The sequence below is a fragment of the Flavobacterium salmonis genome, from assembly GCF_903819435.1.
GTDB classification, from domain to species: Bacteria; Bacteroidota; Bacteroidia; order Flavobacteriales; family Flavobacteriaceae; genus Flavobacterium; species Flavobacterium chungangense.
This window is the reverse complement of sequence record NZ_CAIJDP010000071.1, coordinates 1-57,671: the sequence shown is the minus strand read 5'-3', so window position 1 is coordinate 57,671 and position 57,671 is coordinate 1. Positions and strand designations below refer to the sequence as shown.

General features: G+C 33.8%; 50 protein-coding genes and 1 other RNA gene (1 of these 51 running past the window's edge). 32 read left to right on the top strand and 19 right to left on the bottom strand.

Annotated features, from left to right (window positions below; genetic code table 11):
- Nucleotides 1-186 carry the final stretch of an N-acetylglucosamine kinase gene (locus tag FLACHUCJ7_RS13440; RefSeq protein ID WP_031455866.1) on the top strand. It extends 666 nt beyond the left edge of the window, so the window shows 186 of its 852 coding nt (coding positions 667-852); its start codon lies beyond the left edge, outside the window; the stop codon is at nucleotides 184-186.
- A gap of 9 nt (nucleotides 187-195) precedes the next feature.
- A complete protein-coding gene (locus FLACHUCJ7_RS13435; protein WP_031455867.1) occupies nucleotides 196-570 on the top strand; it encodes a methylglyoxal synthase in 375 nt (124 codons plus the stop codon).
- Here FLACHUCJ7_RS13435 and FLACHUCJ7_RS13430 read toward each other — a convergent pair.
- Nucleotides 551-931: a RidA family protein gene (locus FLACHUCJ7_RS13430; protein ID WP_031455868.1), complete on the bottom strand. Its 381-nt coding sequence runs from the start codon at nucleotides 929-931 to the stop codon at nucleotides 551-553. The genes FLACHUCJ7_RS13435 and FLACHUCJ7_RS13430 overlap by 20 nt on opposite strands.
- A 29-nt stretch (nucleotides 932-960) precedes the next feature.
- On the bottom strand, nucleotides 961-3,675 hold the full coding sequence (locus tag FLACHUCJ7_RS13425; protein ID WP_180909223.1) for a putative LPS assembly protein LptD: 2,715 nt from the start codon (nucleotides 3,673-3,675) through the stop codon (nucleotides 961-963).
- Nucleotides 3,676-3,755: 80 nt separating this feature from the next.
- On the opposite strand from FLACHUCJ7_RS13425, the gene FLACHUCJ7_RS13420 reads away from it, so the two are divergent.
- The 8 genes from FLACHUCJ7_RS13420 (at nucleotide 3,756) to FLACHUCJ7_RS13385 (ending at nucleotide 11,463) form a co-directional block, all read left to right on the top strand.
- Nucleotides 3,756-4,886, top strand: coding sequence for an N-acetylmuramoyl-L-alanine amidase family protein (locus FLACHUCJ7_RS13420; RefSeq protein ID WP_078228833.1), 1,131 nt, complete (start codon nucleotides 3,756-3,758; stop codon nucleotides 4,884-4,886).
- 50 nt (nucleotides 4,887-4,936) lie between these two features.
- Nucleotides 4,937-5,902: an MlaD family protein gene (locus FLACHUCJ7_RS13415; protein ID WP_078228832.1), complete on the top strand. Its 966-nt coding sequence runs from the start codon at nucleotides 4,937-4,939 to the stop codon at nucleotides 5,900-5,902.
- Between the two features lie 5 nt (nucleotides 5,903-5,907).
- Nucleotides 5,908-7,239 (top strand): (Fe-S)-binding protein, encoded by a 1,332-nt coding sequence (locus tag FLACHUCJ7_RS13410; protein WP_180909222.1) that lies wholly within the window; start codon nucleotides 5,908-5,910, stop codon nucleotides 7,237-7,239.
- Nucleotides 7,240-7,374: 135 nt separating this feature from the next.
- A complete protein-coding gene (locus tag FLACHUCJ7_RS13405; protein ID WP_180909221.1) occupies nucleotides 7,375-8,166 on the top strand; it encodes a (Fe-S)-binding protein in 792 nt (263 codons plus the stop codon).
- 85 nt (nucleotides 8,167-8,251) lie between these two features.
- Complete coding sequence (locus FLACHUCJ7_RS13400) at nucleotides 8,252-8,734, top strand: hypothetical protein (protein WP_031455874.1); 483 nt, start codon at nucleotides 8,252-8,254, stop codon at nucleotides 8,732-8,734.
- Nucleotides 8,735-8,860: 126 nt separating this feature from the next.
- A complete protein-coding gene (locus FLACHUCJ7_RS13395; RefSeq protein WP_078228828.1) occupies nucleotides 8,861-9,508 on the top strand; it encodes a hypothetical protein in 648 nt (215 codons plus the stop codon).
- Nucleotides 9,509-9,874: 366 nt separating this feature from the next.
- Nucleotides 9,875-11,011, top strand: coding sequence for an N-acetyl-alpha-D-glucosaminyl L-malate synthase BshA (bshA, locus tag FLACHUCJ7_RS13390; protein WP_031457473.1), 1,137 nt, complete (start codon nucleotides 9,875-9,877; stop codon nucleotides 11,009-11,011).
- Between the two features lie 26 nt (nucleotides 11,012-11,037).
- Complete coding sequence (locus tag FLACHUCJ7_RS13385) at nucleotides 11,038-11,463, top strand: protease complex subunit PrcB family protein (RefSeq protein WP_180909220.1); 426 nt, start codon at nucleotides 11,038-11,040, stop codon at nucleotides 11,461-11,463.
- 62 nt (nucleotides 11,464-11,525) lie between these two features.
- On the opposite strand, the gene FLACHUCJ7_RS13380 is transcribed toward FLACHUCJ7_RS13385, so the two are convergent.
- Both FLACHUCJ7_RS13380 and FLACHUCJ7_RS13375 read right to left on the bottom strand, forming a co-directional pair.
- Nucleotides 11,526-12,023: a hypothetical protein gene (locus FLACHUCJ7_RS13380; protein WP_180909219.1), complete on the bottom strand. Its 498-nt coding sequence runs from the start codon at nucleotides 12,021-12,023 to the stop codon at nucleotides 11,526-11,528.
- A gap of 153 nt (nucleotides 12,024-12,176) precedes the next feature.
- The gene (locus FLACHUCJ7_RS13375; RefSeq protein ID WP_078228825.1) at nucleotides 12,177-13,004 is read right to left on the bottom strand and encodes a UDP-2,3-diacylglucosamine diphosphatase; all 828 of its coding nucleotides are present in this window, start codon (nucleotides 13,002-13,004) and stop codon (nucleotides 12,177-12,179) included.
- Nucleotides 13,005-13,189: 185 nt separating this feature from the next.
- Between FLACHUCJ7_RS13375 and aroC the strand changes: the two genes are divergently transcribed.
- The 3 genes from aroC (at nucleotide 13,190) to FLACHUCJ7_RS13360 (ending at nucleotide 17,895) form a co-directional block, all read left to right on the top strand.
- Entirely contained in the window at nucleotides 13,190-14,248 is a 1,059-nt protein-coding gene (gene aroC, locus FLACHUCJ7_RS13370) for a chorismate synthase (protein WP_078228824.1), read from the top strand.
- Nucleotides 14,249-14,298: 50 nt separating this feature from the next.
- Complete coding sequence (locus FLACHUCJ7_RS13365; protein ID WP_180909218.1) at nucleotides 14,299-15,558, top strand: dicarboxylate/amino acid:cation symporter; 1,260 nt, start codon at nucleotides 14,299-14,301, stop codon at nucleotides 15,556-15,558.
- Nucleotides 15,559-15,723: 165 nt separating this feature from the next.
- Nucleotides 15,724-17,895, top strand: a complete 2,172-nt coding sequence (locus tag FLACHUCJ7_RS13360) for a tetratricopeptide repeat-containing hybrid sensor histidine kinase/response regulator (RefSeq protein ID WP_230408826.1) — start codon at nucleotides 15,724-15,726, stop codon at nucleotides 17,893-17,895.
- On the opposite strand, the gene FLACHUCJ7_RS13355 is transcribed toward FLACHUCJ7_RS13360, so the two are convergent.
- Together FLACHUCJ7_RS13355 and FLACHUCJ7_RS13350 are read right to left on the bottom strand one after the other, a co-directional pair.
- Nucleotides 17,892-19,142, bottom strand: coding sequence for a DEAD/DEAH box helicase (locus FLACHUCJ7_RS13355; RefSeq protein ID WP_180909216.1), 1,251 nt, complete (start codon nucleotides 19,140-19,142; stop codon nucleotides 17,892-17,894). The two genes, FLACHUCJ7_RS13360 and FLACHUCJ7_RS13355, sit on opposite strands and share 4 nt — an antisense overlap.
- 111 nt (nucleotides 19,143-19,253) lie before the next feature.
- Nucleotides 19,254-20,291, bottom strand: coding sequence for a formimidoylglutamase (locus FLACHUCJ7_RS13350; RefSeq protein WP_078228820.1), 1,038 nt, complete (start codon nucleotides 20,289-20,291; stop codon nucleotides 19,254-19,256).
- Nucleotides 20,292-20,388: 97 nt separating this feature from the next.
- Here FLACHUCJ7_RS13350 and FLACHUCJ7_RS13345 point away from each other — a divergent pair, with 97 nt between their 5' ends.
- The gene (locus FLACHUCJ7_RS13345; RefSeq protein WP_031457482.1) at nucleotides 20,389-21,267 is read left to right on the top strand and encodes a hypothetical protein; all 879 of its coding nucleotides are present in this window, start codon (nucleotides 20,389-20,391) and stop codon (nucleotides 21,265-21,267) included.
- A gap of 50 nt (nucleotides 21,268-21,317) precedes the next feature.
- Here FLACHUCJ7_RS13345 and hutI read toward each other — a convergent pair whose 3' ends face one another.
- Entirely contained in the window at nucleotides 21,318-22,556 is a 1,239-nt protein-coding gene (hutI, locus tag FLACHUCJ7_RS13340; RefSeq protein WP_180909215.1) for an imidazolonepropionase, read from the bottom strand.
- Nucleotides 22,557-22,666: 110 nt separating this feature from the next.
- The gene (locus FLACHUCJ7_RS13335) at nucleotides 22,667-23,719 is read right to left on the bottom strand and encodes a glutaminyl-peptide cyclotransferase (protein WP_180909214.1); all 1,053 of its coding nucleotides are present in this window, start codon (nucleotides 23,717-23,719) and stop codon (nucleotides 22,667-22,669) included.
- An 88-nt stretch (nucleotides 23,720-23,807) separates the two neighbouring features.
- Here FLACHUCJ7_RS13335 and ffs point away from each other — a divergent pair.
- The 4 genes from ffs to fsa all read left to right on the top strand — a co-directional run bounded on the left by ffs (nucleotide 23,808) and on the right by fsa (nucleotide 25,885).
- Nucleotides 23,808-23,905: signal recognition particle sRNA small type (gene ffs / locus FLACHUCJ7_RS13330), an RNA gene on the top strand.
- A gap of 175 nt (nucleotides 23,906-24,080) precedes the next feature.
- Nucleotides 24,081-24,884 carry an SDR family oxidoreductase gene (locus FLACHUCJ7_RS13325; RefSeq protein WP_180909213.1) on the top strand — a complete coding sequence of 268 codons (804 nt, stop codon included), beginning with the start codon at nucleotides 24,081-24,083 and terminating at the stop codon, nucleotides 24,882-24,884.
- A 4-nt stretch (nucleotides 24,885-24,888) separates the two neighbouring features.
- On the top strand, nucleotides 24,889-25,083 hold the full coding sequence (locus tag FLACHUCJ7_RS13320) for a hypothetical protein (RefSeq protein WP_031457486.1): 195 nt from the start codon (nucleotides 24,889-24,891) through the stop codon (nucleotides 25,081-25,083).
- Between the two features lie 145 nt (nucleotides 25,084-25,228).
- On the top strand, nucleotides 25,229-25,885 hold the full coding sequence (gene fsa, locus FLACHUCJ7_RS13315; RefSeq protein ID WP_031457487.1) for a fructose-6-phosphate aldolase: 657 nt from the start codon (nucleotides 25,229-25,231) through the stop codon (nucleotides 25,883-25,885).
- Nucleotides 25,886-25,963: 78 nt separating this feature from the next.
- Here the strand turns inward: fsa and FLACHUCJ7_RS13310 are convergent, their stop codons facing one another.
- The 3 genes from FLACHUCJ7_RS13310 to FLACHUCJ7_RS13300 all read right to left on the bottom strand — a co-directional run bounded on the left by FLACHUCJ7_RS13310 (nucleotide 25,964) and on the right by FLACHUCJ7_RS13300 (nucleotide 29,346).
- Nucleotides 25,964-27,433: an MFS transporter gene (locus FLACHUCJ7_RS13310; RefSeq protein ID WP_031457488.1), complete on the bottom strand. Its 1,470-nt coding sequence runs from the start codon at nucleotides 27,431-27,433 to the stop codon at nucleotides 25,964-25,966.
- 172 nt (nucleotides 27,434-27,605) lie between these two features.
- Complete coding sequence (locus tag FLACHUCJ7_RS13305) at nucleotides 27,606-28,307, bottom strand: LytR/AlgR family response regulator transcription factor (protein WP_031457489.1); 702 nt, start codon at nucleotides 28,305-28,307, stop codon at nucleotides 27,606-27,608.
- The gene (locus tag FLACHUCJ7_RS13300; protein ID WP_180909212.1) at nucleotides 28,297-29,346 is read right to left on the bottom strand and encodes a sensor histidine kinase; all 1,050 of its coding nucleotides are present in this window, start codon (nucleotides 29,344-29,346) and stop codon (nucleotides 28,297-28,299) included. Before FLACHUCJ7_RS13300 ends, FLACHUCJ7_RS13305 begins: the two co-directional genes overlap by 11 nt.
- Before the next feature lie 262 nt (nucleotides 29,347-29,608).
- Here FLACHUCJ7_RS13300 and FLACHUCJ7_RS13295 point away from each other — a divergent pair, with 262 nt between their 5' ends.
- From FLACHUCJ7_RS13295 to FLACHUCJ7_RS13275, 5 genes are all read left to right on the top strand, one after another.
- Nucleotides 29,609-32,800 (top strand): SusC/RagA family TonB-linked outer membrane protein, encoded by a 3,192-nt coding sequence (locus FLACHUCJ7_RS13295; protein WP_180909211.1) that lies wholly within the window; start codon nucleotides 29,609-29,611, stop codon nucleotides 32,798-32,800.
- Nucleotides 32,801-32,812: 12 nt separating this feature from the next.
- Nucleotides 32,813-34,345 (top strand): SusD/RagB family nutrient-binding outer membrane lipoprotein, encoded by a 1,533-nt coding sequence (locus tag FLACHUCJ7_RS13290; protein WP_078228812.1) that lies wholly within the window; start codon nucleotides 32,813-32,815, stop codon nucleotides 34,343-34,345.
- Nucleotides 34,346-34,430: 85 nt separating this feature from the next.
- The gene (locus FLACHUCJ7_RS13285; protein ID WP_180909210.1) at nucleotides 34,431-35,456 is read left to right on the top strand and encodes a glycosyl hydrolase family 18 protein; all 1,026 of its coding nucleotides are present in this window, start codon (nucleotides 34,431-34,433) and stop codon (nucleotides 35,454-35,456) included.
- A gap of 252 nt (nucleotides 35,457-35,708) precedes the next feature.
- The gene (nagB, locus tag FLACHUCJ7_RS13280; protein ID WP_180909209.1) at nucleotides 35,709-37,646 is read left to right on the top strand and encodes a glucosamine-6-phosphate deaminase; all 1,938 of its coding nucleotides are present in this window, start codon (nucleotides 35,709-35,711) and stop codon (nucleotides 37,644-37,646) included.
- Between the two features lie 151 nt (nucleotides 37,647-37,797).
- A complete protein-coding gene (locus tag FLACHUCJ7_RS13275) occupies nucleotides 37,798-39,861 on the top strand; it encodes a beta-N-acetylhexosaminidase (RefSeq protein ID WP_180909208.1) in 2,064 nt (687 codons plus the stop codon).
- Nucleotides 39,862-40,142: 281 nt separating this feature from the next.
- On the opposite strand, the gene FLACHUCJ7_RS25550 is transcribed toward FLACHUCJ7_RS13275, so the two are convergent.
- Entirely contained in the window at nucleotides 40,143-40,265 is a 123-nt protein-coding gene (locus tag FLACHUCJ7_RS25550) for a hypothetical protein (protein ID WP_262891025.1), read from the bottom strand.
- A 48-nt stretch (nucleotides 40,266-40,313) separates the two neighbouring features.
- The gene (locus FLACHUCJ7_RS13270) at nucleotides 40,314-41,243 is read right to left on the bottom strand and encodes a hypothetical protein (protein WP_180909207.1); all 930 of its coding nucleotides are present in this window, start codon (nucleotides 41,241-41,243) and stop codon (nucleotides 40,314-40,316) included.
- A gap of 117 nt (nucleotides 41,244-41,360) precedes the next feature.
- Here FLACHUCJ7_RS13270 and FLACHUCJ7_RS13265 point away from each other — a divergent pair, with 117 nt between their 5' ends.
- Nucleotides 41,361-42,134 (top strand): TlpA family protein disulfide reductase, encoded by a 774-nt coding sequence (locus tag FLACHUCJ7_RS13265; RefSeq protein WP_180909206.1) that lies wholly within the window; start codon nucleotides 41,361-41,363, stop codon nucleotides 42,132-42,134.
- 303 nt (nucleotides 42,135-42,437) lie between these two features.
- The gene (locus FLACHUCJ7_RS13260; protein ID WP_180909205.1) at nucleotides 42,438-44,057 is read left to right on the top strand and encodes an ABC-F family ATP-binding cassette domain-containing protein; all 1,620 of its coding nucleotides are present in this window, start codon (nucleotides 42,438-42,440) and stop codon (nucleotides 44,055-44,057) included.
- A 67-nt stretch (nucleotides 44,058-44,124) separates the two neighbouring features.
- Here the strand turns inward: FLACHUCJ7_RS13260 and FLACHUCJ7_RS13255 are convergent, their stop codons facing one another.
- The 3 genes from FLACHUCJ7_RS13255 to FLACHUCJ7_RS13245 form a co-directional block, all read right to left on the bottom strand.
- Nucleotides 44,125-44,295 (bottom strand): hypothetical protein, encoded by a 171-nt coding sequence (locus FLACHUCJ7_RS13255; RefSeq protein ID WP_180909204.1) that lies wholly within the window; start codon nucleotides 44,293-44,295, stop codon nucleotides 44,125-44,127.
- Between the two features lie 319 nt (nucleotides 44,296-44,614).
- A complete protein-coding gene (locus FLACHUCJ7_RS13250; protein ID WP_180909203.1) occupies nucleotides 44,615-45,013 on the bottom strand; it encodes a hypothetical protein in 399 nt (132 codons plus the stop codon).
- A 457-nt stretch (nucleotides 45,014-45,470) separates the two neighbouring features.
- Nucleotides 45,471-46,652: a WD40/YVTN/BNR-like repeat-containing protein gene (locus FLACHUCJ7_RS13245; RefSeq protein WP_180909202.1), complete on the bottom strand. Its 1,182-nt coding sequence runs from the start codon at nucleotides 46,650-46,652 to the stop codon at nucleotides 45,471-45,473.
- A 345-nt stretch (nucleotides 46,653-46,997) separates the two neighbouring features.
- Here FLACHUCJ7_RS13245 and pyrR point away from each other — a divergent pair, with 345 nt between their 5' ends.
- The 7 genes from pyrR to FLACHUCJ7_RS13210 all read left to right on the top strand — a co-directional run bounded on the left by pyrR (nucleotide 46,998) and on the right by FLACHUCJ7_RS13210 (nucleotide 52,133).
- On the top strand, nucleotides 46,998-47,537 hold the full coding sequence (gene pyrR / locus FLACHUCJ7_RS13240; RefSeq protein ID WP_078228800.1) for a bifunctional pyr operon transcriptional regulator/uracil phosphoribosyltransferase PyrR: 540 nt from the start codon (nucleotides 46,998-47,000) through the stop codon (nucleotides 47,535-47,537).
- 30 nt (nucleotides 47,538-47,567) lie between these two features.
- Entirely contained in the window at nucleotides 47,568-48,209 is a 642-nt protein-coding gene (locus tag FLACHUCJ7_RS13235) for a DUF6891 domain-containing protein (protein WP_180909201.1), read from the top strand.
- Nucleotides 48,210-48,292: 83 nt separating this feature from the next.
- Nucleotides 48,293-49,219 (top strand): aspartate carbamoyltransferase catalytic subunit, encoded by a 927-nt coding sequence (locus tag FLACHUCJ7_RS13230; RefSeq protein ID WP_180909200.1) that lies wholly within the window; start codon nucleotides 48,293-48,295, stop codon nucleotides 49,217-49,219.
- 197 nt (nucleotides 49,220-49,416) lie between these two features.
- Nucleotides 49,417-49,749 carry a hypothetical protein gene (locus tag FLACHUCJ7_RS13225; RefSeq protein ID WP_031457507.1) on the top strand — a complete coding sequence of 111 codons (333 nt, stop codon included), beginning with the start codon at nucleotides 49,417-49,419 and terminating at the stop codon, nucleotides 49,747-49,749.
- 95 nt (nucleotides 49,750-49,844) lie between these two features.
- Complete coding sequence (locus tag FLACHUCJ7_RS13220; RefSeq protein WP_180909199.1) at nucleotides 49,845-50,750, top strand: ribonuclease Z; 906 nt, start codon at nucleotides 49,845-49,847, stop codon at nucleotides 50,748-50,750.
- Between the two features lie 85 nt (nucleotides 50,751-50,835).
- Nucleotides 50,836-51,480: a pyridoxamine 5'-phosphate oxidase gene (gene pdxH / locus FLACHUCJ7_RS13215; RefSeq protein ID WP_031457509.1), complete on the top strand. Its 645-nt coding sequence runs from the start codon at nucleotides 50,836-50,838 to the stop codon at nucleotides 51,478-51,480.
- A 161-nt stretch (nucleotides 51,481-51,641) separates the two neighbouring features.
- Complete coding sequence (locus tag FLACHUCJ7_RS13210; RefSeq protein WP_078228794.1) at nucleotides 51,642-52,133, top strand: CAP domain-containing protein; 492 nt, start codon at nucleotides 51,642-51,644, stop codon at nucleotides 52,131-52,133.
- A gap of 123 nt (nucleotides 52,134-52,256) precedes the next feature.
- Here the strand turns inward: FLACHUCJ7_RS13210 and FLACHUCJ7_RS13205 are convergent, their stop codons facing one another.
- The 3 genes from FLACHUCJ7_RS13205 to FLACHUCJ7_RS25370 form a co-directional block, all read right to left on the bottom strand.
- Entirely contained in the window at nucleotides 52,257-54,182 is a 1,926-nt protein-coding gene (locus tag FLACHUCJ7_RS13205) for an OmpA family protein (protein ID WP_180909198.1), read from the bottom strand.
- Nucleotides 54,183-54,193: 11 nt separating this feature from the next.
- On the bottom strand, nucleotides 54,194-55,111 hold the full coding sequence (locus FLACHUCJ7_RS13200) for a PorP/SprF family type IX secretion system membrane protein (protein ID WP_180909197.1): 918 nt from the start codon (nucleotides 55,109-55,111) through the stop codon (nucleotides 54,194-54,196).
- A 150-nt stretch (nucleotides 55,112-55,261) separates the two neighbouring features.
- Nucleotides 55,262-57,671: gliding motility-associated C-terminal domain-containing protein (locus tag FLACHUCJ7_RS25370; protein ID WP_230408825.1), on the bottom strand; the 2,410-nt coding region annotated here is incomplete at its 5' end.

The window sequence follows — 57,671 nt, the reverse complement described above, 5'->3', positions numbered from 1 at the left end:
TTTGTTAAAAACTATATTAAACAATATGATAATTGCCAGGAAGTTCCTGTTCATTTTGTTGGTTCTATAGCTTTTTATTTAAAAGACGAATTACAGGAAATATTTGATAAGTATGAACTTAAATTAGGTAATGTTTTGAGACGTCCAATTGACGGTCTCATAGCTTATCACGTTGCTAATAAATAATAATTTAGAATGGAAATTGCAATTATTGCACATGATGGTAAAAAAGCAGACTTGATTAATTTTTTAATTAAAAATACAGAGATTCTGCAAAATGAGAATGTAAGTTTAATTGGTACTGGTACAACAGGAGGCAAAGCTGAAGCAGCAGGTTTTAAAACAAGGCGAATGCTCTCAGGACCTTTGGGCGGAGATGCTCAGATTGCCGGAAGAGTAGCTGAAGGATTAACTCAAATGGTTTTCTTTTTTAAAGACCCTTTGTCGAGTCACCCGCACGAAGCAGATATAAATATGTTAATAAGAGTTTGTGATGTGCATAATGTGCCATTGGCAACCAACGAAGCAACGGCACAATTATTATTAGAAGCTATTGCACAGCGATTATAGAAATCTCAACATTTACATTTTTTGGCAAACAAGCCACTTGAACCGTTTCACGTGCTGGAGCGGTTTTTTCATTAAAATAAGATCCGTAAACAGTATTTATTGCTGCAAAATTATTCATATCCATAATAAAAATAGAAGCCTTTACAATATTCTCAAATGTCATATTTGCGGCTTCAAGAATGGCAGAAATATTTTGCATAACCTGATGTGTTTCATCGTTTATGTTTTCTGTAACAAGTTCTCCTGTAGACGGGTTTATGGCTATTTGTCCGGAAGCATACAATGTGTTTCCTGATAAAACAGCCTGATTATAAGGTCCTATTGGTGCTGGTGCTTTTTCGGTGAAGATTATTTTTTTCATATCACAAAAAGATTAAAATTGTATTTTGATTATCTGTTAGAAGCGCTTCGTTTGTTCCATTTAATATCACTAAGCATTCCTGATTTTATTCCAATAAAGAAATTCCAGTTAGAATACGTACCAAGAGGTGTCCAGTTAAAAGACATTCTCCAGCTTAATAAATCTCTTTCAAAACGCAGTTGTGTAAAAGTAACGCCTTTTTGTACAAAATCATAACCGGTTGAGATTCCGCCTTTCCATTTAGGGGTAATATCCATATTTGCAGAAATCATTAAAGAATTACCCGAAATCTTATTTTCTCTTTTTGTATTTGTATAAGTCAATGAATAAGCCATAGTCATATCCCAGGGAAGTTTTGAATTGAAGAATTCTGTTATTACATTCTCAGAATCTTCTTCGGTAAATTGACTTTTCCTGGTGTCATTAAGGTCGGTGTTTGTTCCAAATAAATCATCACTACGACCTCCGTTTCGCTCACTTTGTTTGTTTTCATCCTTTTTGTCGTTTTTGTTTGAAAAAGAATAATTCAGTGTCATATTGGCACTTGTCATTCTAAACAAGCTTCCTCCATTATTGATGTTGAATACATTAATTTGCTGTCCGGAATTATCAATGGCATAAGGGTTTAATGTTGCGGCAAAATTGACATTCATTTTATTGTCAAACAATTGCGTTCCTCCACTAACCCGAACAGGCTCAAGTGCGAATGTTGTTTTTCCGTCAGCATTAAAATTATAACTGGTGCTGAAATTTAAATTATTTAACAGCATCACTTTCTTAGGCTCTGTTTTAGTGCTGTCCTTATCTGTTACTTTTGCTTCAAAAGTATTGCTTAAATCAAAACCGATTATATTAGAATTTGATTTTCCTGGTTGCCCGTAAACTCCGTTTTCAAATCGGGTGTAATCTTTATAAGTGGCTCCGGTTGCATCTATGGCGTATGTGTCATAATATCTTTCAAAACTAGGTGTGTAGGAGTAGGAGAATGATGGGCGCATTACATGTCGTATGGCTTGTATTTTCTTTGTGTCCCCAAATTTGAAAGTACCATAGATAGTGGTTCCTAAACTTGAACTAAAGTTATACGTTCTAAAGGCATCAAAACCATTAACTGTTTTATCAACAACAGTATTTAAGTCGCTATCAAAAGATCTGTTAATTGTTTTTGTTACCCAGGTCTCCTGATAATTTGTTGATGCACTAGCACTAAAATATTTAAATATTTTAAAGTTGGTGCTAATTGGGATGCTGTGTTGCATTCCGATTTTGGCATTATCAAACATTTGAGGTTTAAAAAATAAAGAATCAGTAGTTACAAAACTGTTTTTACCACTCAGATTGTATTGTAGGTTAATATTTTTAATTAGACCTTTTTTGACACCGTCTTTTCCAACAAATGGATAAATACGATCAACACTTGCCTGTAACGAAGGTAAAGTCATATTTATTTCTTCGGTTTGTGTATTTTGAGAATGCGTTGCAGTTAAGGCTATTCTGGCTTGTGGGATAGTATTGAATGTTTTATTCCACGAAATGGAAGAACTAAGTGTGTTGTTTAAACTGGAACCAATATTAGCCTGATTAATGGATTGTTTGAAATATTTACTACTACCCATATTCACAGAAGCAGAAAAACTCGAATTAGGATTCGATTTGGAATCTTTTGAGTGTGACCACTGAATATTGTAAATATTTTGTTTAGAATAATCAGGATAGCCTCTTTCGCTTGATATTAAATTCTCAAATCTAAAATTAACATTCCCTCTATACTTGTATCTTTTTGCATATGAGGATTCAAAACGCATAGCATAACTGCCATTGGTATAGTAATCTCCTAAAACAGTTAAATCATAATTGTCACTTAAAGCAAAATAATAACCTCCGTTTTGTAATGAAAACCCTCTGGTGTTTGAGTCGTTATAACTGGGAACAATAATACCCGAAATGCTTTTTTCTTCGCTCATTGGGAAATAGGCGTATGGCAATGCAATTGGAGTAGGAACATCTGCAATAACCATGTTTGTTAATCCGGTAATTACTTTTTTTCCGGGAACAAATTTTACTTTGCTCGTTCTGAAATAATATTCGGGGTTGTCAACGTCAGTCGATGTAGTAAAACGAGCTCCTTTTAAATAGTAAACCGAGTCATTCTCCTTTTTGGTGATTTCTGCTTTAATTTTAAATTCTCCCTGTTCTGTTCTGGAATTATAAATTAAAGCCTTTTTTGTTTTGAAATTAAAGCGAATTGAATCCGGTTGGACTTCATTAGCCCCTTGTTTAAAATTCGGATATTGTACCAAAACCCCTGCAGAATCTTTTATCCTTCCGGCGTATACTTCATCATTTTTATAATCAAGAATAATGATTCCGGATTTTAATTCAATATCTTTATAATACAATTCGGCTTCATCATAAAGAGTCAGGGTATTCTTTTTTTTATCTATCTTTTCGTAACCTTTGGCATTATGTTTAAGTAGTCCCTCGAGAAAAGCTTTTTTAGGCTTAATGCTGTCAATTTTAATTGTATCCGTTATAGTTTTTGTAGTATCTGTAGAAGCTTTTTTTGATTTATCAGATTGTCTTGCAGTCGGTAACGGAGTTTTTTTTGGTTTTATTTCCTGAGAATATAAATTACCACATCCTATAGTTAGGAAAAATGATATTAAAACGATATTAAATAAGTTTGTATGCAAAGGTTTAAATGCTATTTTTGTAAAAGTATGGCTTGTTTTTTGACATGTCAAACTTACATATAATTTTTGGCAAAAATAATCAATTGTAAAAATTATAGCTTTGCATTTTATTAAAATTAACTTTTAGATTTATGAACATTTTTAACAAAACTAAACTAATATTTATTTTTTTTCTGACCATAACGTGTTTTTCTGTTTACTCTCAGTCAAATGTTTTTAAAGTAACACTTGATGCAGGACATGGAGATCATGATTTTGGTGCTGTTTATAGTGGTCGTATTGAAAAAAATATTGCTTTGGCTATTGTTTTGAAAGTAGGAAAGATTTTAGAACTTAATCCAAATGTTCATGTTATATATACCCGAAAAACGGATGTTTTTATTGATTTGGTAGAAAGGGCCAATATTGCTAACAGAGCCAACTCCAATATTTTTGTTTCGATACACTGCAACGCCAATAAAAATACAGCTGCAGACGGAACAGAAACATATGTAATGGGTTTGAGTAAAGTTTCTTCGAATCTTGAAGCAGCGAAAAAAGAAAACTCGGTTATTACACTCGAAAAAGATTATAAACGTAAGTATGAAGGATTTGATCCCAATTCGCCTGAGTCAATGACGGCAATGATGTTGATGCAGGAAGAATATTTGGATAACAGTATTTCCTTAGCTAGTAAAATTGAAGATAATTTTGCAAAACTTGGAAAAAAAATTAGAGGAGAAGGAGTAAAACAAGCTCCTTTTATGGTACTTCATAAGGCTTACATGCCAAGGGTTTTAGTAGAAACAGGATTTGTTTCTAATCCTACTGAAGGAGATATTTTAAATTCAGAAGCAGGACAGGATGATATAGCTCAGGCAATTGCTCAGGCTATTTTAAGTTATAAAAGAGAATACTTTGGAACAGGCGCCCCAGAAATAAACGACATAAAGCCTGCAAGAGACACTTCTATCCCTGCAAAGCCTAAAACCGTTCAAAATACTCCAAAAACAGTTAAGGATACTGTAAAAGGAACTTTTTTTAAGGTACAGCTTATTGCCAGTATAAAAAAGACACCTTTAGAGCCTAAAAACTTCAAGGGGTTAAAAAATGTAACGATGATCTATGAAAATAATATTTATAAATATTTTTATCAGGAGACTTCAGATTACGAAAGCGCTAAAAAATATTTGCAAGAAGCTAAAAGTAAAGGATATGGTGCTTCTTTTTTAGTAGCGACTAAAAATGGTGAAAAAATCAACATTCAGGACGCCATCAAATAATACTGGTAAGTTCGAATATTTATATTATTTTTGTACAAACACTTACAATTTTGAAACTAACAAGAGAAATCAAAACGGCTATTTTAGTCATCGCATCAATTTTATTATTTATTTGGGGGTATAGTTTTTTAAAAGGGAAAGACCTTTTTACTAATTATCAGACTTTATATGTTGAATATGATAATGTAGAAGATTTGCCACAGTCAGCTCCAGTAACTTTAAACGGACTTGGGATTGGTAAAGTAAGTAAAATTACAATCAATGAAACAACAGGTAAGTTATTAGTAGAGCTTCAGTTAAAAACTGATTTTCCAATTTCTAAAACCAGTAAAGCAGCATTATATTCCCCAAGCTTAATTGGAGGAAAACAAATTAAAATTATACCAAATCTGGAAGATAAAAACCTTGCGGTAGATGGGCAAACTCTGGAGGCTGCTATAGAATTAGGATTAACAGAGTCCTTAGGTGGTAAAATTGAGCCAATTCAGCAGCAATTAAATTTAATGCTTGCAAATATTAATACTTTGGTTTCCGGACTAAACAATGTTTTGGATAAAAAAGGACAGGAAGATTTAAAGAAATCATTGTCAGAATTGAGTCAGACTATGGAGCAGTTTCATAGAGCTTCAGGAAGCCTTAATTCTATTTTAGATACTAATAAAGGGCAGATTAACGGAGTTGTGACAAATTTTAATAAAATGTCAAGCAATTTTAATAAAATTTCTGATTCTTTAAACAAGGCCGATTTAGGTAAAACGGTTAGAAATCTAAATCAGACACTTGCAAAAGTTGACGGTATTATGAGTAATTTGAATTCGGGGAAAGGAACTGCCGGAAAATTACTTAATGATGATGCCCTGTATACTAATTTGTCAAAAACTTCAAAAGAATTAGAATTATTATTACAGGATGTGCGCCTTAATCCAACACGCTATGTAAATGTTTCTGTTTTTGGAAAGAAAAATAAACCTTATGTAGCTCCGACAGAAGATGTAAATTCGACAACTAAAAAATAATAGTAATGGGCTATCTAGATAATATTTTATTTGCTATAGTGCTGATAGCTGGTTTCGCTTTTTTTGCTTCAAACGTAAAAAAAATCATTCGAAATATCAATTTGGGAGTTGATTTAGACAGAAAAGATAATCCTAAAGCACGTTGGGCAAATATGGCTTTGATTGCACTAGGACAATCAAAAATGGTTAAGCGTCCTATAGCCGGAATACTTCATATTGTTGTCTATGTGGGGTTCATAATTATTAATATCGAATTACTTGAAATAATTATTGACGGGTTATTTGGAACTCATAGAATTTTCGCACCTTATCTGGGATTTGTTTATGATATCTTAATAGCTTCTTTCGAAATATTAGCAATACTTGTAATTTTTGCAGTAACAGTTTTCTGGATTAGAAGAAATCTGATTAGATTAAAACGTTTTATACATTCTGATTTAACCGGATTTCCTAAAAGTGATGCTAATTATATTTTGTATTTTGAAACCGTTCTTATGGTTTTGTTTTTACTGATGAATGCCTCTGATTTGCATTTGCAAAATGTTCCGGGAGGAGTTTTTCATAAGGCAGGAAGTTTTCCGGTAAGTCAATTCATAGCTCCTGTTTTTAACGGAAAGTCAAATGAATTGGTGGTTTTGTTATTTGAAGTTTTTTGGTGGTTGCATATTGTTGGTATTTTGGTTTTTATGAACTACTTGTATTTCTCAAAACACCTTCATATTCTTTTAGCATTTCCAAATACTTATTTTGCAGATTTAAATCCTAAAGGAAAATTTAATAATCTTGAGTCGGTTACCAAAGAAGTAAAATTAATGATGGATCCAAATGCCGATCCGTTTGCTGCTGCTCCTGTAGATGAAAATGCAGTTCCTGCAAAATTTGGTGCAAGTGATGTTCAGGATTTAAACTGGGTACAATTATTAAATGCTTATACGTGTACAGAATGTGGACGTTGTACATCTTCTTGTCCTGCAAATCAAACAGGAAAAAAATTATCTCCTCGTAAGATTATGATGGATACGAGAGACCGTTTGCAGGAAGTAGGAAAAAATATAGATAGCAATAAAGGTATTTTTGTTCCGGATAATAAAACATTATTAAACGATTATATTACTCCCGAAGAATTGTGGGCTTGCACGTCTTGCAATGCCTGCGTTGAAGAATGTCCCGTTAATATAAGTCCGCTGTCTATTATTATGGATATGCGTCGTTATTTGGTAATGGAACAAAGTGCTGCCCCGATGTCATTAAACGCTATGATGACAAATATTGAAAATAATGGTGCACCTTGGCAATACAGCCAGCAAGACCGATTGAACTGGAAAAACGAGAATTAGGATTTATTGTTTAAATGGTTGCTTGTTTATAACCGTTTGCCGATTTTAAAATAATTTAGGTTTTACAAATGGGTTGTCAATTCGTTATCAACGTTTAAGCAATTCAATGATTAACCGATATAACAAAATAAGAAGATGTCAGAAAGTTTAGTAGTACCAACAATGGCAGAGATGTTAGCAGAAGGAAAACAACCGGAAGTGTTGTTTTGGGTTGGTTGTGCAGGAAGTTTTGATGATAGGGCAAAAAAAATCACAAAAGCTTTCGTGCGAATTCTTAATCGTACAAACGTTTCTTTTGCTGTATTGGGTGCTGAAGAAAGCTGTACCGGAGATCCTGCAAAAAGAGCAGGAAATGAGTTTTTATTTCAGATGCAGGCCATGATGAATATTGAGGTTTTGAATGCTTATGAAGCAAAAAAAATAGTTACTGCCTGTCCACATTGTTTTAATACTTTAAAAAATGAATATCCTGAATTGGGAGGTAATTATGAAGTTATTCACCATACGGAGTTTTTGAAGTCATTAATTGACGAAGGAAGACTTACTGTGGAAGGTGGTCAGTTTAAAGGCAAAAAAATTACTTTTCATGATCCGTGTTATTTAGGAAGGGCTAATAAAATTTATGAAGCACCAAGAAATTTAATTGAGAAACTGGACGCTGAATTAGTTGAAATGAAACGTTCAAAAGCTAATGGTTTGTGTTGTGGGGCTGGGGGAGCACAGATGTTTAAAGATGCAGAACCTGGAAATAAAGAGGTAAATATTGAAAGAACCGAAGATGCACTTGAAACCCAACCCGATATTATTGCAGCAGGTTGTCCGTTTTGCAATACGATGTTAACGGACGGTATCAAAAACAAAGAAAAAGAAGGTCAGGTTAAAGTAATGGATATTGCTGAGTTAATTGCGAATGCACAAGATCTTTAGTTAGGATTCTGAGCTATTAAGAGGCTAAGCTTCTAAGTTTTGAAACCTGAAACTTGAAACAAAAAAATAAAATCTAAAATTAAAAATGTATATACCTTTTGAAAATTTACCAGGTGAATCCAGAGTTTGGATTTATCAATCGAACAGAAAATTTTCTGAGGAAGAATTTTCTGAGATTGAAACTGATTTAAAAGCTTTTGTAGAAGAATGGGCCGCGCATGGAACAAGTCTTGAAGCTTCTTTTTTGCTTAAATACAATAGATTTATAATATTGGCTGTTAATCAGGATGTGCAGGCTGCTACAGGCTGTTCAATTGATAGTTCTGTTGAGTTTATTCAGGGTTTAGAGAAAAAGTATAATGTTGATTTATTGGATAAAATGAACGTAACTTTTAAACTTGGAGAGCATATTGCCCACAAACCATTAATTGATTTCAAGAAAATGGTTAAAGATAAATCGGTATCTGAGAATACGATAGTTTTTAATAATTTAGTAAATAATATTGAAGAGTTTAATGAGTCTTGGGAAGTTCCTGCCGCCGACAGCTGGCATAGCAGATTTTTTTAAAAATAATACTATTTATCGAAAGGCATGAAATTCATTTTTCATGCCTTTTTTGTTTATAAAAATAGGTTTTTACTTATTAAAAATGTATTATTGTAAACAAATACTAAAATAAAAAGATAAATACTTATGAATGAAGAAATTAAGATTATTGCTAAAATTACAGCAAAATCATCCTTCAGATGGTTTACAATTGTATCGGTTGGAACTTTATTTACATTAATATGTTTTTTAATAATTCTATTTCAGGACAATGGTGGAGCTGGAGGCGGACACGGAAGTATATATGTATACCTGATAAATCTATTTTCTCATAATTTCTGTGGATTTCTTTTATTTATTGGCGCTCCAATGTTTATTTTGGCCTATTTCATGTTTGCAAACAAAGTAGCTATCCAGACTGCTATTCATCAAATTTGGGAAAACAAGATGGGAGGTTACATTGAAGGGAAAATTGTCTTACTTGTAGATAAATTGACAGCTTCTAATAATTGGACTAATTCAATTTCGAATAAAACAATGCTAAAATTGAAACTTTTGGAAGCGAATAAAAATGATAAGGAAAGTTCTAAGATCAAGAAAAAAGTAATTAGTTATTTACTCAATAAAATCAGTTTTGATAATGTAGATTTCGCTAATAAAGATCTTAAACTATCCGAAGTTATTTCAGGTAATATAAAAAGATTTGTGTCTGAAACTATTGAACCTTCATTTTTGGTTTTCTGGCTGCTGCTTTTGTTTCAGTTGGTTTTAATAGTTGTTGCTATATTTTTTTAGACAACAGCTTTGGTAGATTTTGAATTTAGTTTTTTTAATTAATATTGTAATCTTATTTTTATTTCTTATAAAAACGAAACCTCTAAACTAGCCCCGATGGGAGTGTTATCCTTTTATGGTTTCGTTTTTTAACCAGACCATAAAAGATTTAACGGACAGCGGGACAAATGGTTTTTTGAAAATTGATTTTTTGCTCCTTAAGCTAAATAAGAAACTCTTGGTTTTAAGTTGAATTTATAGATTATTATCCTTTAACTTTAATAAGGATAAAAGAAGTAAGGAGTTGAAGTTTTCTAAAAAATCTAACATTGTAAATACTTATTTAAACGTGATTTTTGAGTATTTTCGTAGTATTAAATTTAATACATGAAAATAGCAATAGTTTGTTATCCTACATTTGGTGGTAGTGGGGTAGTAGCCACAGAGTTAGGTCTGGAATTAGCCCGAAGAGGACACGAAATACATTTTATTACGTATAGCCAGCCGGTACGATTAGCACTTTTAAATCCGAATGTTCATTATCACGAAGTAAACGTTCCTGAGTATCCTCTTTTTCATTATCAGCCTTATGAATTGGCTTTGTCAAGCAAATTGGTTGATATGGTGAAACTTTATAAAATAGAGTTGCTTCATGTTCATTATGCAATTCCACATGCTTATGCGGGTTATATGGCGAAGCAAATGCTAAAAAACGAAGGGATTAATCTTCCAATGATTACAACGCTTCACGGAACGGATATTACGCTGGTTGGAAATCATCCTTTTTATAAACCTGCAGTGACCTTCAGTATCAATAAATCTGATTATGTGACTTCTGTTTCGCAGAGTTTGAAAGATGATACGCTGAAATTGTTTAAAATTAAAAATAAAATTAAGGTGATTCCTAACTTTATTGAATTAGATAAAGTTAAAAAAGACCCGCTTGCTCCTTGTCATCGTAATGTTATGGCAAAGGAAAATGAGCGTATTATTACGCATATCAGTAACTTTAGAAAGGTAAAACGAATTCCGGATATTATTAAGATTTTCTATCAGATCCAGAAAGAAATGCCGGCTAAATTGATGATGGTTGGTGATGGTCCTGAAAAAGAAAAGGCAGAAATTTTATGTCAGAAGCTGGGAATCTATGATAAGGTAATTTTCTTTGGAAACAGTAATGAGATTGATAAAATTTTACTTTTGACAGACTTATTTTTGCTTCCTTCAGAAACAGAAAGTTTTGGTTTGGCCGCTTTAGAAGCGATGGCATGCGGAGTACCGGTGATTTCAAGTAATTCAGGTGGTTTGCCGGAAGTGAATTTTGATGGTATTTCAGGATACCTGAGTGATGTAGGAGATATTGAGCAAATGGCTTCCAATGCGATTAAAATTCTTAAAGATGATGCAGTTTTGAAAGAGTTTAAAAATAATGCTTTAGAGGTTGCAAAAAAATTCGATATTAAAAACATATTACCTATATATGAAGCGTTATATCAAAAAGCAATAGACGATTATAAAGAATAGATTTAACCCATAAAAAAAAACGGTAAATGAAAAAAGTAATTTCGGTTTTAGCAGTTTTTGTTTTGATTTCCTGTGGAGCAAAAAAAACATCAAAATCAAATGTCGCATTGTATGAAGTTTTAACACAACAATCTGACGGTGGTGGAAATATCAAATTTTTTGAGATTTTGAGTGAGCCAAATGAAATTTTAATGCTTCAGAATGACCCGCTTTTAAAGAGTAAGATGAAACATGATGATATTAATAATTCTAATTATGTGATTCTGAATATGGGTGAAAAGAACAGTGGAGGCTACTCAATAGGAGTTGAAAAAGTAGAAGAAACAGAAAAAAATATTATTATTACTGTTAAAGAAAATGCTCCTGCTAAAGATGCTATGGTGATCCAGGTAATTAGCTATCCTTACACGGTTGTTAAAGTACATTCTAAAAAAGAAATAATTGTTAAGTAAAAAAAATCCTGTCGCATAAACGACAGGATTTTTTTTATAAAGTAGATGATTTATTTAGAAATTTAGAATCTAAATCTTGCTCCTAGACCTACATCGAAGCCAAAGTTATCGTCATCGTAATATCCTGATCCAATTTCAGGTCTGGCATCTAATGATAAGGTAAGAGGGAACTCTTTAAATCTGTATTCTATGCCAATATCACCGGCTGCAAAAACATATGTTCCGCTGTCATCAAAATCTCCTCCAGGTCCGTTATAATCGTAATCCCAGGCTGCAACACCACCACCAACACCGGCATACCAGTTGAAACCTCCATCAATATTCCATACCCATTGATAAAGAGCAACTCCTTTTATTGCATCAACATATCTATCGTCTCTCAACCCTAAGTCAAATTCAAGTCTGTTTTTTTGGTTCAACCCTAATTGGTATGATACTTCTCCTCCAAATCCGTTATTGTCTCCCAGACGTAATCCTAATGCATGTTTAGAAATTTGTTGTGATTGTGCAGTAAACGCTATACCTAATAGCGTAATAGCAGATAAAATGATTTTTTTCATAAAAAATGGTTATTAATTTTTGTTCAAAATTATAATTATTGTTCAACTCAAACGTATAAAATTATTTAAAATTGTTATGTAATTCCCATATTTTATCAAAAAAAACATCTACTGTTAAGCTAATTTTTAGGTAAGTTATTAGTTGTTAAAAAGTTACTTTTGTTTTATTATCGAAGTAATTAATTGTGATGTTAAAATATCTTCCATTTCAAAAAGATTTTCGTCTGTTTCAGTAAAGTCTGCATTAGAATACGAGAATAATTTCCATCGTTTTTTGTGATATTCCAAGGCAGTTAAATTTTCAATCCAGTCTCCCGAGTTTAAATATAAAGTTGAACCATACTTATTTTCTTTTTCAATAATTTTGGGTTCATGAATGTGCCCACAGATAACATAATCGTATTTTTTTTCTATGGCGAGATCAGTAGCAGTAGTTTCAAAATCTGAAATAAATTTAACGGCTTTTTTTACACTGGCCTTTATTTTTTTTGAAAATGAATAAGGTTCTCTTCCTAGTTTGGCCAAAAACCAATTTACAAATCGATTGCATAGAATTAAGTAATCATAACCTAAACCACCTAATTTTGCAATCCATTTAGAATGTTGCACAGATGCATCAAAAACGTCACCGTGAAAAATCCATGCCTTTTTATCGTCTAATTCTAAAACTAATTTATCTAACAAAGAAAAATTCCCCATATTCATATCACTAAATTTTCTCAGGATTTCATCATGGTTTCCAGTAATATAATACACTTTTGTACCTTTTGAAGCCATTCCAATTATACGCTGAATAACTTTTAAATGTGATTTTGGGAAGTAAGATTTTCTAAATTGCCAGGCATCAATGATGTCTCCATTTAAAACTAATGTTTTTGGTTTAATACTTGAAAGGTAGTTGTTTAGCTCTTTTGCATGGCTGCCGTAAGTTCCTAAATGTACATCGGAAATGATGACTAATTCGACATTTCTTTTTTTCAATTTTTCTTAATTTGAAGTTTAACAAATTAAAGAAACTGAAATGAGTTTTGTTTTATCATAACGTTATCAATTTAGCTTCAGTTTTAATAAATTATGATTTTTCAAAAGAGAGTTATCGGGGGAATACCAATTTTAAATTTTTTAATTTAATTCATAAAACTTACATTTGCTCAAAACTAATTATAATGGCAGGAAATAGCTACGGCACACTATATAAAGTTACCACATTTGGAGAATCTCATGGGGAAGCTTTAGGCGGAATCATAGACGGTTGTCCATCAGGAATTGAACTTGATTTTGAAGCGATTGAATTGGATATGGCCCGAAGAAAACCGGGACAGTCCGCAATTGTAACTCAACGAAAAGAACCGGATGCAGTTCAGTTTTTATCAGGTATTTTTGAAGGAAAAACTACCGGAACTCCAATTGGATTTGTTATTCCGAATACCAATCAAAAATCAGATGATTATTCACATATAAAAGATAATTACAGGCCAAGCCATGCTGATTATGTATACGATCAGAAATATGGTTTTAGGGATTATCGCGGAGGCGGAAGAAGTTCGGCACGTGAAACTGCAAGCAGAGTAGTAGCAGGAGCAATTGCGAAACAAATGCTGCCTGAAATTAAGATTAATGCCTACGTTTCATCAGTAGGTCCAATTCATTTAGATACACCTTATCAGGAATTGGATTTTTCAAAGATAGAAAGTAATCCTGTACGTTGTCCTGATGAAAAATCAGCAGCAATTATGGAAGAGTATATTCGTGATATCCGCAAGCAGGGAGATACAGTTGGTGGAGTGGTTTCATGTGTAATTCAGAATGTACCTGTTGGTTTAGGGGAACCGGTTTTTGATAAACTTCACGCAGAATTAGGAAAAGCAATGCTGTCTATTAATGCAGTAAAAGGTTTTGAATACGGAAGCGGTTTTTCTGGTTCAGAAATGAAAGGAAGCGAGCATAACGACTTATACAATCCTGACGCAACTACAAAAACAAATCTTTCAGGAGGAATACAGGGCGGAATCAGTAATGGGATGGATATTTATTTCAGGGTAGCTTTTAAACCTGTTGCGACTATCATGCAAACTCAGGATTCATTAGATAATAAAGGAAATATCACACCAATGACCGGAAAAGGACGTCATGATCCTTGTGTAGTGCCAAGAGCTGTGCCTATCGTAGAAGCTATGGCAGCTATTGTTTTGGCTGATTTTTATTTGATCAACAAGACATATTAATTTAAAAGCAGGCAGTGAGGGTCTTTTTTTAATTATAAATTAAAACAATAATGGATACAATCCAAAAGCAAAAAAAATCTTTTTTTTACGGACTGACAGGTCAAATTTTAATAGCCATGATTTTGGGTGCTATTTTAGGAATCATATTGCATAATTCGATTTCAACTGAAGCAGCACAATCGTTCAGCAATAAAATAAAAATGCTGGCAACTATTTTTATTCGATTGGTTCAAATGATTATTTCTCCGTTGGTTTTCACTACTCTGGTAGTCGGAATTGCAAAATTGGGAGATATTAAAACTGTTGGAAGAATTGGAGGTAAGGCACTTGGATGGTTTTTTACAGCTTCTTTTATATCCTTATTAATAGGGCTTTTTTATGTAAATATTTTAGAGCCGGGTGTTGGTATTAAATTAGGGAATGTTGATATGGGAGCTGCTTCTGAGGTAACGGCTAAAACGCAAAATTTATCTTTTGAGAATTTTGTTGAGCATATTGTTCCTAAGAGTATTATTGAAGCTATGGCAACTAACGAAATTCTGCAGATTGTAATCTTTTCAATATTTTTCGGATTAGCTGCGGCATCTTTAGGAGCTAAAGTAAAACCGGTTATAGGCGCTTTAGATAAAATGTCACATATTGTATTAAAAATGGTGAATTATGTAATGAACTTCGCTCCAATTGGAGTTTTTGGAGCTATTGCAGGAGTATTTGCTGTTAGAGATGCTGAAGAATTATTAATAACTTACTTTAAGTTCTTCGGTTCGTTTTTATTAGGAATAGGCACATTGTGGGTTGTTTTGATTGCGGTTGGTTTTATTTTCTTAAAAGGAAGAATGATCGAATTATTAAAACGTATAACCGGGCCCTTAGCAATTGCTTTTGGAACAACGAGCAGTGAAGCCGTTTTTCCAAAATTGACGGAAGAATTAGAAAGTTTTGGAGTAAAAGATAGAATCGTTTCTTTTATGTTGCCGCTTGGATATTCTTTCAATCTTGACGGAAGTATGATGTATATGACTTTTGCAAGTATCTTCATTGCACAGTTTTACAATGTGCATTTAGATTTAGGTACCCAAATGGTTATGCTTTTAGTTTTAATGTTGACCAGTAAAGGAATTGCAGGTGTACCAAGAGCAAGTTTGGTTGTAGTGGCGGCAACTTGTGGTATGTTTGATATTCCGGTTGAAGGAATTGCCTTGATTTTACCGATTGATCATTTTTGCGATATGTTCAGAAGTGCAACAAATGTTTTAGGAAATGCTCTGGCAACTTCAGTAGTGGGGCAATGGGAAGCAGATAAAGAATAAAAAACAAAAGGATTCATAAGAATTAATACTTAAGAGCTTTAAATATAAGTTTTTACAGATATTTTATATAAAAGAGTTGTAATTTGTTGATCAAATACAGCTCTTTTTGTTTTAAAGTGTATATTTGGCGAAATTCCCCCAATTATGCCCCAAATGAGGATTTTTTTGTACTTGTTATTTCTGAATTGCTTTTGTAATCCAGTAATTGCACATTCTAAAAAAATTTCAGATTCTAAAATCGATGAATTAATTAAACAGGCATGTTTATATTTAAATAAATCAAATTTTGAAAAATCATTAATTAATTCCAGGGTAGCTTTAAATTATGCTTTTTTAAAAAAAGATGATTTTTTAATTGCTGATTGTTATAGAATTATTGCTGATAATTATAATGAATTGTCAGAATTTGATAAGGCTATTTTTTTCTACAACAAGAGTTTGTTCTATGCAAATAGAACAACTGCAGATTCAATAAAGTATAGTATTTATAATAATTTGGGAAACATCTATTGTTTTGAAAAAAAACAGTTAGATGAAGGTATTCGTTATTACAAAAAATCAATTGCTTATGGTTTAAAAATCAATGATTTTAAGCAGGTTTATTTTATAAACGTAAATATTGCCTGGGTTTATTTTGATATTGGGCGTTTTGATGAAGGTGCTCCTTTTTTGAAATTTATAAATTTATATGAAAAGAGGGATGGGGATGAATCAGTCGCAATTGTTGTAAACATGCTTAATGGTATGTTTTACAGTCATAAAATGGATTATAAAAAAGCAGATGCCTATTTTAAAAAATCAATTGATTCAGGAAAAAATACCGAGGAACAAGGTGAGAAACAATCTGACTTGTCCTATGCATATTTAGAATACTCTCATTTTTTGATTAAAATCAGAAAGTATAAAGAAGCTTACGAAAATCTGTCTAATTATAATAGAATCACTGATAAGTTGTATGGTCAGGAAAAGTTAAAAAAAGCCTCTGTTGCAGGATTTAATTTAGAGCTTGATGAATACAAAAGAGAAATAGATAAAATTGAAAACGAAAAGGTTACACAATCCCAAAGTCTTAAAAAGTCCAGAATTATTGTTGTTTTATTTATTATAATATCGTTTGTTCTTTTAATATTGATTTTTACTTTATATAAAAATATTGTTATCAAGAAAAAAGCAAATGAAGAGCTTTTAAAAGCAAATGAGATTGCTGAAGAAGCTTCGTTGCTGAAGACACAGTTTATTTCTACCATAAGTCATGAATTACGAACTCCTTTGTATGGTGTGGTGGGGGTTACGAATATGTTATTAGAAGAACACAAAGAATTGTCGGGAAGTCCTTATCTTAGTTCATTAAAGTTTTCTGCCCGATATTTGTTGGCACTGGTAAATGATATTCTTCAAATTAATAAAATAGAAGAAAATAGAGTGGTTTTGGAAAATTCGACTTTTGATTTGTCAGAGGAAATTGATATGATTAAAAGTTCTTTATCATTTTTATCTAAAAAAAATAATAATCAAATTTTGGTTAATATTGATTCGGAAATTCCTCGGTATTTAATCGGCGATAAGCTTAGATTTGGTCAGATTTTAATGAATTTGGTTGGAAATGCACTTAAATTTACCAAAAACGGAAAAGTTACAATAAAAGCAAAATTGTTGAAGATTGAAGAGGATAATCATTTTATTGAGTTCAAGGTAAAAGATAATGGTATTGGTATTGCATTAGCTGATCAAAGCAAGATTTTTGAGAAGTTTGTACAAGTGGGAAGGAAAGAAGAGGATTATCAGGGCACAGGATTAGGACTAAGCATTGTAAAGAAGTTGCTTAATTTGTTTGGGAGTACTATTTCCTTAAAAAGTGCACTAGGGAAAGGTACAACATTTACTTTTACAATTCCATTTAAGAAAAATCCTGAAAAAAATAAGGCTGCTGTTGGTAAATTTGATTTTGAATTCAATTCTCAGTTTAAAGTTTTAATAGTAGATGATAATTTTGTGAATCAGTTGGTTACTAAAAAAATAATTGAAAGAAATAATTATAAATGTAGTGTTGCAGATGATGGTTTTGCAGCAATTGATTTGCTTAAAAAAGAAGAGTTTGATGTTGTTTTAATGGATATTAATATGCCATTAATGAATGGATTTGAAACAACCAGGCGACTTCGTTCCAGTGGGAATGTAACGCCTATTGTGGCTCTTACTGCTTTTGATAAGGATGAGATTGCGGATGAAGCTATTTCTTCAGGAATGAATGATATTATAGTGAAGCCTTTTGAACCGGATAAATTATTCAGAATAATAAATAATCTTATTTTAGAAGAAAAAAGCGTTGGTTATTAGTACCAACGCTTTTTATTTTGCTTAGATGAATTTGATTTTCTTGATTTATGAGCACCACCGCTTCTGTTTGAATTTTTAGGTTTTTCTGAAGTTGCTTCAGGGCTTCCGGCATGCCATTGGTACGGATGATCACTAATGGTTTTTACATCAACTTTTATTAATTTTTGAATGTCTTTCCAATACGGATGTTCGTCTTTACCGCAAAATGAAATTGCAATTCCCCCATTACCAGCACGTCCGGTTCGGCCAATTCGATGCACATAGGTTTCCGGAATATTTGGTAAATCAAAATTAATTACAAATGGTAACTGATCAATATCAATTCCTCTTGCAGCAATGTCTGTAGCAACTAATACACCAACTTCTTTGTTTTTAAAAGCATCTAAAACACGTTGTCTTGCATTTTGAGATTTGTCTCCGTGAATAGCTTCTGCGGGAATGTCTTTTTTACGAAGCGCTTTAACCACATTATCTGCTCCATGTTTGGTTCTTGCAAAAACCAGTACATTTGATAGCCCCTCTGTTTTTATTAAATGATAAAGTAAGTTTCTTTTTTCTGTTTTGTCAACAAAATAAACGCGTTGCTCCACATTTTCTGCAGTTGAAGATACAGGAGATACGGTAACTGTTTCAGGGTCTGTTAAAAACACTTCTGCCAATTCTCTTATAGCTATTGGCATAGTAGCTGAGAAAAATAGTGTTTGTCTGTTTTTAGGGGTTAGTTTTACTATTTTTTTTACATCGTTTACAAATCCCATATCCAGCATTTGATCAGCCTCATCCAATACTAAGACATGTAAATGATCTAAATCAAGAAATCCCTGTTTTTGTAAGTCTAAAAGTCTTCCTGGTGTTGCTACCAAAATATCAACTCCTTTTTTTAGTGTATCTACTTGTGGATTTTGAGAAACTCCGCCAAAAATTGTCAACTGAGTCAGGTTGGTGTATTTGGCATACGTATCAAAACTTTGTCCAATTTGTACGGCCAGTTCACGTGTTGGAGTAACTATAAGGGCACGAATTTGTTTAGCTTTTTTTGATGAGCCTACAATTCGGTGTAATTGATGAATAATCGGAATCGCAAATGCGGCTGTTTTTCCTGTACCGGTTTGTGCACAGCCAATTAAATCTCTCCCGGCCAAAACAATCGGAATAGCTTGTTCCTGAATAGGTGTAGGGTTTAGGTAGCCTTCTTCAAATACGGCTTTTTGTATACTTTTTGAAAGTGATAAATCTTCGAATAACATATCTTATGTGTTAAGAATTTAGTTTTAAGTGCTAAATTCTGTGCAAAGATAGTTTTATTCGGTCAATCGTTTAATTGATTCGGGGTTTATTTGGAAAAGGGAAAATTATAATTACACTTTTTCGTGATTAGCTTTGATAAAATCGGTTATCAGATAGCCAATTAATTTGCCAATTAAATGATTGTTTGGTGAGCTGTCCAGATCAGGTGCTCCTTCACAAATATGTAAATAAGCAGCATTTTTATGCTGTCCGAAATAGGAGATAAACTGCCGTAATTGTTCGATTGAAAAACCACTTATTGTCATGGCACTGCTGGCAATGTTTGGAATAGCGTCCAAATCGATTTCTATCCCAAATGAATCAGTTTTTATAAATTCAAGTGCAGCTATCATTTCATTATTAAAATCCTTTTCCTCACGTATGTTGATGCTGTCATAAGTATTGTAACGCACGCGGTCTTCCAGTTTTTTTATAATATCCAGTACGCTTTTTGAGGTATAATTTTCATGTAAACCAAAAATGAAGTATTTTTTAAGGAAACCTTCTTCATACGCATACGAAAATCCGTTTCCGCTATGACGTCCTTCAAGAATCCTAAAATCTGAATGAGCGTCAAAATTGATAGCATTTATAGGCTTTCCTTTTGCAAGTGCAGAGCCTTTTATATTGCCGTAAGCATTATTATGCCCTCCGCCAATAATAATAGGTGTTTTTCCAGCCTTGATTACAGTAAAAATAATATGGGAAACTTCTTTGTCAATTTTTTCAACCAGCTGGCTCAGTTTTGACCGGTCATCAATATCGTTGAAATCCAGATTTTCAACATCACGCATTTCTTGAGCTACATCGATATGCCCTAAAATGATAATCTGACTTCCTTTACAAAAACGATTGTGCTGAATGTTGGCAATGCTTTTTAAAGCACTTTCCCATGCAGATGCTGCACCGGGTCTTCCGTAATTAGCACGTACGCCAATATCTTCAGGAATGCCTAAAAGCACATATTTAGCCTCACTTTCTTTTAAAAAATCAATTATATCTACTCCTTTTGGAATAGTAATCATTTTTTCCCCAAATTTTATCTCACCACTTCGGTGGTTGGTGACTTTTGCTAAATCATTAACAGTAAAAGGGATTAATTTATCCATAAAAAAAAATATTATCCAAAAATAATATAATTGTGTTAACTAACGTTATTACCTTACATTAATTATTTAAATTTGTTATTAAAGAAAATTATTAAATATGGAAAACCCAAACAAAAACAACTCAAGTCTAAAGGCGGTAATCGCTGTTTTAGCAGTCCTACTAATTGGTAGTTTAGTATACATTTTTAAACTTTCTTCTGATTCTGATGGTGTAAAAACAGAACTTACACACACTCTGACAGAAAAAGAATCTGTAATGAAAGATCTTCAGGAATTGAAAGCAACATATGATGCTGCTATTGCTGAAAACACTTCGATGTCAGATGAGTTAATTCAGGAAAGAGACAAAGTTGTGGCTTTGATGGATGACTTAAATAAATCAAAAGGGGATGTTTCTAAATTCAAATCACAGGTTCAGGGATTGCAGACTAAAATGAAGACTTTGGTTGCTGAAAATGATGAATTAAAAAAACAAAATGGTGTTTTAACAGTTCAAAGAGACAGCACAATTGTTGTCCTGGGAGAATCTAAAAAGTTTAATGAAGTTTTAGTAGGGCAAAATGAGGCCTTAGCTAAAACTGTTGAAAAAGGTTCTAAATTGTCTGTTTTAAATACAAAAACTGCTGCTTACAAACTGAGAAGTTCAGGAAAGCAAATTGAAACTGATAAAGCAAGCCGTGCTGATGTTTTAAAAATAAGTTTTACTATTGCTGAAAACCAAATTGCCAAGTCTGGAGACAAAAGCTATTATGTACAGGTTATTGACAGCAAAAATAATGTTTTAGGTGATAAAAAGACAGAAAGTTTTGGTGATAATTCATTGACATACAGTTTTAAAACAACAGTGCAGTATGAAAATAAATCAGTGAATGTTTCTGAGGATTTGCCGGGTAAGGATTTCGAAAAAGGAACTTATTTTATTAATATTTTTGATAATGACGAGTTGGTTTCTAAAACAAGCTTTTCTTTAAGATAAGAAAAAAAATCAGTATTGTATAAAAAAGAGGAGCTCAAACTCCTCTTTTTTTATGAGAAAATTTCACCTTCAATAAATACACTTTCTATTAAGTTGCTTCCAAAAGCGTATGGAATCTGATAATAGGACGAAATAGGTTTTGTGATAATCAGATTGGCTTTTTTGCCTTTTGTGATACTTCCGTGGGTTTCTGAAATTCCCATGGCATAGGCTCCGTTTATGGTAGCTGCGTTTATGGCTTCTTCGGGAGTCATTTTCATTTTTATGCATGCTGTGGCAACTACAAAATTCATGTTTCCTGATGGAGTAGAACCAGGATTAAAATCGGTTGCTAAAGCAATTGGTAATCCTGCAGTAATCATTTCTCTTGCAGGGGTGTAAGGAATGCTTAAAAAATAAGAGCACGATGGTAATGCAACCGGCATTGTTTCTGTTCCTTTTAAAGCTTCAGTGTCTTCTGGATTCATAATTTCCAGATGATCTACAGAAAGAGCGTTAAATTTAACTCCAGCTTGAATTCCTCCAATAGAATTAAATTGGTTTACGTGAATTTTCGGCTTTAAGCCAAAATCGATTCCTGCCTGCATGATTTTTTCCGTTTCTTCTACAGAGAAATAGCCGTTTTCGCAAAAAACATCAACATAATCTGCAAGCTTATTCTGAGCAATTTCAGGAATCATTTTCGTAATGATTTCATCAATATAACCCGCTTTGTTTTCTTTATAATGTATTGGAAATGTGTGAGCGCCTAAAAAAGTAGCTTTAATTGAAATTGGATAATTTTCTGCCAGTCTTTTAATCACACGAAGCATTTTTAATTCGCCTTCAATTGTCAGGCCGTAACCCGATTTTATTTCTACAGCTCCGGTTCCTAAACGTATTACTTCTTCTAAACGAATTCTGGACTGTTCGTAGATTTCTTCTTCGGATGTTTCGTTTAACTTTTTTGCGGAGTTTAGGATCCCGCCGCCACGATTTGCAATTTCCTCATAAGTAAATCCATTAATTCTGTCAACAAACTCCTGCTCGCGATTGCCTGCATACACGATGTGTGTATGACTGTCGCACCAGGATGGAAGGACAATTCTTCCTGTTGCGTCAATAATTTTATCAGCTTTTACTTCCGGAAGATTTTCCATAGCACCAAAATCAGCAATGAGATTGTCTTTTATAATTAAAAAGGCATTTTTGATAGTGGGAAGAATTGCCATTTCAGCGCCTGAAACTTTCGAAACAGAAGTTTCACGAACCTGCAGCAGTTCTTTTATGTTTTTAATTAAAGTGATCATTGCCTTAGATTTAATTTTATTTAGAATGCTATAAAAACACAAATTTCACAAATTATCACGAACTAAGCCGTGAAATCTGTGAAAGTTATGTGTAAATTATTTTCTTAGATTTATTCAGAAACGGTAATTTCGAACATTTTATTCCAATTTTTACCTGTTACAAAAATCGTCTTTGTTTTAGGATTGTAAGCTATTCCGTTTAAAGCATCATCTTTCTTAACGTCTGTCATAGTTTTTCTTAATGCGGACAAATCTAAAATTTCTTCAACAGCACCAGAGTTTGGGTTTACAACTGCAATGGCGTCTTTAAACCATACATTAGCATAAATTTTTCCATCAATCCATTCCAATTCATTAACCTCTTTAATTTTAGAATCTCCAGAGTATACATTAATATAATCTACCATTTTTTGAGTTGCGGGATCTACTTTCCAGATTTTTTCAGTTCCGTCCGTTTGATAGATATATTTTCCGTCATTTGTCATCCCCCAGCCCTGAATATCTTTTTCGTAATCAAAAGTTTTTTCCAGTTTTAATGTTTTAGCATCATAAATAAAACCTTTTTTGTTTTTATAGGTCAATTGAAATAATTTACCATTTATGAATGTAATGCCTTCTCCAAAATATTTTGAATCCAAATCAATTTTTTTGAAAACTTTACCTGTTTTATAATCGTATTTTTTTATGAAAGAAGCCCCTTCCTGACCAGTACTTTCGTATAAAGTATCATTGTAAAACTCTAATCCTTCGGTGAAATCTTTTTTGTCGTGAGGGAAAGTATTTACAATTTTATATTTTAATAATTTAGGATTAATGTTTGAAACTAATTCCACTCTTTTTGTAGCATCAGATGAATCGCTGCCAAAATAAACAGTTGCTTTTAAGTATTGATATCCTAATTTTTGATCTTTTAATTCAAACTTGAATTTTTCGGAACCTTTTGTGCTTCCCACTTTTTTGTCGTTTACAAAGTAGGCAATACTGTCGATTTCTTTCGATTTTGGATTTAAAACAGTAATTGAAATGGCTTCCTGAGGCGTAAAATGTGCCGGAAATGCAGAATCGTCTATAGTAAATAAAGAATTTTCACCTTTATTTTTATCTCCACAGCCAATTAATGTGATTCCTAATAATATGGCAGTTAGAAAGTTATGTTTTTTCATGGTTTAAAATTTGAATAGTCCAATATACGATGATATTTTTATAGCAACAAAGCTCTTGCAAAAATATAAAAAGATTGTATATTTGCATCGGCAAGTCCTACACGACCAGCTCCTGCAGACTCCCCCAGGATGGGAACATAGCAAGGGTACGTGGTTGAGCGGTGCGATGTAGGTCGCTTGCCATTTTTTATTTTTAGAATTTATACAAAAGTAGTCTTCCTTCGGGAGGATTTTTTTATTTTTACCCTTTTGGGAGTTAAAAGTTAGAGGTTAAAAGTTAAAAGTGAGAAGTTTTAACCGTAAGAATAGCTTCTAACACAAAAATACATTTAACTTATAACATTTAACATCTAACTTAAAAATGAGCAAAGTCGTTTTAATTACCGGAGGATCCTCAGGGATTGGAAAATCAATTGGAGAGTTTTTACATCAAAAAGGCTTCGTGGTTTACGGAACAAGCCGAAATCCTGATAAAGTAGTAAATTCTGTTTTTCCACTTGTTGCTCTGGATGTTCGAAATGCAGAATCAATTAAAAATGCTATAGCTAAAATCATAGAAACTTCAGGACGGTTAGATGTTGTGATTAATAATGCAGGTGTGGGGATTACAGGTCCTTTGGAAGAAATTCCGATGGAGGAAATCAAGAATAACTTTGAAACCAATTTTTTTGGACCAATTGAAGTGATGAAAGCTGTTTTGCCTCAGATGCGTGAACAAAAATCAGGTCTGATTATCAATATTACTTCGATTGCGGCTTATATGGGATTGCCGTATCGCAGCGTTTACTCGGCATCAAAAGGAGCTTTGGAGCTAATTACAGAAGCTTTGCGAATGGAGGTAAAACAATTTGGAGTTGAAATTACGAATGTTGCTCCAGGAGATTTTGCTACGAATATTGCCTCAGGACGTTTTCATGCTCCGGTTATTAAAGGATCTGCGTATGAAAAAGTTTATGGTGATACGCTTGCAACTATGAATGAACATGTTGATGCAGGAAGTAATCCGAATGAAATGGCTGAGGCTGTTTATAAAATCATGCAGCAAAAAAGTCCAAAAGTACATTATAAAGTGGGTGTTTTTATGCAGAAGTTTTCAATTGTTTTAAAACGTGTGCTTCCGGATAAGATGTATGAAAAAATGTTAATGAATCATTATAAATTGTAATATTATGGATAAAGAAATCATTCAGCCTATTATTATCATAGCTATTTTTGTTGTTATTTGGTTTGTAATTCGCAGAATACTAAGTACAATAAGTGATAAAATTAATAATTCGGAAGTTTATAAAGAAGATACTTTAAGAGTTTTGGAAGAAATCAGAGATGAATTAAAACAATTAAATCAAAAGGATCCTTCAAAATAATTATTAGTTGTAATTTTGCACCGGTTTTGCGTGAGGGGGTAGAAGCGGCATCCTTTTTATTTTTCTTTAAAAATAAAAAGATACAGCGGAACACCCGACCCTTGGGGCACGCCCAGATTATGAACACAATTAAATAAATATAATTATGAAATTTTTTATTGATACAGCTAATTTAGCTCAGATTAAAGAAGCACAGGCATTAGGTGTTTTAGATGGTGTAACAACAAACCCGTCTTTGATGGCAAAAGAAGGGATTACAGGAAAAAACAACATTTTGAAACATTATGTTGATATCTGTAATCTTGTTGATGGAGATGTAAGTGCTGAAGTAAATGCGCTGGATTTTGAAGGAATGGTGAAAGAAGGTGAGGAATTAGCTGATTTACATGAGCAAATTGTAGTGAAATTGCCAATGACAAAAGAAGGAGTTATGGCTGCAAAATATTTCTCAGATAAAGGAATTAAAACAAATGTAACTCTTGTGTTTTCTGCAGGTCAGGCTTTATTGGCTGCTAAAGCAGGAGCAACTTATGTTTCACCTTTTATTGGCCGTTTAGATGATGTTTCTACAGATGGTCTGAATTTGATTCAGGAAATCAGAGAAATCTATGATAACTATGGATATGAGACACAAATCTTAGCGGCTTCTGTACGTCATACGATGCATATTGTAAACTGCGCTAAAATTGGTGCAGATGTTATGACAGGACCTCTTTCTGCAATTTATGGTTTGTTGAAACACCCATTAACTGATATCGGATTGGCTCAGTTTGTGGCTGATTTTGAAAAAGGAAATAAATAGTTTTAGATATTTTATAAATTAAAACTCCCGTTTTACAATATGTAGAACGGGAGTTTTTTTATGAATATGTTTTCGGGTTTAGTGACCTCCGCCACCGCCTTCAACATGATTAATTCCTTGTCTTTTTAATATTTTAGGGCAGTAGTAACCATAGAATCCTAAATATGCGAAACCAATAAGCGGAACGATGTATGAGAAGTGTGTCCATGTGATTCCGAGTATTCCTTTTGGATTTGTAATGTCAAAGTCACAGATACTTCCCTGAATTAAAGGGATAACTCCTCCTCCGAGAATCATCATAATCAGGAATGAAGATGCTTTTCCGGTGTTTTTACCTAAACCTGCAATCGCTAAATCGAAAATTGACGGCCACATGATAGATAAGAAAAGACCTCCGGAAATAAAGAAAAATTTAGCAATTTGCGGATCTGGCCAAACTAATCCTGCGAACATCATCAATACGCCCGATATTCCAAAAAGCATTAAAGTTTTTCCGGCATTTTTACCTCCAACAAAACATACCGCTATAAATAATAAAATCCAGATTGGGTAAATATAAAATGAAGAAACATCATGGGCTGCAAAAATATTAGCTCCAATAATTACTCCAAAAGCTAAAGCCGGTACAATAAATTTTAAGGCTGTATTGACTAAAGTTGAAGTGTTGAATACGTTTACTCCGCCATTCCAGCGGCCAATCATTAAACTTCCCCAATAAAGAGCAATAAAGGGTGCAATTGCATCTTCTAAAACATTACCAAATTCTGCGGTATGTAATAAAGCAGGCAGGTTACTAATGATGGTTACCTCCGTACCAACATAAATAAAAATACCTAACATTCCTAAATACAACTGTGGATAGTCTAAAATATTAAATTTTTCATGTGCGTGTTTAATTACTGCTTCTTCCTCTTTTACAGGATCTTCAATTTTAGAAAAATTCATAAAAACGGCAACAATAATAAAAGCAAGTCCCAGAATGATAAAAGGCAGTTTAATATCTTCTAATGAAAGAGCTGTTTTTTTGTCATCTCCCATTCCAAATAAAGCGATACCCAATAAAATTGCACCTATTGTTGTTCCGAAAGAATTGATACCTCCTGCTAAAGTTAAACGGTGAGCTCCGGTTGCAGGGCTTCCCATTTTAATAGCTAATGGATTGGCTACAATTTGTTGAATCGAAAATCCCAGACCAACAGTAAATAAAGCGGTTAAGAAGAAAGGGAAGCTTTGCATTGTGGCTGCAGGGACAAATAAAAATGAACCAACAGCGGAAAGAATTAAACCGGCTGAAAGTGTTTTTTTGTATCCGAATTTTTGTAAAACATCTAATTTAAGAGATACCAAAAAGAAAATAATTGATCCCACGAAATAAGCGGCATAAAACGCCCAGGCTACCAATTGTGACTGAACTTGTGATAAAGTAAATACTTTTTTGAATACCGGGATTAGAATGTCGTTGGCTGAACCAACAAAACCCCAGAAGAAGAAGACGATTATCAATGAGATAAATTGTCCCCACTTGGTTTGTACATTTTCTGAATTCATAATTGTAATAAAGTTTTTTTTATGTTTTTAGTGGTTTTGAAAGACGTAAATATATTTGTTACAATTATCAAAAAAAAATAAAAAATCATAAAAAAGGTAGAAATTATACAAACAACACAATTTATTCAACAATGTGTTATTATTTTAAGACTTACGATATCGATTAAGTAAATTATTCTAAAATTTTGTTCTTCACGTCTTTACTGTAATTTCTGCCAATAGGGATCGTATAAGTCATTATCTGAATTCTGTTTCCCTCAATAGACTTAACTTTGTTCAGGGCAATTACATATGATTTATGGATGCGTAAGAATTTATCTCCCGGAAGTTCTTCGGATAAGGAAGTAAGCGATTTATGAGTGATATAAGTTTTATCAGGAGTAACAATTTTAATATATTCTTTCATTCCTTCAACAAATAAAATTTCTTCAATATTAATCTTCATCATTTTTTTATCTACTTTGATAAAAATATGCGAATCGCCTTTCACGGTTTCTGTTCTAATATTATTTTTTAAATTATATTCGGTAGTGATTTTGTTAATACATTTAATGAATCGTGGCAATGGAATAGGTTTTACCAGATAATCTAACACATCCAGATCATAACTTTCTGCAGCAAATTCTCTAAAAGCGGTTGTAATAATAACTTTTGTTTTATTTTCGATCAGGCTGATTAATTCAAAACCAGTCATCATAGGCATGTTGATGTCAAGAAAAACGGCATCGACAGGAGTACTGTTTATAAAATCGAGTGCTTCTAAAGAATTATTGAATGCACCAATAACCTCAAAGTCTGGAAAATTTGTAAAGTAATTTTGTAAAACTTTAATAGCTAAAGGTTCATCATCGATTAACAAGCATTTAATCTTCATTATGAATAGGTGTTTGCAAACTTATTATATAGTAATTGAGTTTTGTTTTGTATTGAAGGCTAAAATTATTTCTGTAAATTAATTTCAGTCTTTTCTTGGTATTGACTAATCCAATACCGCTTTTAGGGTCATTTTTTTGTGAAATTACAAAATTATTAAGGATTTCAAAGTGCAGCTTATTGCCAACGACTTTGCAGTTTATTTTAATTTTAAGGTTCTTGTTTTGCAGTCCACCGTGTTTAAAGGCATTTTCGACCAATGAAATATAAATTAAAGGCGGAACTTTGATATCTTCAATGTCAGACTCCAGATTAATGGTTACTTCAACATTTTCAAAACGAAGTTTCTCTATTTCGATATAATTCTGGATATAGTCGATTTCTTTTATCAAAGGAACGAATTTGGTTCCTTTTACATCATACAATACATATTCCATCAGATTTGATAATTTAATGATCACATCCGGAACCTTGTCTGAAGATTCTAATGATAAAGCATATAAATTATTTAATGTATTGAAGAAAAAATGTGGCTGAATCTGATTCTCGAGATATTTAAGTTTGATTTTAAACTGATTTTCTCTCAACGACCTGTTTCTTTCCCTTTCGCGCAGCCAGGTCAAAGTAAGATAAACAGAGGATGCCATTGCAAGAACATACAACTCCCCAATGCAGACTGCAACGATATGGTTTATTTCGAAAGGATGATATTCACGATTTGCCTCGGGCCAGATATTTTCAGAAATGATATAATAGGTCAGAGCAGTTTTTAGTAAATAGACAGCAAAAAGACTCATCAATAATGCAATAGTATATTTGATGTACTGCTGTTTCAGGACATACCGGCGCACTAAAATAAAAAGGTTAAAATAAACTAAAGGAATGTGTAAGGAAAATTCAATCAGATTCGATTTAAATGAATATTCGTAATCATTGAAATAAGCACCCCATCTTAAAAAATTCAAAGTAAAGTAACTTCCCCAGAACCAGATATGATTTCGAAGTTTAATGTCGAAGTTTAATTTTTGAATTTCGCTCAACTTTAGTGATAGTTAGGGTTTAGAAGCAGTTTGTTTTAGTTGTGCAACTTTAAACAATTAGTTGGTAAAACGCAATTTTTTTGAATAAAAAATTATTATGATCGATTTTAGATGTGTTTTGTTGTAAATATAACGTTTTCGTAAAACGTATTATTGAATGTTTTATGTCGTTGGTTTAAAGTTTGGTGTAGTTTGTATAAATTATTTTTTTTAACAATACCTTAAGAATAAATTTACCCCATAACTAACAAAATAAATAAACATGAAAAAAAAATTATTAATCTTTATGATTGTTTTTACAGTGCAGGTTTCTCTTGCTCAGGTAAAAAATATCAAGGGTTTGATTACAGATTCTGATGGAATGCCATTACCAGGGGCATCTGTTGCTGTACAAGGTGGTCAAAAGGGAGCTACTACCGATTTTGACGGCTTGTACTCAATTGAAGTGCAAAGTGGACAAACATTGGTTTTTAGCTACGTAGGTCTGGAAACACAACAGATTGTTGTAGGAGATGCGGGTACAATTAATGTAAAAATGAAACTGGCTGCCTCAAATGCTTTAAATGAAGTAGTAGTTACTGCATTAGGTATTAAAAGACAAAAGAAAGAACTGGGCTATGCAGTTCAGGACCTTAAAGGAGATCAATTAAACAAAGTGATTACTACAAATGTTACGACAGCACTTTCAGGTAAGATTGCCGGAGTTGATGTTTCTATCCCGGCCACTGGTGTTGGGGGATCAACAAGAGTTATTATTAGAGGTATTTCAAGTATTGGCGAAAATAATCAGCCGCTTTATATTGTAGATGGTGTACCTATCGACAATACGGGATTATCAAACGACAGTGCCGCTACAAGTAAATGGTTTGACGGAAGAGATAACGGAGATGGGATTTCGAGTATTAATCCGAATAATATTGAAAGCTTAACGGTACTAAAAGGAGCTGCTGCTGCTGCATTATATGGATCCCGAGCTTTAAATGGTGTTATTTTGATTACAACCAAAAAAGGCAGCAAAGGAAAATTGCAGGTAGAACTTACAAGTGGTGTAAGTTTTGACAGGGTAGATGCTAAGTATGATGATTATCAGACAGAATATGGTTCCGGATCAAATGGTATTTTACCCGATCCTACAAAAGCACCTTCTGAATTATATGGTTATACTACAAATGCATGGGGACCTAAGTTTTCTCAGAGCGTTGGGCAGGAGATAAAAATATTTGACGGTTCGATGAAGCCTTATGCCAGAGTAGATAATAATATTCAGGATTTTTTTAAAACCGGGGTTACACTTACAAACGGAATCTCATTATCAGCAGGAAGTGACAATGCTTTTGTTCGTTTTGGTTATAATAACCTGACAAATGATGACGTGATTCCCGAATCTGGCTTAGAAAGAAATGATGCAAGTTTAAACGGAACTATAAAATCTGATAAATTTACTTTGGCAGCAAATGTAAATTATATGATTGAAAACACACAAAACAGGCCTGGATTAGGAGATTCTCCAAATAATGTTGGTTATTCATTAAGCGGATTAGCACCAAATATTGATCAGGCATGGCTGAAAAATTATAAAAACGAGGAAACAGGTCAAATTTACCCCTGGAATAATAATGTGTATCAGTTGAATCCCTATTTTACTACACAGGAAAATCACAATTCATCTGTAAAAAATCGTTTTATAGGAAATGTTACCGGAACTTATCAATTAAAAAACTGGGTAGCATTAACTTTTAGAACTGGTTTAGACAGCTACGCTTTCAGTTCTAAAGATTTTATGGAGGCAGGAAGCACATGGCCAGGAAGAGATGAAGGATATTTAGGATTGGATAATATCAATGTTTCAGAGATGAATACGGATGTTATTGCCACATTTAGTGATATAAAATTAGCTACAGATTTTACTTTCTCAGGAATTTTAGGTACAGGAAGAAGAGATTTTAAAAGGGAACAAAATTCAAGATTTGGTACTAAAATTATTGAGCCGGGTACAGAATATATCAGCAATTTTGTAAACCAGACAGAAAATGCTCCTGTTGTAACGAAAACCAGAACCAACTCAGTTTACGGTTCTGCAAAATTTGACTACAAAGGCTACTTGTATGCTGAGTTTACAGGAAGAAACGACTGGTTTAGTGTAATCAATGATAATGCTTTTTATCCTGCAGCTTCATTAGGGTTCATATTTTCTGATGCTTTTGGTATTCAGAATGATACATTTAGTTATGGAAAATTCAGAGCTTCATGGGCGCAGGTTTCAAATGCACCGGGAGCTTATAAAAATGCATTAAACTATACAACATTTTCATCTTATGACGGACAGAGTGTTGTTAATATTAAAAATTCGGCAGCGCCAAATGCTAATTTGACTTATCAATCTAAGACAGGTGTTGAGTTTGGGGTTGAAACAGCCTTTTTTAAAAACAGATTAAAAGCAGATATAACACTTTACCGTGAAGATACAGCTGACCAAACGCTTGATTTAGCTTCATCTGCAACATCAGGATACGAATTTCTTTCGGTAAACGCAGGACAATTACGAAATGAAGGTATTGAGGTTTTCTTATCAGGAACTCCAATTAAAACAGCTAATTTCGAATGGGGGATTGATTTGAACTTCTCAAAAAACAAAAACTCAATTATCTCTTTGCATCCAAATATTAATACGTATGCTATTTCTGAAGCTCGCTGGGCCGGAGCGGCTATTGTAGCTCAGGTTGGAGGTCAATATGGAACCATCATCGGAAAAGATTTTTTAAGAACGCCTTCGGGAGAAAAAATTGTAGATGCAAACGGAATGCCTTTGTTCACAGATTCTAAAGTAAATTTAGGAAAAGGACTTCCTGACTGGGCTGCCGGTTTAACTAATAGATTTTCTTATAAAGGAATAACACTTCAGTTTTTAATTGATATGAAGTTTGGAATGGATGTATATTCTATGACAAATTCATTAGCAGCACAAAAGGGGCTTTTAGATGTGACTACTGAGGGCAGAGATGCTTACAATGCAGCAAGAGCAGAGGCAGTAGCAAACGATCCTAATTTCAGTCAGGCCACATGGATTCCTACTGCGGGTTATGTAGCACAAGGTGTTGTAAATACCGGAACCGCTGCTAATCCTGTGTATGTAGAAAATACGAAACCTGTAAATCCTCAGGATTATTGGAATACCGTTTTCAACAATACACCAGCGCCTTTTATTTATGATGCTTCTTACGTGAAATTAAGAGAAGTAAGTTTAGGTTATACTATACCAAAGAGTGTTTTTAGCGGAGCAAAAATTAGCTCAATTTATGTGTCTGCATTCGCAAGAAATTTATTGACTTTTAATAAAGATTTGCCAAACGTTGACCCGGAATCTATGTATACCTCCGGAAATGGACAGGGATTTGAATATGGCTCACTGCCATTCAGACAATCGTATGGTTTTAATATTAAAGTAGCATTCTAAAAAAAAGAAATTATGAAATTTAAAAATATAATACTAGCCATAGTCATATTGTTTACTGCAGTTGGCTGTACCGAAAACTTTGAGGAACTGGAAAAAGATCCGGTTGCACTATCAGCAAATCCGGCAGGACAGCTAACATTTACCCAATTGTGTATGTCCGGTGACGGATACTATCAGTGGAGAGCAAACCTGATTTATTCAGGAGGATTTGTTCAGCATTATGCAGGTGCGTGGAATGTAACAGAATTTGGAAGTAAATTCAAGAAAAATGATGATTACGCAACAGCAATCTGGAGAAATGGTTATGCAAATGAATTGAAAAACGTTGTTGATATTCTGGAAAAAACCAGTAATAATCCGGCAATGGTTAACATGAATGCAGTCGCAAAAATCATGAAAGTAATGGTAGCACAGCGTTTAACAGACCTTTACGGAGATATTCCTTATTCTCAGGCAGGATTAGGATTTTCACAAGGAATTGTAACACCAAAATATGATACACAGGAAGAAGTTTATACTGCCTTTTTTAACCAATTGGAAGAAGCATATAACCAGTTAAATGCAGAAGGTGGAACGGTTAAAGGAGATTTGTTTTACAATGGTGATATTGCAAAATGGAAAAAACTGGCTAATACGTTAAGACTACGTTTAGCCATGAGGATTTCTGAAGTAAAACCGCAAGAAGCAGAAAAACAAGTGAAAGCAGCATTACAAAATGGTGTTTTCGAAAGCAATCTGGACAACTGTATCATGCGTCATCTGGATGCAACTTTTAGTGATAATCCTGCGGCTATAGATTTTAGAGGAAACGGTTTGGCATACGCTTTTGTAGGGAATGAAAACGGAGATCATTTTAGCTCATTAGTGATAGATTATTTGAGAGATAACGGAGATCCAAGATTAACTATGCTCGCAACTCCAAAAACAACATCTTCTATGGCCGGAAAAGCTGGTCAGCCTGTTCAGCCGGGAGAAAAATTATACGAAGGAGTACGTCCGGGGACTTTCAGATGGGATGCTCCGGGAGGTTCAACCGCTGCTTCGGGAATCCAGTCTTATTACAAGCAAAAAACAACACCTTATTTGCACGTAAGTTATTCAGAAACACAATTATTATTGGCAGAAGCTGCGTATAGAGGCTGGGTAACTGGTACTTCTGCTACTGAATATTACAAAAAAGGAGTTGAAGCCGGTATCAAACAATTGCTGATTTATGGTGTACCTGCAGCAAATCAGACAGATATTGATGCTTATTTAAATGCTAAACCTTTGGTTGCAGGAACAGAAAAAGAGCAAATTGCAACGCAGCTTTGGATTACCTATATCTTTAATAGTATTGAAGCCTATTCAAACTGGAGAAGAACAGGATTCCCGCATTTATTGCCAATAACAAATCCTGATTCTGAAACTGGTGGAGTTACTCCAAAACGTTTGTATTATCCAAATGATGAGATGCAGAAAAATGAAGTAAATTATTTAGAGGCATTGTCCAGAATGGGAGGAACGAATGACTGGCTGAATAAGGTTTGGTGGGATGTAAACTAAAAAAATAATCCCAAAATATAAAGTTATACCGAATGAGGTGTTATTTTTATTCTGATAAATTAAAAAACATTTTAAATTAAAAATAATGATAAAAAATAAAGCCTTATTCGGTATTCTTTTTTTTATTGGTTCACTTTTTTCATCTTACAGCTGTTCAAAAGAGAACGATACAGAGAATGATCATTCAAAAAATAAAACAGCCAGGGTTGTCGGCTATTTGTTTTCGGATAATTACAGTAAAATAAGTTCCATACAATTTTGTAAACTCACACATCTGAATCTGTCATTCGCAAATCCGGATAATAAAGGAAATTTAATTTTTGATGGCGACATTGATGCCGTTATTAAATATGTGAGAACTGTGAATCCGAATATCAAAATAAGTATTTCTATAGCCGGCGGAGTTATCTCTGCAGAGCAAGCAGCCAACTGGTCATTGCTTATTGATAAACCGGAAAACAGACCCGGTTTTATCAAAAAAATAATAGATTTTGTTGAAGTACATAAACTGGATGGTGTAGATGTAGATCTGGAATGGGATGCAGTCACGACAGGTTACAGCGGTTTTGTGATTGAATTGAAAAATACCATAAAAAGCAAAAACAAGCTTATTACAGCAGCATTGCCAAATAACACACGTTTTACGAATATAAGTAATGAGGCATTAAATGCTTTTGACTTTATCAATATTATGGCTTATGAGATGGCAGGTCCGTGGAAACCTGAAAAACCTGGACAGCACAGTTCTTTTAGCGATGCAAAACTGGGAATCGATTTTTGGAATAAACTGCAAAATGTTTCAAAAGAGAAGCTTACACTCGGGGTTCCTTTTTACGGATATAATTTCACAGATGCAACAGTTACCATTGCAACTTACGGACAAATGGTTGCAGCCGGAAAACAGTTTGCGGAGCAGGATGAATTGGGTAAAATTTATTATAACGGAATACCAACAATTGAGCAAAAAGTTCAACTTGCATCAGAAACCACAGGTGGTATCATGATTTGGGAAATTGCTCAGGACTCCTTTGATGAGTATTCTTTATTGGATGTAATTCATAAAAAATATACAAAACTGGGTTTTATCACGACTGATTTATGTGGTAACTAAAAAAGCCTGTAAAATAGACAAATCTTTGATGTAGTGAAGTTTTTTTATTGTACAAAACGTATTATTGACCAAATAGTGCTGTTCGTTTAAAACATTGAGCAGTTTGTATAAATAATTTTTTTGAAGAATGCTTTAAAAATAAATTTGCAGAAAGAATAAAAGTTAGATTGGTAAGCGCAGTAAGTATAAGTTATTTATTAGGTTACGTAAAATCTTACTTTTATAAGTAATATTATCAAAAAAAGAAAAAAAATGAAAAGTGCTTTAGAAATAAAACCTGATATCAGTTATAAAAGTGCAGGAAAATTTGAAGAAACAAGATTCGAAAAGATTCACAATGAAATCTTCAAAAGTTCAGCAGAAGCTTCAGTAATTGTAGCGCAGGAAATCGCACAATTAATCAGATCTAAACAAGAAAAAAATAAAACATGTGTATTAGGTTTGGCAACAGGTTCTTCTCCTATAAGAGTATATGAGGAACTGGTGAGAATGCATAGGGAAGAAGGACTAAGTTTTAGCAATGTAATCACTTTCAATCTTGATGAATATTATCCAATGACAAAAGAGAACAATCAGAGCTATCATTATTTCATGCACCAGCATCTTTTTAATCATATTGATATTGATCCTGAGAATGTTAATGTTCCCAATGGTACAATTGCAATTGATGAATTAAATCAATATTGTATCGATTATGAAATGAATATTAAAAGAGCCGGAGGTCTTGATTTTCAGTTATTAGGTATCGGTCGTACGGGACACGTAGGTTTCAACGAACCGGGGTCGCATATTAACTCCGGAACCAGAATCATTACACTGGATCATATTACAAGAGTAGATGCTTCGTCTGATTTTAATGGTATTGACAACGTTCCTAAGCGTGCGATTACGATGGGAGTTTCGACCATTATGAGATCTAAGCGAATTGTATTGATGGCCTGGGGACAAAATAAAGCAGATATCATCAAGAGAACCATTCAGGGTGATATCAGTTCTGAAGTTCCTGCCACATTTTTACAAAATCATCCTAATGCTACTTTCGTTTTAGACCAGTCTGCAGCGGTAGAATTGACGCGTTTCAAAACGCCTTGGTTAGTTGGAGAATGTATCTGGACACAGGAATTAAAAAGCAAAGCGATTGTCTGGTTGTGTCAAAAAACAAAACAATCGATTTTAAAATTGACAGACCGTGATTACAACAATAACGGAATGTCGGATCTTTTGGCACAGGAAGGTTCTGCTTATGATTTGAATATCAATATGTTCAATGTATTACAGCACACCATTACCGGATGGCCGGGCGGAAAGCCAAATACCGATGATTCAAATCGTCCAGAAAGAGCCAATCCTGCAAAAAAACGAGTAATCCTTTTCAGTCCGCATCCTGATGATGATGTGATTTCGATGGGAGGAACTTTTTCAAAACTAATCAAACAGGGACACGATGTACATGTAGTCTATCAAACCTCTGGAAATATTGCGGTTACTGATGATGAAGCACTAAAATTTGCTGAGGTATGTAACGATTTTGTAGGCGATGCTGATCCAAAAATAAATTTCAAATCAGTAATTGAATTTCTGAATAACAAATCAGAAGATCAGGTAGATTCTTTGGAAGTCCGAAAATTAAAAGGGTTAATCAGAAGAAGAGAATCGTATGCAGCCACAAGATATATTGGTCTGAAAGATGAAAACACACACTTTTTAGATCTTCCTTTTTATGAAACCGGGCAGGTAAAGAAAAATCCGCTGGGTCCTGAAGATATTGCTATTGTGAAGGATATTATTGCCAAAATAAAACCGCATCAGGTATTTGCTGCAGGAGATTTGGCGGATCCGCACGGAACACACGAGGTTTGCCTAAACGCCATATTTGCAGCCTTAAAACAATTAAAATCAGAATCCTACATGGATGATTGCTGGTTATGGCTGTACAGAGGTGCATGGCACGAATGGGACATTCACGAAATTGATATGGCTGTTCCGCTTTCTCCGTCTGAAGTATTACTGAAGCGTCATGCGATTTTATATCACCAGTCTCAAAAAGACAGGGTTATGTTTCAGGGGAATGATTCAAGAGAGTTTTGGGTTAGGGCAGAAGACCGAAACAAAAATACAGCAGTGCTGTACGACGAATTAGGTCTGGCAGAATATGAAGCTATTGAAGCTTTCAAACGCTTTGATTACTAAGATTATTTTTAGGATTTGATTTATAGCGAATCAAATTACCAAATTCAGATTGATTTCATACTGATAGTGAGGATCAATAGAGAGATCATTCTGGATTTTTTATCTATTTATTAATGTTGTCTCAGGATAACCATTTTTCAAGCGTCATAAAATGAAATATATACTAATCCTACTATTAGCAGGTTTAACTTCTAGTGCTCAGATTAAAAAAGAGCAGCTAAATCTTATGCCCTGGCCGCAAAATGTTGTTTTAAATGACGGAAGTTTTACTTTGAGTAAAAATTTTAAAGTAAATATTACCGGCAATCCAAATCCGAGAATTTTTGGAGGGGTAACCCGTTTTTTACGCCGCTTAGATGGCAGAACAGGTCTTTTTTTCGGACAGGATTTTGTTACAAAACTAAATGAAGTTCCAACAGCAGAACTTCAGATTAATTGTACCAAAAGCGGTAAAATTGGTTTGTATGAAGACGAAAGTTATCATTTAGATATCAAACAAAACAAAATCACAATAGAAGCAACCACTGATTTGGGTGCTTTGCATGGGCTTGAAACGTTACTGCAGCTGCTGCAGAATATTAATAAATCATTTTATTTTCCGAATTCACAAATTTCAGATTTTCCAAGGTTTACATGGAGAGGTTTGATGATTGATGCTTCAAGACATTTTCAGCCGGTAGACGTGATCAAAAGAAATCTTGACGGATTGGCTGCTATGAAAATGAATGTTTTTCACTGGCATTTAGTAGATGATCATGGCTGGAGAATCGAAATGAAAAAACATCCAAAACTAATTGAATTGGCTTCGGATGGAATGTATTACACACAGGAAGAAATTAAAAATATCGTAAAATATGCTGACGAGCGCGGTATATTGATCGTTCCAGAAATTGATGTTCCAGGTCACGGAACTGCAATATTGACGGCTTATCCTGAAATAGGAAGCAAAGTGATCGCATTAAAAGGCGGAGCAGAAAAAAATATTCAGGGAACAGCAATTACAACCTATACAGTCGAAAGAAACGCAGGTATTTTTACGCCAACATTAGATCCCACAAATCCAAAAACATATCAATTGTTAAGCGAAATATTTGATGAGGTCTGCCCATTGTTTCCAGGAGATTATTTTCACATTGGAGGAGATGAAAATGAAGGGAAAGACTGGGATGCCAATCCTAAAATTCAGGAATTTAAAAAGAAAAATAAATTAGCAACAAATCACGAATTACAAACATATTTCACCATGCAGTTGGCTCCGATGCTAAAAAAACACGGTAAACAGCTGATGGGCTGGGAAGAAATTTTAACCAAAAATCTTTCAAAAGAAGCAATCGTTCATTCCTGGAGAGGTCCAAATGAAGGTGTTTTGCCAGGCCAGTCTTTAGCGGAAGCAGTAAAAAAAGGATACAAAACAGTATTGTCAAACGGATATTATATCGATTTGATGTATCCAATTGAAAGTCATTATCTAACTGATCCAATGCCGAAAGGAGTTGAGTTAACAGTAGAAGAAAAAGCAAGAATTTTAGGTGGAGAAGCTCCAATGTGGACAGAATTAGCAACACCGGAAACAATTGATTCCAGAATTTGGCCAAGAACGGCTGCAATTGCAGAAAGACTCTGGTCAGCCGAAAATATTACTGATGTTGCCGATATGCGCAGACGTCTTGAAACCGTTTCGTTCCGATTAGAAGAACTTGGTCTGACACACATTCGTAACAAAGACATGATTTTAAGAAATATTGCAAACAACCAAAATGTAAATTCCCTTAATGAATTCTCAAATGTCTGTGAACCATTAAAAGGATATACAAGAAATAAGGACGGAACCGAATATCAAACGTATTCTCCGTTCACACTTTTTGCAGATGCCTGCACACCTGATGCAAAAGATGCTTTAGCTTTTGATGATGCTGTAAAACAATATTTGGCAAATAAAACCCCGGAGAATAAAGTAAAAGTCACAACATTTTTAAACAAATGGATTACCAACAATAAAGAGTTAATCGTTTTGAGTGCCAATGCGCCTTTGGTACATCCAATTTTGCCATTGTCGAAAAAATTAAGCGATGCATCACAGCAATTACTGCTTCTGTTAGATAATAAATCAGGTTTAAAACCAGCCGATTTAAAAAGCCTGATAGAGCAATGCAATACAAAAGATCACGCCGATGTTGAGCTTGCAGTTTATACAAGCTTTAAAAAGTTGATATAAAGTTTGAGTTAGTAATGTAGTTTAAGTTTAATGATTATTTAATTGGTTTTATCTCTGCCGGAAAACCTAATCTGGCAGAGATTATTTTAACCAAATGGGGTGTATTGAATGTTTTAAAAAGAAATAGAAATAAAATGTTGGGACGGTTAAATTTGAGTTTGGTTATTTATTTTTTAATCTAAGTTTTATTTCAAATAATGTGTCAGTTTTGGGTAATTTGTTATTTGGTTTTTACCTGAAAAAGAACATTGTAAACCTGGCAATTCGTTATCAGGTTTTTTTTACGCTCTAAAATTAAATGAATATTTTTCAGGAGCTGTTTCCTGCTCTCCTCTTAATCTTTTGTGGCGAACCCCACCACAAAAGGATAACGCTTCGATCAGGGCTAGGGCGCTAGGTTTCATAGGTGTACTTTAAAAATTCTTGAATTTGCCAGACATTATAAAAGAAATTCAATTGTCAATTTTTAGGCTTAATTTTCTATTTATCCATTTATCGACAAGAATTTTATATTCAACATATTCTGAATAATCTTTGTGATTAACTAAATCTATTAAAGTGACATAGAATTTTTTGCCGTCTTTTGATACTTTGAAGTTTTTGAAATCATCGTAATAATGGGAACCTCTAAGATAATTGTCGCACAATTCGAATGTTTTTATTTTGTAAAAGGGATCAAATTCTGTTGGTTTTTCTATAATCTCGAAATAGATTGTTTTACCATCACAGTTGTAGCCATTTATTTGGATGATTTCTTGTTTTCGTTTTTCAAAAAAAGCTAGAATTTCTTTTTCCTTATCGTTGTATTCAAATTGATACGGAATGAACTCATGCTTTTCTGTTTCAAAATCTTTGGGATGATTTCGTTTGTTAGTTGGTTGTATTTCAATTCCGTTTTTGCCAACAAACCCCCAGGTTCCACCAACTAAAGGAGCATGCTCTTCATCTTTTGAATAATCAAAATAGCAGCCATTACAAAATTGAGCAAAGCCAAAGTTTATAGATGACAGCCAATCGTATTTTGCCGGAATAATTTTTTCTCCCCAGTCATTAAATAAGCCTACTTTTTTATTTTCTTCGTAACGAATAAATCCTTCTTCAAAACTGTCAGGTCCTTCGCCAGTGAGATATGGTCCAAATAAAAATTTTCCATTTCGATCATAATATCTCATGAAATCGACCATAAAAATCTTGCTTTTTATTTCGCGGCCATTCTCATAAGGGCCTGCGCTTAATGAAAGTTTTGCCGGAACAATGATTTTTCCATTTTGATTTTTAACTCCCAACAAACTATCTTTTTCAACAAAATAATAAAGTCTTTCTGTTTGGGAAAATCCAATAAAGCAGCATTGAAGTACAATTAAAGTAAATAGATTTCTCATTATTAAATGATTTTTGAAAGTGAAAACGAAATTTTAGCAGGTGTTATTCTTATCAAAAATACTAATAAAGTCTTTAGATATTTGAGTAATTTTGAAGCCAAAATATTATCTTATTTAATGAAAAAGTTATTTACGCTTACGTTTTTATTTTTAATTTTTACTTCATGTACAGGTCAGACTAATTATGGAAATCCCGAAGTTGATCCGTTAAAGATTCAGGGAAATTTTACGAACTGGTGGACATATCAAAGCAGAAATATTATGCTTTCACGGGATTATATTGCACTGGATGAATCCTCAAAAGAAATCCCCAAAAAAGCATTTTTGAATGCCCTGACAAACGAAAACTTTATTCCAATCCGATTAAAATCAGCTGATTCAGTTTATTATTACAAGCTGTGTAAAATTCTTCCAAAATCAGATACCAGCATAAAGGCAACGATTAATCAGGAAGCTTTTGATGCCTTAAAAAATTATGAAATGGAAGGGAAACCTTTTCCGGAATTCTCCTTTAAAGATTTAGAAGGAAATACAGTTTCTAATGCATCCATGAAAGGTAAAATCATCGTAATCAAATGCTGGTACATTCATTGTGCAGCCTGTATCAAAGAATTTCCGGAAGTCAACGCATTAGTTTCAAAATACAAAGATAGAAAAGATATCGTTTTTATAAGTCTTGCCGAAGATACACCGGAACAGTTAAAAACTTTTTTAGCAAGAAAGCCACTTTCATATTCCGTTATTCCAAACATGAAAACTTATATGAATGAAAAACTTGAGTTAAATGCTTTTCCAACACATCTCATTTTGGATAAAGAAGGATTAATCAAAAAAGTAGTTTCTAACTATGAAAGTTTGGAAGTTGCGTTGGAGAAAGAAAGTAAATTATAGTTGAAATAATCTCGCGAAGTTTTGACCCACTAAGAAGATTATTACCCAATCTTGTCATTTCGACGGAGGAGAAATCTCCGCAAGAAACTCTACAAAGATTGGCGACGTAGATTGTGGAGCTACTTATAGAGATTTCTCCTTCGTCGAAATGACAAAAATGAGGCTACTTTGTTTAAGCCTTTGTGTCTCTGTGTCTTTGCGAGAGAATACTCTTTACAATATAAAAAACTTAGCAACTGAGCCCCCTTTGCAACTTAGAACCTTTTTTCGTACTTTTGCACCAAATTAATAAAAAAGACATTCATGTTAACAGTCAATAATTTATCAGTACAATTTGGCAAACGAATTTTGTTTGACGAAGTAAATACAACTTTCACTCACGGAAACATTTACGGTGTTATTGGAGCCAATGGTGCTGGAAAATCTACATTTCTAAAAATCATTTCAGGTGATATGGATCCAACTTCGGGACATATTCACTTAGAACCGGGAAAACGTATGTCGGTTTTAACCCAAAATCACAATTTGTTTGATGAGCATACGGTTTTAGAAACCGTTTTGATGGGAAATAAAGTTTTGTACGCTGTTAAAAAAGAAATGGATGAACTTTATTTAGACTACAACGACAAAAATGCTGACAGAATAGGGGAGCTTCAGGTTCAGTTCGAAGAAATGAACGGATGGAACGCTGATTCTGATGCTGCAGCGATGTTGTCTAACTTAGGAATTTCTGAAGCAGATCATTATACTTTAATGTCAGACATGGAAGGAAAAATGAAAGTTCGTGTGCTTTTGGCGCAGGCCCTTTTCGGAAATCCTGATGTACTGATTATGGATGAGCCTACCAACGATTTGGATTTCGAGACCATCGCCTGGTTAGAAAACTTCTTAGCAAACTACGAAAACACTGTAATCGTTGTATCTCACGACCGTCACTTTTTAGATGCGGTTTGTACACATATTTCTGATATTGATTTCGGAAAAATCAATCACTACTCAGGAAACTATACGTTCTGGTACGAGTCCAGCCAATTAGCGGCAAAACAGCGTGCTCAGCAAAACAAAAAAGCAGAAGAGAAGAAACAGGAATTGGAAGAATTTATTCGTCGTTTTAGTGCAAACGTGGCGAAATCTAAACAAGCAACTTCCCGTAAAAAAATGATTTCAAAACTGAATATTTCTGAAATCAAACCTTCAAGCCGTCGTTACCCTGCGATTATCTTCGATCAGGATCGTGAAGCAGGAGATCAGATTCTAAACGTAGAAAACTTATCAGCGTCAGTAGATGGAGAAGTTTTATTCAAAGATGTTGATTTGAATATGGCTAAAGGCGATAAAATTGTGCTGTTTTCTAAAGATTCACGTGCTACAACTGCTTTTTATGAAATCTTAAACGGAGAGCAAAAAGCTGATTCAGGAACTTTTGACTGGGGAATTACAACCAACCAGGCCTATTTACCGGCTGAAAATCACGATTTCTTCGAAAATGATTTAAGTTTAGTAGACTGGCTACGTCAGTATGCTAAAACAGAAGAAGAGCGCGATGAGGTATTTATTAGAGGTTTCTTAGGGAAAATGATTTTCTCAGGAGAAGAAGCTTTAAAAACATCAAGAGTTTTATCCGGAGGAGAAAAAGTACGTTGTATGCTTTCCAGAATGATGATGGAGCGTGCTAACGTTTTAATGCTTGATGAACCGACAAATCACTTAGATTTGGAGTCGATTACCGCATTCAACAACTCATTGAAAAACTTTAAAGGTTCTGTAATCTTCACTACGCATGACCACGAGTTTGCACAAACTGTAGGTAACCGAATTGTAGAATTGACACCAAACGGAGTTATCGACCGCTACATGACATTTGACGAATATCTTGATGATGAAAAGATTCAGGAGCAAAGAAAAAAGATGTACAATCTTTAGTTATATAAATTACAATATTTAAAATCCCAAATTCCAATTTATAAAGGAATTTGGGATTTTTTATGTTTTACCTTTTGAAGACTTTGGCAAAGATCCAGATAATGATCGCGATTACAAAAATCACGATAAAGATTCCAACACCCATTCCGGCTTTAAAAATGTCTCCAACTAATTCGCAGCTTGTAAATGAAAATAGTATAAACAATACCATTAACAATCTTGTAATTTTATTTTGCATGATTTTGAGTTTTTAAATTCAATTTAAAATTACTTTACGAATCAGGAAAATGTGTTATAGAATTTTTTGGAAATGTTTTAGGATTTAGATTTGATTTAAAAATTTTAAGAGTGAAAGTATAGCTATAGTCTCGGCTAAATATTGTAGTGCCGGATTTTAATCTGGTCTATGAATATGAGAATAGGATAAAGAGCCGTAGGTTCGACAAATATTCTACATTTGAACCGTTCCGATAGAACTTTATAATTGGTCGTTCAATTTTACAACGGATTGAAATCCGCTGCTACAAAATGTTTCATTCCTACGGAATTTTTTAAAGTTACCATTGTCGCTTTATTGCCTTTATTTCCAGGTAAACAATTCCACCAATTGCTATTATTTCTCCTAAAAAGTAAATCATCCCAAATATTGAAATATTTTGATAATTGAAAATTATAGTCCCAAAAGTCAAAACACAGTAAAGTATGTTTGCAGTGCAGATTATTTTTAAAAAAGATTTCAAATTATCGCTTACTAAGAAATAACAGGAAATAGAATAGATTGAAAATACCAACGATAATGAAGCAAGATATTCTAAAGTTTTTTTTGACAAACCAAAGAAATCATTGAAAGTTCGAAGAACGAAAAAAAACAATAGAGTAGTGAGTAAAGCACCAAAGCCATCTAACAGAAATATGTTTTGAGGTTTTGTTACAAATTTCAGGATACTTTCTTTCATTTAGTTATTAGTATTTTAATATAGATCATTGTTAAAAAATAGCCATCGGCTCGATTGAATATTGTAGGTCCGGATTTTAATCCGGTCTGAAATTTGGTGTGAGATAAAAACAACCATAGGTTCGATATATATTATACGTTTATGAATATGAACCGTTCCGATGGAACTTTATGTATGGTCGTTCTCTTTTACAACGGATTGAAATCCGTTGCTACAATATAGTTCATTCCTACGGAATTTTAATGTTTATTAAGTTGATATGCTTTGCGGACACGGAAAGAATTTCCGCTATCGTTGCTTATATCTGAGTGATTGGGGTTATATTTTAAAATATATTCTAATAAAATGTTTACTTAAAACAAAATCCTATTTGCAGATGAAATAGGATTTGTTTTTTACTTAATAAGTAAGATTATTTTTTACAGATCAAATTGACTATTTTCTTATATAGCTAATTTTATTTTTTAATTATTAATTTATTTCTGGTTGAAAATTTATCTGTTTTAATTTCCACAATATATACACCATTACTTAAATCTTTAATATCTATAGTTTGTTGATTGTTATCTAATTTTTTTGATTTTACTATAATACCATTTATATTAATGATATTTATTTTTAAAATCAAATTTTTATTATTTTGATAATCTATTGAAAAAGAATCAGATGTAGGATTGGGATACATTATTAATGAAGAATCCTCTTTACTGCTTTCATCAATGCTTAAAGTAGGTGCATCTGTAATTATTTCTCCTTGATCTGCTACAGCAATAAATCTATTATTGATATATATAATGTCATTTAGAGATTTAACAGTGCTTATTCCGGAAGCTTCTGCTGTCCATGTTACTCCTCCGTTGATTGTTTTTAATAGTGTTGCATTAGCACCACCTGCATATCCTGTTAACGCATCTTTAAAACAGATAGTGTATAGCCAGTTGGTAGTTCCTGAAGTTAAGGCGGTCCAGGTTTGTCCGCCATTTGTTGTTTTAAGAATTGTTCCCGTTCCTCCTGCAATGAACCCAGTATTTGTATCTACAAAATAGATGTCATATAACTTTTCAGAAGTTCCACTCGCTATTGTATTCCAGGTTGCCCCACCATTGGAAGTCTTTTTAATTTTTCCACTATCACCTATGCATATACCATTATTTGCATCAAAAAAATAAACTTCTTGTAACCCTGTTGTTAAACCTGAAGTTTGACTAGTCCATGTTGCTCCACCATCTACAGTTTTTCTAATTGTTCCTGCACCACCTACTGCATATCCAGTATTTACAGAAGGAAAGCTTACGGATAATATGGCATACGGACTTGCATTTGGATTCTGATTTGTCCAATTGGCACCCATGTCAGTTGTTTTTGCAACAATATTGTTATTACAACCATAATATCCAACAGTTGCGCTTGGAAAGGAAAAACTATTTATTGAAAAGTTAGTTATAGATTTTGATGTCCAGGTATTACCACCGTCAGTCGTTTTTAAAATAGCAGTATTTGCACCAATAAATCCATTATCCTTGTCAAAGAATTTTATTGCCCATAAATTTCCTGCGTATGGCGATGTAATTTTACGCCATTGTGCATGGCTGTTTTGTAAAACGATTAAGAATAATACTAAAAGTAATTTTGTTTTCATTTTTATTGTGTCTTATTATGTTTTAGAGGTTTGTTTGAGGTTTAGTAGGAAATAATTTTTGTGCAATAGAGTAATTTCAAATCCATGATAAAGCAATGTTTTAATTAGTTTTTTTGTATGAAAAATTCCGTGTTAATATTTGGCTAAAGTATAATTTTAAATAAAATTTTTCTTAAAAAAATCAAGATTTATTTTTTTTAATATAACTCAATTGCTATCGTGAAAATCCTTCTTTTAAAACTCTAAAATCACTGTCAATTCAACAAAAAAATATTTACCTACCCAACACCCTAACAAATAAATTCTGATTCCGTATATTTGCCCGACCAATCATTACAATTAATTATGAGCCAAAAAGTATTACTTAATTCAAAAGAAGTTACTATCATACTCCATCGTTTGGCTTGTCAGTTAATCGAAAAACATCTTGATTTTTCAGACACTATTTTAATCGGAATTCAACCGAGAGGTATCTTTCTTGCGGAGCGTTTAAAACAAATTTTAGAGAGCGAATACAAAACACCTGAAATTTCATTGGGTTATCTGGATATCACTTTCTTTAGAGATGATTTCCGCAGAACCGATAAACCTCTTGAAGCTAATAAAACCCAGATTAATTTTATAGTCGAAAACAAAAAAGTCATTTTTATTGATGATGTATTGTTTACCGGACGCAGCATTCGTTCTGCCTTAACCGCAATTCAGTCTTTCGGAAGACCTTCAGAAATCGAACTGCTGGTGTTAATCGACAGACGTTTCAGCCGTAATTTACCTATTCAGCCCGATTACCGCGGTCGTCAGGTAGATGCCATTAATGGCGAAAAAGTAAAAGTGAGCTGGAAAGAAAATGACGGTGAAGATGTAGTGCATTTGGTTACTAATTAATATGAATCATTAAAAATTGAAGAAACAATCATGACAGAGAACGAAGCGTTTATTTATGAATCAATTTTTAATCAGGTAAGAATGGGATTTCTTTCTATTGATGAAATCAAAGAAAACATCATAGAAGAAATTGAAGACAACGAATTCGAAGACGAAATTTCAGAAGATTGGGCTTTCGAAAAAATAGATCAGGAATACCAAAAATTACTTTTAGAAAGTAAACAATGGAAAACTCCGACAGATACTGAAAAGTTGATAAAAGCGTTTGATGAATTAGCAGACGAAAACATCATCGCACTGCATAATGCAGGATATACCACAAGCGACGGCGAATATGAAGTAGTTGAGGTAGAAAGAGAACTTCAGGAAAACGAAGTAGAATCTGATGGGTATTGCTTTTACCACGAACAGGATTTAGCGAGAGCCATTGATATTGAAAATCCCGGTTTGTATATCGCTTTTCAAAAAGTAGATAATTCAGATGATGCTATTACAATAGAGGTTGGGAAAAGAATTGCAGAAGTTTTAATAGATAACGATTTTAAAATAATATGGAACGGTTCTGCAAGATCTAAAATTGAAATTCCGGGTTTCAGATGGCAAAAGATTTTTGACGAAGATGCCAGAGATTTGCAGGATTATAGTGAAGTTGTAGACAGAATGCTCCAATAAGGCAGTAGCTCTTTTAAAAGTATTGAAGGACTGAATATTTCAGAAATTCAGAAATTTGACAAAATAAATATAAAGAAACAAAAATGAAAGAATTAAGCGTAAATCATTTATTAGGAATTAAATATATCAACGAAAATGATATAAACCTGATTTTTGAAACGGCAGATCATTTTAAAGAAGTCATTAACAGGCCAATTAAAAAAGTTCCTTCATTACGAGATATTACCATTGCCAATATTTTCTTCGAAAACAGTACCAGAACCAAACTTTCCTTTGAATTGGCGCAGAAACGTTTATCTGCTGATGTGATCAGTTTTTCTGCAGCTCAGTCATCGGTTAAAAAAGGAGAGACCCTGATTGATACTGTAAATAATATCCTTTCGATGAAAGTAGATATGGTTGTCATGCGCCACTCCAATCCCGGAGCGGCTTATTTTTTATCTAAAAACGTCAAAGCCAGTATTGTAAATGCAGGTGACGGTGCACACGAACACCCGACACAGGCTTTGTTAGACAGTTATTCCATCAGAGAAAAACTGGGTGATGTTGCCGAAAAAAAAGTGGTGATTGTGGGTGATATTCTGCATTCGAGAGTTGCCTTATCCAACATATATGCTTTACAGATGCAGGGCGCAGAAGTTAAAGTCTGCGGGCCAAAAACACTGATTCCGAGATATATTGAATCGCTTGGTGTTACGGTTGAACCCAATTTACGTAAAGCTTTAGAATGGTGCGATGTTGCCAATATGCTTCGTGTACAAAACGAACGTATGGATGTAAACTTTTTCCCGTCAACACGTGAATACGCACAGCAATACGGAGTGGATAAACCGCTTTTGGATTCACTAGGAAAAGAAATCGTAATCATGCACCCGGGACCCATCAACAGAGGGGTAGAAATCACTTCTGAAGTTGCGGACTCTGATCATTCGGTGATTTTGAATCAGGTAGAGAATGGTGTAGCGATTAGAATGGCGGTTATTTATCTTTTGGCTTCTAAGATTCAATAGATTTAGTTTTGTTTCAGGTTTCATGTTTCAAGTTGCGTAACGTTTGTCATTTCGACCGGAGGGAGAAATAGCAATACTTTTTCTAAACAAATATTAGAAACAAAGCAAAAACTTTAAACCTGAAACCTGAAACAAAAAAACTTCGTACCTTTACTCTCAGAAATATCAATTTTTATATAAGCCCCACAAATTATAAAATGAAAGTAGATCAAAAAGGACATACCGTTACCATTAAGGATACTCAGGGAGATGTTAATTCTTTCCTTGAAAAAGTAACGCAACAGTTTAAAACCTTTGAAAAACACAATATTATTATCGATTTATCTGCCGATACTGCTTTGACAGAAAATGATTTGAAACTTTTTTTACCAATTTCAAAACAGCAGAAAAAGTCAAAAAAATCGTTTGTAATTGTAGTTTCAGATCTTGATTTTAATGCTATTTCTGATAAATTAACTGTTGTGCCTTCTCTTTTGGAAGCGCACGATATTATCGAAATGGAAGAAATTGAAAGAGATCTTGGATTCTAAAATTGATTTAATTGTTTATTCGTTTAACTGTTTAATCGATTTGATTTAATTTTAGACAATTAAACGATTTACCAAATTAACGAATAAACATAAAATTGAAATTAACAATACTAGGCTGTTATGCCGCAACTCCCAGAACGCTTACTAATCCAACTTCGCAGGTTTTAGAAATTAAAAACCGATTGTTTTTGATTGACTGTGGCGAAGGAACTCAGGTACAGCTTCGAAAGAATAAGATAAAATTTTCTAAAATCAACCACATTTTTATTTCGCATCTTCACGGAGATCATCTTTATGGATTGATTGGAACGATTTCGACTTTTTCATTGTTGGGAAGAACTACAGATTTACATGTTTATGGACCAAAAGGAATCAGGGAACTTATTCTTCTTCAATTAAAGCTTACAGAATCCTGGACGACTTATCAGCTGTTTTTTCATGAACTGGAGTCAAAGGAAAGTGAAATTATCTTCGAAGATCAAAAAGTTATAGTGAAAACAATTCCGCTAAAACACAGGGTTTACACAAACGGATTCCTTTTTCAGGAAAAACCCGGAGAAAGAAAGCTAAACGTAGAAGCTGTTCAAAACTATAATATTCATACTGCTTATTATCAAAAAATAAAAAACGGTGGAAACGTTACACTTGACGACGGAACAGTTATAGAAAATGAAAAATTATCTTTTGATCCGATTCCGTCAATGAGTTATGCTTTTTGTTCGGATACGGTTTATCACGAGGCCATTATTCCGATTATTGAAAACGTTGATGTTTTGTATCACGAATCTACTTTTTTGCAATCAGAAGCTGCTCTGGCTGAAAAAACACTACATTCGACAGCAAAAGAAGCTGCTGCAATTGCATTGAAAGCCAATGCTAAACAATTGATTTTAGGTCATTATTCGACACGATACGAAGGAATTAAGCCTTTTAAAAACGAGGCAGAAACTATTTTTCCAAATGTACTTCTGGGAGATGATGGAGTTTCGTTTCAATTTTAGTGGTGTAAAGAGTAAAATGCAATCTGTTTTTCGGTTTTAGGGGTGTTATTTTACATTTCACAATTAACTTGTAACAATAAAAAAAATGAATGATTTAAGTAATTATAGAAGATCATACGAGAAAAGCGAACTGCTTGAAAGTACTATTCCGGAAGATCCTATTAATCTTTTTAACAGATGGTTTCACGAAGTTGAAGATTTTGGAGGTAGTGGAGAAGTAAATGCCATGACAGTTTCTACTATTGGTTTAGACGGTTTTCCGAAATCAAGAGTAGTTTTGCTGAAGAAATTTTCTGAAGAAGGATTTATTTTTTATACCAATTATAATTCTGAGAAAGGAAAGGCAATTGCTCAAAATCCACATGTTTGTCTTTCTTTTTTCTGGCACGAAATGGAGCGCCAGGTTATCATAAAAGGAATTGCCCAAAAAACTTCTGAAATTATTTCTGATAATTATTTTGATTCCCGACCTGACGGAAGCAAGTTAGGAGCTGTCGTTTCAAACCAGAGCGAAGTGATTCCGTCCAGATCTTTTCTGGAAGAGAACTTAAAAGAGCTGGAACTTAAGTTTGAAGGAAAACCTGTTCTGAGACCTGCACATTGGGGTGGATTTTTGGTAACTCCTTTAGAAGTAGAGTTTTGGCAGGGAAGAGCTAACAGACTTCATGACAGAATTCGTTATTTCAGCCAGTCTGATTTTACATGGAAAATTGACAGATTAGCTCCATGATGTAAGTTTTTTATTTGTTAAAATGCCTTTATAGCGCTTTTCATCGATTAATTTTGGTTTTTAGACGCAAATTTTATTATTTTTAAAACGATGATTAATTATTTTGTTTAAAGATTTAAATAAGTTGCCCCACAATTTATTTACACATACTCAACCAATTTATGAAAAAATGGCTTCGGACAATGTTGCTTCTTGCGCTTGTTTTTATTTCAAATTCCTGTTCATCAGATACTGCTGAAGGAGTTAATGATTCTGAACTCGTAAGTGATTATACTTATAATGATACCGAATTAGAAGTTCTGCAATTGGTTAACAAATACCGAATGAGCATTGGTTTAAATGCTTTGGAAAAGGTAAATCATATTTCTTTTAAATCTGAAGAGCATGATTATTATATGATTGCCAATAAAGTAGTTAACCATAATGATTTCGTAGCACGATCAGAGAACATCATTAATGTTTTAGGTGCTAAGAAAGTGGGTGAAAATGTTGCTTACAATTTTAATTCTGCAGAAGCTGTGCTACAGGCATGGTTAGCTAGTCCAACACATAAAGAAAATATAGAAGGTGATTATACCCATTTTGGGATTGCCGTTAAAATTGATGCAGAGACCGGTAAAAAATACTATACCAATATTTTTGCAAAAATTTAGAAACAAAGTTAGTATTCAGGTTTAGTTATTAAGTCGTTGTAAAGTCATGTTTGCAACGACTTATTTATTTGTAAAAAAAGGCTACCCCGAAAGGTAGCTGTGGTTATTGGTTTTTGGTTGTTTTTATAATGCGGTAATAATAAATTCGCTACGTCTGTTTGCCTGGTGTTCTTCTTCTGTACATTTTACACCGTCAGCACATTGGTTTACGAGTTGTGTTTCGCCGTAGCCCTTTCCGGTTAAACGGTTTTTGTCAACACCATTTGTAATAAGCCATTCGATGGTAGATTTTGCTCTTCTGTCTGACAAAGCTTCGTTGTACTTATGGCTTGCTCTGCTGTCTGTATGAGAACGGATGTCGAGTTTCATTTTCATATTTTGATTTAAAACATCCAATATTTTTTCTAAATCCAATGCTGCTGCTTCTCGGATATTGGATTTGTCCAGATCAAAATAAATCATTTTTATGCCAAAGCATTTTCCTAAATCATCCCCAATTGTAACTTTGCATTTGATGCTTTCCAAAGCAATTGGAAGATTGGTTTTTCCAGTCTGATCCGGAATTTCAATACTTACTTCTTTTGTAGCATAATCCGGTTTTTCAGCTCTTACATAATATTTTTCTGCACATTCAACCGAAAAAGTATAATTTCCTGTTGCATCGGCAATAGTCGTATTTTTAAGATTTAAGTTTCGGTCATACAGGCTTACTTTTGCTTCGGGCAAAATCATCCCGGTTTGGGCATCAGTAATAAGTCCATATAATTCCTGAATACATTTTAATCTTCGTGTCTCCAGAAACTTATAAATGTCGTCTGAACCACGGCCTCCATCTTTGTTGGAGCTAAAATAACCTTCTCTTGTGCCAGAGTCTATTATATAAGCAAAATCATCTTTTGGAGAATTGACATCGGTTCCTACGTTTTGGATATCACTAATATTTCCGTCGGTATCAATCTGGCCAACAAAAACATCGAGTCCTCCAAGTCCGGGATGTCCATCAGAAGCAAAGTATATTTCGTTTTCATTGCTTACATACGGAAACGTTTCCTTGCCTTCAGTATTAATCGATTTCCCTAAATTTTGAGGGGTACCATATTCGCCTTTTTCATTGATACTGACTTTAAACAGATCAGACTGCCCAATACTTCCGGGCATATCAGAAGCAAAATATAAAGTTTTTTCATCAGTACTAAGTGCAGGATGAGCAGTACTGTAATTGTTGCTGCTGAAGGGAAGCTCTCTAATATTAGTCCACTTACCATTTTCGAGAGTTGCTTTGTAAATTTTGATAAAAGTAATTTTGTCTTCATTTTTTCCTTTTTTTCCATCGATATAATTATTACGTGTAAAATAAATTGTTTTTCCGTCTTTGGTAAGTACGGGAGATGATTCATGAAATTTAGTGTTTAATGTAGTTCTGAATTTTTTTACTTTGACAGAATCTACATCTGTTACATATAAATTAGTAAAATATTCGCCCGTCCATTTGTGTTTGCGGTTCGAAAAATTACCGGTATCTCTTGCCGAAGCAAAATAGATTTTATTATTGGCTACAAAAGTGCTGTAGTCAGAATATTTAGAGTTGATTCTGGCATCTTCAATTTTATAACGTCCTGAATTGGCTTTAATCTTATCCAGATAGTTTAGATTTTCTTTATAAAGTCTGCCACGGTTATCATTTTGATATTTGGAGTTAAATTCGTCAAGGATTTTATTAGCTTGGGCTGTTTGTCCTGTTGCTTTTAAGGACTGTGCATATCGATAATAAAACTCAGGTTCCGGACTTGGGTTCATAGCAAATAATTCTCCATACCATTTGGCAGCCCCTTCAAACTCAGAATTAAAATAATAGGCATTTCCCAATTTTTTAAACATATCTTCAGACTTGGATCCTTTCCGGGCTACTCTCTCATAGGTCTTTATGGCATCGATATAAGCATAGCCATCGTATTTTTTATCAGCAGTGTTTACTTTCGATTGTTGGGAATAACATCTGAATGAAAAAACACTTACTATTGTGAAGCAAAGGAGTATAAACTTTTTCATAATAACTATTTTTAGAAGAAACGAGGAGTTGTTATTTTACCTTTTTTACTAAGGAATTCATAACGCAGGAATATTTCATGCGATCCTGAGTTATAATTGTTTAAGTTCGTAGTTTCACGATCATAGCCATAACCCAGATAAAGTCCGTCACTAATCTGAAATCCTACCATAGCACTCAAAGAAGCACTCCATCTGTAAGCAACACCCACTACAAATTTGTTGATAAACATAAAATTGGCTGATACATCTACTTGTAGTGGGGCTCCTTCTACCATTTTTGTCAATAAGGCCGGTTTGAATTTTATATACTGATATTGGTCCAGATCGAAAATATAACCAGCCATAAAATAATAATTGATTTTATCTTTATAAATAACAATATCATTGTCATTGTAACGATTGGTTTCGATAAAATTTGGTACAGACAAACCTACATAAGCTTTATCTGAATGCCAGTAAACTCCGGCACCTACGTTGGGAGAAAATTTATTATCAAAGTCCTGAAATTGTGGATCTCCTGAAACATCCGGATTAAGTTTATTGACATCAAGATTGAACATATTTGCTGTTCCTTTAATACCAAAAGACAATTTAAAATCAGCCGATGTCTGTACGGTATAAGAAATATCAACAGAGAAGTTAGTCTCATTTGTAGGGCCAATTTTATCATTGACCAAAGAACCACCAATGCCTAAATTGCTGTTGTTTATAGGTGTATTGACAGAAAGACAGCCTGTTTCGGGAGCACCATCCAGTCCAACCCACTGTGTACGGTATAAACCGAATACGCTTAAGGCTCCCCGGGAACCTGCATAAGCAGGGTTGATGTTTATGGTATTGTACATATATTGCGTAAATTGAGCATCTTGCTGTGCAAAACTTACCATGGATACAAACATAATAGCGAAGGAAAATAATTTTGTTCTCATAGTAGATATTTTTTTTGCAATTATTACTAACGATTTTTACAATAAAATCCTTAACAATAAGCCCTAATATTCACTTACCCAAACAAGGATTTTGTATTCATTATTTTGTTGTAATTCGGCGCAGGGAAAGCACTGAATTACAAATTGTATTTATTTCGATAAATAAAGAAAACCATCTTTTTTATTAGACTGAAGCGCGTTATTACCATCTAATGATTTGTAATTGATGATGTAAAAGTATGTTCCTGTAGGCAGTCCTTCGGATTGTTTGATGGTTGTTCTGCCTCTGGAAGTTCCGTCAAAAGCGTTGGTGGTATTATTGTAATTTGTAGTTTCGAATACCAAAATTCCCCAGCGGTTATAGATTTCTACAGTATTTGTTGGATAACAGGCTGTTAGGTCAATATTGTCAATTTTGAAAAAATCATTGATACCGTCACCATTAGGAGAGAAAGCATTATGAACTAATACATTCTCACAGGCTAATACCCTGCAGTCATCATTTACAAGTAAGTTTAATGAAACACTTTTTGGACAATCTTCATTAGTTGTTCGATATTCAAATGTATAATTCCCCAATGCAAGACCAAAAACATTCAGGATGTTTCCCTGTAACGCATTAGTACCATTTGTATCCGTCCAGATTCCGGTTGCAGATATGTTCTCCGGCAATAAACCGGATAAGTTAAGGAGCGTTGAATCTGCGTTACAGGCCTCACTGTTAAGGTTGATAATAACGTTTGAAGGTTGTGTGATGGTTACAGTAGCAGTTGCAGAACAAACCTGATTGTTATTGTTTACTGCCGATGTTGCTGTAAGTGTATATACTCCGGCACGTAAACCTGTGTTTCCAACAACTTCATTGTTTTCATTTCTGATAACGACTACAGAGCCTGGACTATTGGTTACCAGAATAGAGCCGTTATTACCATCAAAACAGGTAACATTTGAAGCCGTTCCCATTACAGAAATTTTATTTTCGACAGTAAATTTCTGTACCAATTCAGTTTTATTGCCAGCACAATCTGTCAAAGTATAAGTTCTGGTTAAGATAAATGCATTTCCTTCGCAGCCGCTTCCTCCATTATTCGAATCACTTATCGAGATGTTTACGCTTTCGCTGCAGTTGTCTGATGCATTTATTATGTCTTGAGGGCTTCCGGCAGGAATAGCAGCTACATTTTGTGAATTTATTACATCTGCAGGTGCTGTGCCTTTTGGTGGAGTTGTGTCTCTTACAGTTATAATTTGAAAATGAGTAGCTGAATTTCCACTGCAATCACTTGTTGACCATGTGCGGGTTAACGTGTAGTTGGTTGCACATTCATTTTCAATACCAGTTTTTATTTCTGTGAATATGATTGGTAAATTGCCGTTACAATTATCAGAAGCCTGCATAACGGCGGGCTCAGGAACTGCGTCGCAAGAAACTGTAATATCTGTTGGAAGTGTTCCTGTAAATATCGGCGCACTAGTATCTTCAATAGTGATCACTTGCGTGAAAGTATCAGAAGTATTCCCACAATCATCTTTTACAGTCCAGGTGTTGGTGTAAGTTCCTGAATTTCCACATCCTTCAGAAGCTATGAATTGCCCGCTTGTTTTTATAATATTAGAAACATCGGCATCACAAAGGTCAGAAGCTGTTGGGAACATTGCCTGAGCGTTTGCTAAACCTGAAAGGTCGCTGCATTGTAGAGTCACATTCAAGGAAGCCATTTCAGTAGCCCAGGTTGGTGCTGTGGTATCTTCGATGGTGATTACCTGAGTGAAAGTATTGGAAGTGTTGCCACAATCATCTTTTACAGTCCAGGTGTTGGTGTAAGTTCCCGAATTTCCACATCCTTCAGAAGCTATGAATTGCCCGCTTACTTTTATAATATTAGAAACATCGGCATCACAAAGGTCAGAAGCTGTTGGGAATATTGCCTGCGCATTTTCCAATCCTGAAAGGTCGCTGCATTGCAAAGTTACATTCAAAGAAGCAGTTTCAGTAGTCCAAGTCGGAGCAGTAGTATCTTCAATTGTTATCACTTGCGTGAAAGTATCGGAAGTATTCCCACAATCATCTTTCACGGTCCAGGTATTGGTGTAAGTTCCGGAATTTCCACAACCTTCAGAAGCCATGAACTGACCGCTTACTTTTACGATGTTCGATACATCGGCATCACAAAGATCAGAAGCTGTTGGAAACATTGCCTGCGCATTTTCCAATCCTGAAAGGTCGCTGCATTGCAAAGTTACATTCAAAGAAGCAGTTTCAGTAGCCCAAGTCGGAGCAGTAGTATCTTCAATTGTTATCACTTGCGTGAAAGTATCAGAAGTATTTCCACAATCATCTTTTACAGTCCAGATATTGGTATAAGTTCCTGAATTTCCACAACCTTCAGAAGCCATAAATTGCCCGCTTACTTTTACGATGTTCGATACATCGGCATCACAAAGATCAGAAGCTGTTGGGAATATTGCCTGCGCATTTTCCAATCCTGAAAGGTCGCTGCATTGCAAAGTTACATTCAAATAAGCAGTTTCAGTAGTCCAAGCCGGAGCAGTAGTATCT

What these genes read in the sequence shown, in the direction of transcription:
- FLACHUCJ7_RS13435 (WP_031455867.1), top strand. Translation starts at nt 196, where the DNA reads ATGGAAATTGCAATTATTGCACATGATGGTAAAAAAGCAGACTTGATT.
- FLACHUCJ7_RS13430 (WP_031455868.1), bottom strand. Translation starts at nt 931, where the DNA reads ATGAAAAAAATAATCTTCACCGAAAAAGCACCAGCACCAATAGGACCT.
- FLACHUCJ7_RS13420 (WP_078228833.1), top strand. Translation starts at nt 3,756, where the DNA reads ATGAACATTTTTAACAAAACTAAACTAATATTTATTTTTTTTCTGACC.
- FLACHUCJ7_RS13410 (WP_180909222.1), top strand. Translation starts at nt 5,908, where the DNA reads ATGGGCTATCTAGATAATATTTTATTTGCTATAGTGCTGATAGCTGGT.
- FLACHUCJ7_RS13405 (WP_180909221.1), top strand. Translation starts at nt 7,375, where the DNA reads ATGTCAGAAAGTTTAGTAGTACCAACAATGGCAGAGATGTTAGCAGAA.
- FLACHUCJ7_RS13400 (WP_031455874.1), top strand. Translation starts at nt 8,252, where the DNA reads ATGTATATACCTTTTGAAAATTTACCAGGTGAATCCAGAGTTTGGATT.
- FLACHUCJ7_RS13395 (WP_078228828.1), top strand. Translation starts at nt 8,861, where the DNA reads ATGAATGAAGAAATTAAGATTATTGCTAAAATTACAGCAAAATCATCC.
- bshA (WP_031457473.1), top strand. Translation starts at nt 9,875, where the DNA reads ATGAAAATAGCAATAGTTTGTTATCCTACATTTGGTGGTAGTGGGGTA.
- FLACHUCJ7_RS13385 (WP_180909220.1), top strand. Translation starts at nt 11,038, where the DNA reads ATGAAAAAAGTAATTTCGGTTTTAGCAGTTTTTGTTTTGATTTCCTGT.
- FLACHUCJ7_RS13380 (WP_180909219.1), bottom strand. Translation starts at nt 12,023, where the DNA reads ATGAAAAAAATCATTTTATCTGCTATTACGCTATTAGGTATAGCGTTT.
- aroC (WP_078228824.1), top strand. Translation starts at nt 13,190, where the DNA reads ATGGCAGGAAATAGCTACGGCACACTATATAAAGTTACCACATTTGGA.
- FLACHUCJ7_RS13365 (WP_180909218.1), top strand. Translation starts at nt 14,299, where the DNA reads ATGGATACAATCCAAAAGCAAAAAAAATCTTTTTTTTACGGACTGACA.
- FLACHUCJ7_RS13355 (WP_180909216.1), bottom strand. Translation starts at nt 19,142, where the DNA reads ATGTTATTCGAAGATTTATCACTTTCAAAAAGTATACAAAAAGCCGTA.
- FLACHUCJ7_RS13350 (WP_078228820.1), bottom strand. Translation starts at nt 20,291, where the DNA reads ATGGATAAATTAATCCCTTTTACTGTTAATGATTTAGCAAAAGTCACC.
- FLACHUCJ7_RS13345 (WP_031457482.1), top strand. Translation starts at nt 20,389, where the DNA reads ATGGAAAACCCAAACAAAAACAACTCAAGTCTAAAGGCGGTAATCGCT.
- hutI (WP_180909215.1), bottom strand. Translation starts at nt 22,556, where the DNA reads ATGATCACTTTAATTAAAAACATAAAAGAACTGCTGCAGGTTCGTGAA.
- FLACHUCJ7_RS13335 (WP_180909214.1), bottom strand. Translation starts at nt 23,719, where the DNA reads ATGAAAAAACATAACTTTCTAACTGCCATATTATTAGGAATCACATTA.
- FLACHUCJ7_RS13325 (WP_180909213.1), top strand. Translation starts at nt 24,081, where the DNA reads ATGAGCAAAGTCGTTTTAATTACCGGAGGATCCTCAGGGATTGGAAAA.
- FLACHUCJ7_RS13320 (WP_031457486.1), top strand. Translation starts at nt 24,889, where the DNA reads ATGGATAAAGAAATCATTCAGCCTATTATTATCATAGCTATTTTTGTT.
- fsa (WP_031457487.1), top strand. Translation starts at nt 25,229, where the DNA reads ATGAAATTTTTTATTGATACAGCTAATTTAGCTCAGATTAAAGAAGCA.
- FLACHUCJ7_RS13310 (WP_031457488.1), bottom strand. Translation starts at nt 27,433, where the DNA reads ATGAATTCAGAAAATGTACAAACCAAGTGGGGACAATTTATCTCATTG.
- FLACHUCJ7_RS13305 (WP_031457489.1), bottom strand. Translation starts at nt 28,307, where the DNA reads ATGAAGATTAAATGCTTGTTAATCGATGATGAACCTTTAGCTATTAAA.
- FLACHUCJ7_RS13295 (WP_180909211.1), top strand. Translation starts at nt 29,609, where the DNA reads ATGAAAAAAAAATTATTAATCTTTATGATTGTTTTTACAGTGCAGGTT.
- FLACHUCJ7_RS13290 (WP_078228812.1), top strand. Translation starts at nt 32,813, where the DNA reads ATGAAATTTAAAAATATAATACTAGCCATAGTCATATTGTTTACTGCA.
- FLACHUCJ7_RS13285 (WP_180909210.1), top strand. Translation starts at nt 34,431, where the DNA reads ATGATAAAAAATAAAGCCTTATTCGGTATTCTTTTTTTTATTGGTTCA.
- nagB (WP_180909209.1), top strand. Translation starts at nt 35,709, where the DNA reads ATGAAAAGTGCTTTAGAAATAAAACCTGATATCAGTTATAAAAGTGCA.
- FLACHUCJ7_RS13275 (WP_180909208.1), top strand. Translation starts at nt 37,798, where the DNA reads ATGAAATATATACTAATCCTACTATTAGCAGGTTTAACTTCTAGTGCT.
- FLACHUCJ7_RS25550 (WP_262891025.1), bottom strand. Translation starts at nt 40,265, where the DNA reads ATGAAACCTAGCGCCCTAGCCCTGATCGAAGCGTTATCCTTTTGTGGT.
- FLACHUCJ7_RS13270 (WP_180909207.1), bottom strand. Translation starts at nt 41,243, where the DNA reads ATGAGAAATCTATTTACTTTAATTGTACTTCAATGCTGCTTTATTGGA.
- FLACHUCJ7_RS13265 (WP_180909206.1), top strand. Translation starts at nt 41,361, where the DNA reads ATGAAAAAGTTATTTACGCTTACGTTTTTATTTTTAATTTTTACTTCA.
- FLACHUCJ7_RS13260 (WP_180909205.1), top strand. Translation starts at nt 42,438, where the DNA reads ATGTTAACAGTCAATAATTTATCAGTACAATTTGGCAAACGAATTTTG.
- FLACHUCJ7_RS13255 (WP_180909204.1), bottom strand. Translation starts at nt 44,295, where the DNA reads ATGCAAAATAAAATTACAAGATTGTTAATGGTATTGTTTATACTATTT.
- FLACHUCJ7_RS13250 (WP_180909203.1), bottom strand. Translation starts at nt 45,013, where the DNA reads ATGAAAGAAAGTATCCTGAAATTTGTAACAAAACCTCAAAACATATTT.
- FLACHUCJ7_RS13245 (WP_180909202.1), bottom strand. Translation starts at nt 46,652, where the DNA reads ATGAAAACAAAATTACTTTTAGTATTATTCTTAATCGTTTTACAAAAC.
- pyrR (WP_078228800.1), top strand. Translation starts at nt 46,998, where the DNA reads ATGAGCCAAAAAGTATTACTTAATTCAAAAGAAGTTACTATCATACTC.
- FLACHUCJ7_RS13235 (WP_180909201.1), top strand. Translation starts at nt 47,568, where the DNA reads ATGACAGAGAACGAAGCGTTTATTTATGAATCAATTTTTAATCAGGTA.
- FLACHUCJ7_RS13230 (WP_180909200.1), top strand. Translation starts at nt 48,293, where the DNA reads ATGAAAGAATTAAGCGTAAATCATTTATTAGGAATTAAATATATCAAC.
- FLACHUCJ7_RS13225 (WP_031457507.1), top strand. Translation starts at nt 49,417, where the DNA reads ATGAAAGTAGATCAAAAAGGACATACCGTTACCATTAAGGATACTCAG.
- pdxH (WP_031457509.1), top strand. Translation starts at nt 50,836, where the DNA reads ATGAATGATTTAAGTAATTATAGAAGATCATACGAGAAAAGCGAACTG.
- FLACHUCJ7_RS13210 (WP_078228794.1), top strand. Translation starts at nt 51,642, where the DNA reads ATGAAAAAATGGCTTCGGACAATGTTGCTTCTTGCGCTTGTTTTTATT.
- FLACHUCJ7_RS13205 (WP_180909198.1), bottom strand. Translation starts at nt 54,182, where the DNA reads ATGAAAAAGTTTATACTCCTTTGCTTCACAATAGTAAGTGTTTTTTCA.
- FLACHUCJ7_RS13200 (WP_180909197.1), bottom strand. Translation starts at nt 55,111, where the DNA reads ATGAGAACAAAATTATTTTCCTTCGCTATTATGTTTGTATCCATGGTA.